This is a genomic window from Agromyces sp. ISL-38 (assembly GCF_018613935.1).
GTDB lineage: Bacteria > Actinomycetota > Actinomycetes > Actinomycetales > Microbacteriaceae > Agromyces.
Map to the genome: position 1 here is coordinate 115,344 of NZ_JAGGPF010000006.1, position 56,619 is coordinate 171,962.

General features: G+C 65.4%; 56 protein-coding genes (1 of these 56 cut by a window edge). 31 read left to right on the forward strand and 25 right to left on the reverse strand.

Annotated elements, in window-relative coordinates:
- Positions 1–83: 83 nt before the first annotated feature.
- From J7E25_RS05485 to J7E25_RS05525, 9 genes are read right to left on the reverse strand one after another with little or no spacing between them, the layout of a single operon-like run.
- On the reverse strand, positions 84–350 hold the full coding sequence (locus J7E25_RS05485; protein WP_214868710.1) for a DUF6112 family protein: 267 nt from the start codon (positions 348–350) through the stop codon (positions 84–86).
- 1 nt (position 351) lies between these two features.
- Positions 352–1,518: a M23 family metallopeptidase gene (locus J7E25_RS05490; RefSeq protein WP_214868712.1), complete on the reverse strand. Its 1,167-nt coding sequence runs from the start codon at positions 1,516–1,518 to the stop codon at positions 352–354.
- 9 nt (positions 1,519–1,527) lie between these two features.
- Complete coding sequence (locus tag J7E25_RS05495; protein WP_214868714.1) at positions 1,528–2,181, reverse strand: hypothetical protein; 654 nt, start codon at positions 2,179–2,181, stop codon at positions 1,528–1,530.
- A 55-nt stretch (positions 2,182–2,236) separates the two neighbouring features.
- The gene (locus tag J7E25_RS05500; protein WP_214868716.1) at positions 2,237–3,304 is read right to left on the reverse strand and encodes a ParB N-terminal domain-containing protein; all 1,068 of its coding nucleotides are present in this window, start codon (positions 3,302–3,304) and stop codon (positions 2,237–2,239) included.
- Positions 3,301–4,185, reverse strand: a complete 885-nt coding sequence (locus J7E25_RS05505) for a hypothetical protein (protein ID WP_374196193.1) — start codon at positions 4,183–4,185, stop codon at positions 3,301–3,303. The genes J7E25_RS05500 and J7E25_RS05505 overlap by 4 nt, the downstream gene beginning before the upstream one ends.
- A gap of 3 nt (positions 4,186–4,188) precedes the next feature.
- On the reverse strand, positions 4,189–4,599 hold the full coding sequence (locus tag J7E25_RS05510; RefSeq protein WP_214868718.1) for a hypothetical protein: 411 nt from the start codon (positions 4,597–4,599) through the stop codon (positions 4,189–4,191).
- Positions 4,592–5,242 carry a DUF2637 domain-containing protein gene (locus tag J7E25_RS05515; RefSeq protein WP_214868889.1) on the reverse strand — a complete coding sequence of 217 codons (651 nt, stop codon included), beginning with the start codon at positions 5,240–5,242 and terminating at the stop codon, positions 4,592–4,594. Before J7E25_RS05515 ends, J7E25_RS05510 begins: the two co-directional genes overlap by 8 nt.
- Before the next feature lie 32 nt (positions 5,243–5,274).
- Positions 5,275–6,168, reverse strand: a complete 894-nt coding sequence (locus tag J7E25_RS05520; RefSeq protein ID WP_214868720.1) for a bifunctional DNA primase/polymerase — start codon at positions 6,166–6,168, stop codon at positions 5,275–5,277.
- Positions 6,165–7,154: an ArdC-like ssDNA-binding domain-containing protein gene (locus tag J7E25_RS05525; RefSeq protein WP_214868722.1), complete on the reverse strand. Its 990-nt coding sequence runs from the start codon at positions 7,152–7,154 to the stop codon at positions 6,165–6,167. Before J7E25_RS05525 ends, J7E25_RS05520 begins: the two co-directional genes overlap by 4 nt.
- 415 nt (positions 7,155–7,569) lie before the next feature.
- On the opposite strand from J7E25_RS05525, the gene J7E25_RS05530 reads away from it, so the two are divergent.
- The 4 genes from J7E25_RS05530 to J7E25_RS05545 all read left to right on the forward strand — a co-directional run bounded on the left by J7E25_RS05530 (position 7,570) and on the right by J7E25_RS05545 (position 10,660).
- Complete coding sequence (locus tag J7E25_RS05530) at positions 7,570–7,992, forward strand: hypothetical protein (protein ID WP_214868724.1); 423 nt, start codon at positions 7,570–7,572, stop codon at positions 7,990–7,992.
- 54 nt (positions 7,993–8,046) lie between these two features.
- Positions 8,047–8,511: a hypothetical protein gene (locus J7E25_RS05535; RefSeq protein ID WP_214868726.1), complete on the forward strand. Its 465-nt coding sequence runs from the start codon at positions 8,047–8,049 to the stop codon at positions 8,509–8,511.
- Complete coding sequence (locus J7E25_RS05540) at positions 8,508–9,500, forward strand: DUF6545 domain-containing protein (RefSeq protein ID WP_214868729.1); 993 nt, start codon at positions 8,508–8,510, stop codon at positions 9,498–9,500. The genes J7E25_RS05535 and J7E25_RS05540 overlap by 4 nt, the downstream gene beginning before the upstream one ends.
- A gap of 128 nt (positions 9,501–9,628) precedes the next feature.
- Positions 9,629–10,660 (forward strand): alpha/beta fold hydrolase, encoded by a 1,032-nt coding sequence (locus J7E25_RS05545; protein WP_308164380.1) that lies wholly within the window; start codon positions 9,629–9,631, stop codon positions 10,658–10,660.
- 477 nt (positions 10,661–11,137) lie between these two features.
- Here the strand turns inward: J7E25_RS05545 and J7E25_RS05550 are convergent, their stop codons facing one another.
- Both J7E25_RS05550 and J7E25_RS05555 read right to left on the reverse strand, forming a co-directional pair.
- Positions 11,138–11,797: an SDR family NAD(P)-dependent oxidoreductase gene (locus J7E25_RS05550; RefSeq protein ID WP_214868731.1), complete on the reverse strand. Its 660-nt coding sequence runs from the start codon at positions 11,795–11,797 to the stop codon at positions 11,138–11,140.
- Between the two features lie 124 nt (positions 11,798–11,921).
- Positions 11,922–12,689, reverse strand: coding sequence for a TetR/AcrR family transcriptional regulator (locus tag J7E25_RS05555; RefSeq protein ID WP_214868733.1), 768 nt, complete (start codon positions 12,687–12,689; stop codon positions 11,922–11,924).
- A gap of 702 nt (positions 12,690–13,391) precedes the next feature.
- On the opposite strand from J7E25_RS05555, the gene J7E25_RS05560 reads away from it, so the two are divergent.
- The 5 genes from J7E25_RS05560 (at position 13,392) to J7E25_RS05580 (ending at position 18,039) form a co-directional block, all read left to right on the forward strand.
- Positions 13,392–14,132, forward strand: coding sequence for an SDR family NAD(P)-dependent oxidoreductase (locus tag J7E25_RS05560; protein ID WP_214868735.1), 741 nt, complete (start codon positions 13,392–13,394; stop codon positions 14,130–14,132).
- Positions 14,133–14,263: 131 nt separating this feature from the next.
- A complete protein-coding gene (locus tag J7E25_RS05565; protein ID WP_308164381.1) occupies positions 14,264–15,364 on the forward strand; it encodes an MFS transporter in 1,101 nt (366 codons plus the stop codon).
- Between the two features lie 56 nt (positions 15,365–15,420).
- Complete coding sequence (locus J7E25_RS05570) at positions 15,421–16,512, forward strand: FAD-dependent monooxygenase (RefSeq protein WP_214868739.1); 1,092 nt, start codon at positions 15,421–15,423, stop codon at positions 16,510–16,512.
- A 49-nt stretch (positions 16,513–16,561) separates the two neighbouring features.
- Positions 16,562–17,578, forward strand: a complete 1,017-nt coding sequence (locus J7E25_RS05575; protein ID WP_214868741.1) for an aldo/keto reductase — start codon at positions 16,562–16,564, stop codon at positions 17,576–17,578.
- Between the two features lie 77 nt (positions 17,579–17,655).
- Positions 17,656–18,039, forward strand: a complete 384-nt coding sequence (locus J7E25_RS05580; RefSeq protein ID WP_214868743.1) for a DUF2255 family protein — start codon at positions 17,656–17,658, stop codon at positions 18,037–18,039.
- Positions 18,040–18,112: 73 nt separating this feature from the next.
- Here J7E25_RS05580 and J7E25_RS05585 read toward each other — a convergent pair whose 3' ends face one another.
- Positions 18,113–19,096, reverse strand: coding sequence for an aldo/keto reductase (locus J7E25_RS05585; protein ID WP_214868746.1), 984 nt, complete (start codon positions 19,094–19,096; stop codon positions 18,113–18,115).
- 49 nt (positions 19,097–19,145) lie between these two features.
- Entirely contained in the window at positions 19,146–19,982 is an 837-nt protein-coding gene (locus J7E25_RS05590) for an SDR family NAD(P)-dependent oxidoreductase (RefSeq protein WP_214868748.1), read from the reverse strand.
- Between the two features lie 155 nt (positions 19,983–20,137).
- On the opposite strand from J7E25_RS05590, the gene J7E25_RS05595 reads away from it, so the two are divergent.
- The 10 genes from J7E25_RS05595 (at position 20,138) to J7E25_RS05640 (ending at position 32,543) form a co-directional block, all read left to right on the forward strand.
- A complete protein-coding gene (locus J7E25_RS05595; protein ID WP_214868750.1) occupies positions 20,138–21,073 on the forward strand; it encodes a helix-turn-helix transcriptional regulator in 936 nt (311 codons plus the stop codon).
- 103 nt (positions 21,074–21,176) lie between these two features.
- The gene (locus J7E25_RS05600) at positions 21,177–22,220 is read left to right on the forward strand and encodes an NAD(P)-dependent alcohol dehydrogenase (RefSeq protein ID WP_214868752.1); all 1,044 of its coding nucleotides are present in this window, start codon (positions 21,177–21,179) and stop codon (positions 22,218–22,220) included.
- 81 nt (positions 22,221–22,301) lie between these two features.
- A complete protein-coding gene (locus J7E25_RS05605; protein ID WP_214868754.1) occupies positions 22,302–22,628 on the forward strand; it encodes a carboxymuconolactone decarboxylase family protein in 327 nt (108 codons plus the stop codon).
- Between the two features lie 32 nt (positions 22,629–22,660).
- Positions 22,661–23,716 (forward strand): SDR family NAD(P)-dependent oxidoreductase, encoded by a 1,056-nt coding sequence (locus tag J7E25_RS05610; protein ID WP_214868756.1) that lies wholly within the window; start codon positions 22,661–22,663, stop codon positions 23,714–23,716.
- A 450-nt stretch (positions 23,717–24,166) separates the two neighbouring features.
- The gene (locus J7E25_RS18420; RefSeq protein WP_374196194.1) at positions 24,167–24,634 is read left to right on the forward strand and encodes a PA14 domain-containing protein; all 468 of its coding nucleotides are present in this window, start codon (positions 24,167–24,169) and stop codon (positions 24,632–24,634) included.
- Positions 24,635–24,778: 144 nt separating this feature from the next.
- Entirely contained in the window at positions 24,779–26,365 is a 1,587-nt protein-coding gene (locus J7E25_RS05620; protein WP_214868762.1) for a Na+/H+ antiporter, read from the forward strand.
- 471 nt (positions 26,366–26,836) lie between these two features.
- The gene (gene mobF, locus J7E25_RS05625; protein ID WP_214868763.1) at positions 26,837–30,307 is read left to right on the forward strand and encodes a MobF family relaxase; all 3,471 of its coding nucleotides are present in this window, start codon (positions 26,837–26,839) and stop codon (positions 30,305–30,307) included.
- A 236-nt stretch (positions 30,308–30,543) separates the two neighbouring features.
- Positions 30,544–30,798 carry a hypothetical protein gene (locus J7E25_RS05630; RefSeq protein ID WP_251038827.1) on the forward strand — a complete coding sequence of 85 codons (255 nt, stop codon included), beginning with the start codon at positions 30,544–30,546 and terminating at the stop codon, positions 30,796–30,798.
- Positions 30,799–30,924: 126 nt separating this feature from the next.
- Positions 30,925–31,197 (forward strand): hypothetical protein, encoded by a 273-nt coding sequence (locus tag J7E25_RS05635; RefSeq protein ID WP_214868765.1) that lies wholly within the window; start codon positions 30,925–30,927, stop codon positions 31,195–31,197.
- 251 nt (positions 31,198–31,448) lie between these two features.
- Positions 31,449–32,543 (forward strand): hypothetical protein, encoded by a 1,095-nt coding sequence (locus tag J7E25_RS05640; RefSeq protein WP_214868766.1) that lies wholly within the window; start codon positions 31,449–31,451, stop codon positions 32,541–32,543.
- Positions 32,544–32,935: 392 nt separating this feature from the next.
- Here J7E25_RS05640 and J7E25_RS18425 read toward each other — a convergent pair whose 3' ends face one another.
- The 9 genes from J7E25_RS18425 to J7E25_RS05685 form a co-directional block, all read right to left on the reverse strand.
- Positions 32,936–33,688 carry a helix-turn-helix domain-containing protein gene (locus J7E25_RS18425; protein WP_214868767.1) on the reverse strand — a complete coding sequence of 251 codons (753 nt, stop codon included), beginning with the start codon at positions 33,686–33,688 and terminating at the stop codon, positions 32,936–32,938.
- Positions 33,676–33,954 (reverse strand): hypothetical protein, encoded by a 279-nt coding sequence (locus J7E25_RS05650; RefSeq protein ID WP_214868768.1) that lies wholly within the window; start codon positions 33,952–33,954, stop codon positions 33,676–33,678. Before J7E25_RS05650 ends, J7E25_RS18425 begins: the two co-directional genes overlap by 13 nt.
- Positions 33,955–34,546: 592 nt before the next feature.
- The gene (locus tag J7E25_RS05655) at positions 34,547–35,419 is read right to left on the reverse strand and encodes an SDR family NAD(P)-dependent oxidoreductase (protein WP_214868769.1); all 873 of its coding nucleotides are present in this window, start codon (positions 35,417–35,419) and stop codon (positions 34,547–34,549) included.
- 235 nt (positions 35,420–35,654) lie between these two features.
- Positions 35,655–35,981 (reverse strand): carboxymuconolactone decarboxylase family protein, encoded by a 327-nt coding sequence (locus tag J7E25_RS05660; protein WP_214868770.1) that lies wholly within the window; start codon positions 35,979–35,981, stop codon positions 35,655–35,657.
- 49 nt (positions 35,982–36,030) lie between these two features.
- Positions 36,031–36,873 (reverse strand): SDR family oxidoreductase, encoded by an 843-nt coding sequence (locus J7E25_RS05665; protein WP_214868772.1) that lies wholly within the window; start codon positions 36,871–36,873, stop codon positions 36,031–36,033.
- Positions 36,874–37,068: 195 nt separating this feature from the next.
- Positions 37,069–37,830 carry an SDR family NAD(P)-dependent oxidoreductase gene (locus J7E25_RS05670; protein ID WP_214868774.1) on the reverse strand — a complete coding sequence of 254 codons (762 nt, stop codon included), beginning with the start codon at positions 37,828–37,830 and terminating at the stop codon, positions 37,069–37,071.
- Between the two features lie 31 nt (positions 37,831–37,861).
- Positions 37,862–39,028, reverse strand: a complete 1,167-nt coding sequence (locus J7E25_RS05675) for an MFS transporter (protein ID WP_214868776.1) — start codon at positions 39,026–39,028, stop codon at positions 37,862–37,864.
- Positions 39,029–39,152: 124 nt separating this feature from the next.
- Positions 39,153–40,025, reverse strand: a complete 873-nt coding sequence (locus tag J7E25_RS05680) for an aldo/keto reductase (protein WP_214868777.1) — start codon at positions 40,023–40,025, stop codon at positions 39,153–39,155.
- 150 nt (positions 40,026–40,175) lie between these two features.
- The gene (locus J7E25_RS05685) at positions 40,176–40,658 is read right to left on the reverse strand and encodes a nuclear transport factor 2 family protein (RefSeq protein ID WP_214868779.1); all 483 of its coding nucleotides are present in this window, start codon (positions 40,656–40,658) and stop codon (positions 40,176–40,178) included.
- Positions 40,659–40,902: 244 nt separating this feature from the next.
- On the opposite strand from J7E25_RS05685, the gene J7E25_RS05690 reads away from it, so the two are divergent.
- Both J7E25_RS05690 and J7E25_RS05695 read left to right on the forward strand, forming a co-directional pair.
- Positions 40,903–41,598, forward strand: coding sequence for a TetR/AcrR family transcriptional regulator (locus tag J7E25_RS05690; RefSeq protein WP_214868781.1), 696 nt, complete (start codon positions 40,903–40,905; stop codon positions 41,596–41,598).
- A gap of 344 nt (positions 41,599–41,942) precedes the next feature.
- A complete protein-coding gene (locus tag J7E25_RS05695; RefSeq protein WP_214868783.1) occupies positions 41,943–42,206 on the forward strand; it encodes a hypothetical protein in 264 nt (87 codons plus the stop codon).
- Between the two features lie 456 nt (positions 42,207–42,662).
- Here J7E25_RS05695 and J7E25_RS18275 read toward each other — a convergent pair whose 3' ends face one another.
- A complete protein-coding gene (locus tag J7E25_RS18275) occupies positions 42,663–43,295 on the reverse strand; it encodes a TetR/AcrR family transcriptional regulator (protein ID WP_214868785.1) in 633 nt (210 codons plus the stop codon).
- Between the two features lie 107 nt (positions 43,296–43,402).
- Here J7E25_RS18275 and J7E25_RS05705 point away from each other — a divergent pair, with 107 nt between their 5' ends.
- Complete coding sequence (locus tag J7E25_RS05705; protein ID WP_214868787.1) at positions 43,403–43,987, forward strand: TetR/AcrR family transcriptional regulator; 585 nt, start codon at positions 43,403–43,405, stop codon at positions 43,985–43,987.
- Positions 43,988–43,996: 9 nt separating this feature from the next.
- On the opposite strand, the gene J7E25_RS05710 is transcribed toward J7E25_RS05705, so the two are convergent.
- On the reverse strand, positions 43,997–45,028 hold the full coding sequence (locus J7E25_RS05710; RefSeq protein ID WP_214868789.1) for a Gfo/Idh/MocA family protein: 1,032 nt from the start codon (positions 45,026–45,028) through the stop codon (positions 43,997–43,999).
- Positions 45,029–45,146: 118 nt separating this feature from the next.
- Between J7E25_RS05710 and J7E25_RS05715 the strand changes: the two genes are divergently transcribed.
- The 9 genes from J7E25_RS05715 to J7E25_RS05755 all read left to right on the forward strand — a co-directional run bounded on the left by J7E25_RS05715 (position 45,147) and on the right by J7E25_RS05755 (position 56,391).
- The gene (locus tag J7E25_RS05715) at positions 45,147–45,614 is read left to right on the forward strand and encodes a heme-degrading domain-containing protein (protein ID WP_214868791.1); all 468 of its coding nucleotides are present in this window, start codon (positions 45,147–45,149) and stop codon (positions 45,612–45,614) included.
- An 8-nt stretch (positions 45,615–45,622) separates the two neighbouring features.
- Positions 45,623–46,507 carry a biopolymer transporter Tol gene (locus tag J7E25_RS05720; RefSeq protein ID WP_308164383.1) on the forward strand — a complete coding sequence of 295 codons (885 nt, stop codon included), beginning with the start codon at positions 45,623–45,625 and terminating at the stop codon, positions 46,505–46,507.
- Between the two features lie 79 nt (positions 46,508–46,586).
- Positions 46,587–48,116: an ABC transporter substrate-binding protein gene (locus J7E25_RS05725; protein WP_214868796.1), complete on the forward strand. Its 1,530-nt coding sequence runs from the start codon at positions 46,587–46,589 to the stop codon at positions 48,114–48,116.
- Positions 48,117–48,183: 67 nt separating this feature from the next.
- Positions 48,184–49,125, forward strand: coding sequence for an ABC transporter permease (locus J7E25_RS05730; protein ID WP_214868798.1), 942 nt, complete (start codon positions 48,184–48,186; stop codon positions 49,123–49,125).
- Entirely contained in the window at positions 49,122–50,951 is a 1,830-nt protein-coding gene (locus J7E25_RS05735) for a dipeptide/oligopeptide/nickel ABC transporter permease/ATP-binding protein (protein ID WP_214868800.1), read from the forward strand. Before J7E25_RS05730 ends, J7E25_RS05735 begins: the two co-directional genes overlap by 4 nt.
- Positions 50,948–51,808 carry an ATP-binding cassette domain-containing protein gene (locus J7E25_RS05740; RefSeq protein WP_214868810.1) on the forward strand — a complete coding sequence of 287 codons (861 nt, stop codon included), beginning with the start codon at positions 50,948–50,950 and terminating at the stop codon, positions 51,806–51,808. Before J7E25_RS05735 ends, J7E25_RS05740 begins: the two co-directional genes overlap by 4 nt.
- Positions 51,809–51,862: 54 nt before the next feature.
- Positions 51,863–54,328: a glycoside hydrolase family 3 protein gene (locus tag J7E25_RS05745; protein ID WP_214868811.1), complete on the forward strand. Its 2,466-nt coding sequence runs from the start codon at positions 51,863–51,865 to the stop codon at positions 54,326–54,328.
- Positions 54,325–55,821: a family 43 glycosylhydrolase gene (locus tag J7E25_RS05750; protein WP_308164385.1), complete on the forward strand. Its 1,497-nt coding sequence runs from the start codon at positions 54,325–54,327 to the stop codon at positions 55,819–55,821. The genes J7E25_RS05745 and J7E25_RS05750 overlap by 4 nt, the downstream gene beginning before the upstream one ends.
- A gap of 351 nt (positions 55,822–56,172) precedes the next feature.
- A complete protein-coding gene (locus J7E25_RS05755) occupies positions 56,173–56,391 on the forward strand; it encodes a hypothetical protein (RefSeq protein ID WP_214868813.1) in 219 nt (72 codons plus the stop codon).
- A gap of 43 nt (positions 56,392–56,434) precedes the next feature.
- Here J7E25_RS05755 and J7E25_RS05760 read toward each other — a convergent pair whose 3' ends face one another.
- Positions 56,435–56,619 carry the 3' end of an aldo/keto reductase gene (locus J7E25_RS05760; protein ID WP_214868814.1) on the reverse strand. 832 nt of this gene lie beyond the right edge of the window, so 185 of the gene's 1,017 nt are visible here — the last part of the coding sequence; the start codon falls outside the window, past its right edge — the gene reads right to left on this strand; the stop codon is at positions 56,435–56,437.

Sequence of the window (56,619 nt, forward strand, 5' to 3'; positions counted from 1 at the left end):
GTGGAGCGCGTCGTTGATCTGGACGTTCTCGTGAACCGGTTGAGCGTGGTGGTCGACGCGGGCAGGTGCAGCCTGCCGTCTTTCTAAAGCCGGGAACCAACGTTCAGCAGGAAGTTGACCCACGCCACACCGACCCCAGCGAGCGCCGCAGCGCCGCAGGCGACCCAGAGGCCGAGGCGGGCGCGGGAAGCAGTTTGGTAGAGGCCGTTCGCTGAGGCGAGTGCCCACGTGACGGCACTGATGATCATCATGAGGACGGCGACGATCAGGACGAAGGTCATGAGGGCGCCGACGATGCTGCGGAGTTCTGCGGCGGTTGCGACGGCTCCGAAGTCGGGGAAGATGTCCATGTTAGGGAATCCTTTCGGGGCGGCATCCGGCGATGTTGATGTCTGATCCGCCGACGCCTGCCGCGCCGTGTTCGGTCAGCCAGTCGAGCGCGTTGACGGCGGGGGCATCTTGTCCACCGGGGTGGATCTCGAGGTGAAGGTGTGGGCCGGTCGACTTGCCGGCTGAGCCGACGTCGCCGATGTGCTGACCTGCGGCAACGCTGTCGCCAACGCTGACGTGGATGCCCGCGTCGTACATGTGCGCGTAGTACGAGGCGACGGTCTGCCCGCCGACGGTGTGCTCGAGTACGATCAGTCCGCCGTATGTGCCGCGCGGGCCTGCGAAGACCACACGGCCGTCGGCGACGGCGAGGATCGGCGTGCCTGCGGGGGCGGCGAGGTCGCTTCCGGCGTGGAAGGCGCGCGCGCCGGTGACAGGGTCGGTGCGCCAGCCGAAACTGTCGGTGTTCGTGAATGAGCCGTCAGGCAGCGGGAAGACGACGCGCGCGGTCTCGGGGACTCGGGTCGCTGCACCACCGGACGCCGTCGACCCGTTGCTGGTCAGCGCGGCGAGGATCGCTTCGGCCACCGGCTGGAAGTCCTGATAGCGATCAGGGTAAGCGCTGACCTCGACGGCCTGCGCCGCCTGACCAGGGTCGAGCTGCTGCCAGTCGGGGATGTCGAGCAGTCCGCGCGGTGAGCCGGCGTTCGGCCCACCGACTCCTCCGTAGAACGCACGCGCCTGGTAGGCCGGGTCCATGAGTTCGGCGACCGTGCCCCAACCCGATGCGGGCCGCATCTGGAAGAGCCCGAGCGAGTCGTGGTCGTGTCCGTCGCCGTCGTTGGGGTAGCTGGCCGATTCGGAGTACGCGGTGGGATTCGCCAACATGCGGAGGCTCGACTCCGTGAGCGCGGCCATGAGTGCGATGACCACACCGGGGTGGCCGACACCCGCAGTCAGCGACCCGATCGTCGTGATGGTCGCGGCATGGGTGAGCTGCTGCGTGTTCAGCGTGACCGAGTTGCCGGATCGCGTCTTCGCAGTGAGGGAATCGGGGATGCGGCCGACGATCAGCGAACCAGCGGTGCACGACCGCGCTGCCGGGTTGATGAGGGCAGCCACGCTGACGAGCCCGGCCGGCGGGCCGACGAGCATGAGGAGCAGCAGGACGATGATGAGCTTCTTCATCGTTCACCCTCACTCCAGCGGGCTGTCGGGCCGCGAGAGCCGAAGTAGCCGGCAGGGCTCGTCGGCCGGGCAGTCGACGAAGACGGTGAACGACACGGGTCGGGCGCTCTGCACGGGCTCCCGGCGCCACATCCCTTCACGATGCCGAGTGCCGTTGACGGTGAACGCGACAGCAGTTGCCGGAATCTGCCCAGCCGCTGCCTGGGCTTGGGCCGCCGTCCACGCATCCGGCACCCGCACATCGTCGATTGTGAGGCTTTGTCGGGTGCCGTACGCCTCCAGCTGTTCCCAAACCGTCGAACTCGGCAGGTAGCCGCGAACATCCGCTGCGACGCCCGCCGCTTCGTCTGGGTCGGCCGCGTCGACCAGCGGCTGCTCCCAGTCGGCCGGCCCACCGGTTGCACGAGTGTCCCAATCGAAGACGGCACGGGCTACACTGCGGGCAAAGCTCACCGGGTTCGAAGTCGCAGCGACCGGGCGCGGCTTCGAGATCGCCACAGGCGGCGCTGCGGCATCCGATTCGATGGGATGCCGCGTGTCAACGTCGCGCTCGGGTGAAGGACCGCGCAGCAAGCCGAGGACTCCGACGCCGATCAGGACGAGCAACACGCCCCCGCCAGCGACGAGGGCCACGAACAGACGGCGACGCTTCGCGAAGGACATGGCCGATTCCTTTCAGCGATTAGTGAACGACGTCACCGATAAGGTGCGCTCGACGTCAGCGGGCAACCGCGCGCGACGTCGTGCGGAGCTCACGTACTGCGTCTGCGAACTCGACGGAGCCCGTGACCGTCGCCTCGAACTGCGCCCACTGCTCATCGGACAACTCGGCTGCAATTTCCTCGCGGTCGTACCGGAGCCACCACTCGTGCAGATCAGTCCACTGGAACACGAACGCCCGCACCGGTAGGGTGTCCGCGCTGCCGGTGCGGGAGCTGGCCGACCGGGATCGCTTCGACTTCGGCGCCGCCTTCGCCCGTGCCAGCGCCTCGATCGCCAACTGTTGCAACTCCTCGGCGGAAACTGTCGATTCGACCGCGTGGAGGTGGGCAGCGCTCGCCGCGGCCGAGGTGCGGGCGCTCGCAGCTTCAGCGGCGTCGGCGGCGAGACGCTCGAGGTCCTCGACGGAGTATTGCGCGCTGAGTGTTCGAAAGGCCGGCTTCACGGTCGCGCCACCATCGATCGCTGTGAGCGCGGTCGCCGCACTCGATCGCAGCGACTCTGTGGCATCTTCGTCGTCGACGATCCGCTGCAGCCGTCCGATCCGCTCGAGCGTGTCGTACGAGCGCTTGCCCGTCACGAGCATCGCCGCCTGTGTGCGGCTGTCGCCGGCGCCGCGTGCGAGCGGTGCCGCGTCCGACGCGGCACCGTCGCTGCCGGCGCCGTTCGTGCCTCGCTGAAACCGGCTGGCTTCCTGGCGACGCTGTGCCTCCTCGGCCAGCAGCGCCTTGACCTCACGGTAGAGGGCGGCCGACTCCGTCGGGGCGAGCGGCTTGTGCAGCGTGTTGTCGTCCTGCTCGGCGAGCAGCCGCGCGAGCTCATCGGAGATCCCGGAGCGCACCCACACGTTCACCGTCCGCACCCCGAGCTGCCGGAGCGCCGCCAACCGTCGGGCACCGCACACGAGATCGCCATCGGGCGTCACCGTGATCGGCTGCAGCAATCCCTGGCGCTCGATCGAGGCAGCGAGGGCGTCGATGTCGCCGAAGTCGGTGCGATGCCGGGCACCCACGCGAATCGAGTCGAGCGCCCGCTCGAGTTCGATGTGGCCCTGGCTCGTAGTCATGGTCGTGCCCACGGGGTGTTGACGACGATGTCAGTGACGAGGTCGTCGTCGTGCAGCAGTGCGCGAAGCGGTTCGCCGACGAGCAATCTCAGCAGGATGCCGCGGCCGGCGACCGTGTGCTGGTGCAACGGATCGCAGCATCCGAGGAGGGCCTTCAGCATGGCGTGCCAGGCGCGCTGCGGCATGTCGAGTTGGGCCCGGGCTGCATAGTCGCGGCGTAACGACTCGTAGGCTGAGGCCCGCGACGGGGCATCCGCGAGCCGGCCGCACACGTACTCGACACCACTGCGGGCGCGGTCGTTCGGCCAGCCGAGCAACGTGAAGAGCGAGATCGCGTCACCGACCGCGGCCTGCACGTCTTCGCGGGGCGCGGTGTCGGGCTGCGCGTCGGCGGGGTCGGTTCGAAACGCCGGGTGATACTCCGGCAGCTCATGCTCCCGGTCGCTGAAGCGCTCGGCGTCGTGGAAGACCGAAACCTTCGCGCGGCGGGCCTGATGCACCGAGCACAGCAGGCCTTGGGCGCGTTCTTCAGCGATGCAGGTGACCTGCACAGCTCGCGTGACGAGCGCCCACGGGTCATGGGCGCGGAGCGTGGCCGGGGCGCGCATCGCATCAAACGCAGCGGATGCCGCCTCCCACGGGTCGAGCCCATGTTTGCGGGCGAGAGCCGAGTACTTCTCGGCGGCGAACTGCAAAAGGGCTGCTGCCTCCGGGTCGGTTCGCCAGGCGGTCCCACCGGATGCCTGCATCCGGGCGAGCAGGGTTCGCAGTCCTTCGGATCCTCGGAAGGCCTCGGTGTGATCCTTCCGCGTCGAGCTCCAGTTCATCGCGGCACCTCCAGTCGGTTCGGTGCGTGTCGCCGCGGTTTGCAGGATGCTCATGATTCACCGCCGCCCGAGCCCCGGTCGGCTGAATTGTGTGTGCTCGGGGGACCTGCCGAACTCGGAGAGGGGAGGCAGCTTGCTCGCCCGCTCGCGGATGGCTCGGCGAGTCGCGGCCGGCGCTCGACGCATGCGTGTCAGGAGCTCGGCTTCGAAATCGAGTCCGCGACCGGCGACGCGTCCGCTGCTGGTGTTCAGGAGATCGGATGCGCGGACCCAGACGATTCCGGGGCGCTGAGCCGGGCCGTTCAGATCGAGGCCGTGTGGCTGCTGCGGGTCGGTCGTGAGCTGTGACCGCGCGAAAGCAGGGTTCACCTCCGGGTGCCGGCCGGCCGACTCGGGCGCTTCTTCGAGGTCGGCCACGGGCCGGCTAGACATCGTGTGGTGATCCTTCTCGAACTCGTCTTCATCCATCACTCATGCCTTCCCTCGCGGTGCCGGTTTGAGACGTAGGTGCGCTGACGTGGTCGCGCAGCCACCGGCCGATGGTCGAGGGATGCACACCGAGCTGTCGCGCGATCGCCGAGTTCGACCAGCCGAGTGCCCGCAGTGACGAAGCATCGTCGCGCGGCGCGACGGCGGCGGGCTTCAGGCGGACGACGGTTGTCACCGGCATCCGCGGGGCTTCCTTCGTCGTGACGGGCGTAGTGGCGGGCGCCAGGTCGACCTCGCGTTCGGCGGTGTACGGCGCGCGCGCCAGGATCGAGGTCAGGTGGGTGATCGCCAGCAGCACGAGTGGCGGAACCGAGGCGACGGATGCCGCGAGCATGAGCGGCACGTCGGTGGATTCGGCGACGACGGCGTGGATCGCATTGGCGGCGACCGAGATCGCGGCACCGGCGATGAGCAGCAGCCACGGGTACCAGGCGACGCGAGTGCGGGCGAGGGCGACGGCCGCGACGGTCGCCACGACGATGATGCCGTCGACGATGAGTGGCCATACCCATGCTTGTGCGTCGCCGAGACCCGACCGGCGAGCGAGGTCGCTCAGGGAGGTGAACGACAGCCAGAACGCGCCGGCCGCGATGAATACGGTGCCGACGATCGCGGTCACCATTGCAAGGCGGGTGCCGCGCGAACGTGCGCTCGTCAGCGGAGACACGGTGCCTCACCTGTTCGTCCTGAGGGTGACTCGGATTCGCGCCTCGAGCTGCCGTGCCTGACTGATTCGCTGACCCGGCGGTCTGCAGAGCGTATCGTCGCGGTGATCTCGCGTTCGGACAAGCCCGCCTGAGCTGCGGCCGGGCCGAGGGTGTTCGCAATGTCGGATGTCCCGTATCCCGCCTCGACGAGGCGGCATGCTGCCCAGAACAGTCCGTGGTTTCGCTCGCCCTCCTGCAGCCGGCTGACCCACGCGGCGAGCCTCGTCGGCTCAGACGTACCGGTCGGGTGGCGCCGTTCGTCGGGTTGTGGAAGTCGCGGGTCAACGACTTCGCGGAGTGCGACGGCGTCGACCGGATGCGTTCGGCCCGAGCTGAGTGAGCACAGTCGGTATTCGATTTGCCTTCCCCCGGCAGTGAGCGACGACGGCGGCACGATGATGTAGCCGCCGTCGCCGCGGAAGTCGACGTAGGCCTTCGCGGACTGCCAGCACCGTTGTGGATTCGCCGGGTCAGCCGGAAAGTACACGTGCAGGCCGCCCGATGGCGTTCGGACTCGGGCGGCTTCGCCGTCGATGAGGCCGGCCTGCTGCACGGTTTCGAGCGCGGCATAGCCAGACCGGGCGACGCCGACATCGATGTCGACGACGTCGATTCCGGAGGCGAAGCCGGTCGCCATCCCGATGTTCGCGTTCGGCCACCTCGCCCACCACGACCACACGGTGTCGGGGTCGCGGCTGGCATCGAGGAATCCGGCTCGAGTCAGGGGGCGTTTGCCTTGTGACAAACACGGGAACACCGGCAAACCTGCCTCGGCGAACGTGAGTGCCGCGTCCCGTTTCGAGGATTGTCCGGCTGCGAGGAGCACCGCGCCGATGTTCATGCCAGCCCCCTCGAACCGACGCGATCGAGCGGTCGGTTTGGCGGGGCGGTCGTCGCGGCGACCGTGGGGGAGCTATGCCCCAGATTGCGCTGGAGGCCGGGAGGGTCACTGGCGCCGAGTTGTTCGGTCGGGAGCAGGTTCAGGATGTCGACCGCTGCGCGGCGTACTCGCTCGCCCGTCGACTGCACGACCTCAGCCGGTGTCCTGCCAGTCACCGACGCGGCCCACGTCGAGACGTACGGGACGGAGTAGCCGGTCGTGTCCATGCCGTGGGCTGCGCCGATCATAAGGGCGACGGACTCCGCCTCGACCTCACCGATGCCACGGTGGTGTTGCGCCTCGGTGTCGACGTCGCCGCCCGGGGCATGCATTCGCACGTGGGCGAGTTCGTGCGCGAGAGTCTTCGTTTGGGCCGCAGCTTCCAGATCACCGCGAACCGCCACGGTGCGGTTCAGGAAATCGGTACGGCCATTCGCGCCACCGAGCTCCGTGGCATCCGAAGCACTCGAAAGCGTGAAGCCCGCCACTCGGATAAGCGCGGCGAGCCCGTCCCAAAGGCCGGAAGGCGCATCGCCCTGCAACAGCATCGCAGTCGGATGCTTCGGAATTGGGCGTCCATCGGTTTGTGAGACATCCCAGACATACGCGGGCCGGACGCCGATCATCTTCGAGCGAGCGGTCTCGCCGGGGCGAGGGCGTTCGCCAGGTGAGAGCCTGCGCCAGGTTTCAGCGACGGCCGGCTCGGAGGTGGCGTAGCGTGCGGTCCGCGGCGCGAGGATGCCGTAGCCGTGCTGCCCCACGAGCACCCGTCGACCGAGAGCCTGCCATTGCTTGAAGCCGGCGACATAACTCGGCGTCGGTGTAGGGACCAGGCCTCGCTCGAATGCCGCGCAGTGTTGCGTGTAGATGAGCAGCGTGTTGTTGAACGACCGAGCGCGGAACCTGGCGGCGAACTCGAGCGCTTGCTTCCATTCGTCACCGGTCACGAGTGCATTGACTGACGCTGCCAGCTGTTCCTGCAGCTGAACGAGTTTTGCGTCTCGATCGGGGCGGGATTGCTGATTCGTTGGCACTTCGACCACCTTCCGGGGGCGACGGCCGCGCGAGCGCGGGGCTGTCACACAAAGGTGTGCAGCAGCGCGCGGCGCGCAGTCTATGCCTGAGACGGGCAGGAGCGGGCGCCAAGGCTAGGCGCAAGCTCTGTAATGTGCAGAGTTGTCTGTGGTTCGCAGCCCTTCGTTGAGCATGCTCAATTGAACTCAAGTCATGTTCTAGCACCATCTATTGAGCATGCGCAACTGTTGCGTTGGGCATGCTCAATTGGTAGATTGAGGTTTGCTCACCCGAGCGATTCAAGATGCCCAGCTCTACCTGACCCGAAGGGGAGAGGGACTGAACCTGATGATCGAAGTCGAGAACACCGCAGCCGCCGAGGACTTGGCCAAGCGCCTCCGGCTGCTCATCGACGTCGCGGTGACCGAGACTGGCAATGAGCCGACCTATACCCACATCGCCGCGTTCCTCAGCGAGCGCGGCACAAAGCTGTCTCGCTCACGCTGGACGTACATGGTGAACGGCCACCGTTACGTGCAAGACCAGCGACTCTTCGAGGGGCTCGCCGAGTTCTTCGATGTCGAGCCGGCCTTCCTGGCTGGCGAAGGCGGGGCGGCGACGCCCGAACGCGTCAGCGCTCAGCTCGAACTGGTGCGATCGATGCGAGCTGCACGCGTCAAGGCGTACGCGGCCCGTACGTTGGGTGACATCTCGCCCGATGCCCTCACCGCAATCAGCAGATACCTCGACGAGGAGATCGCTCGCACGTGACGCGCAGCGCGGCCAAGACGCTGTGAGCCCTCGTCCGAAGGGAGTGACGACACCGTGAAGACCGAAGTCGCAGTGTCGGCTGCCATGTACGAGCTCGCACTCGGCGAGTCGTTCACGTTCGATGCATTGGTCGAGGCGATCGAGCAGCGGCGCGGGCACCGCGTTCGCATCATCGAACTCGACGCGCTCGGTGAACAGGCCGGACTCTGCGCGCTGCTGATGGAGACCGACGACCAGGATCTCGTGTTCCACGCGCCGACCGAGTCGGCGCTGCACCGTCAGCAGTTCGTGCTGCACGAGTTCGCCCACCTGATTTTGGGGCACGTCGACGGTGACGATCCGGCTGCCCCGGACTTCCTGTTGCCCGACATCCCGCGGTCGACCAGAAGACGGCTGCTCCGGCGGCAGGATCTCGATACTCCGCGTGAGATCCTGGCGGAGTCAATGGCCGACCACCTCGCCGCGGCGATCAGAGCGTCAGCGGTTCGAGACTCGCGCTTCCTGGAGATCTTCGGGTGACCGCCACCGTCGTCGCAGGTCTCATGTGGCTGCTCGTGGCGTGCCTGCTCGTGCTGCGCCGACGGCGCGTGGAGCGTGGCATCACGTACGCGTCGCTGACCATCGCTGTCTCGATGACCCTCAACATCGACCCGGTCTACCTCACGCTCGACGGGCTCGCTGGAGGAACGAACTTCGTCACACTGGTGGCTGACCTGGCGCTCATGACCGGCGTGTTTCTTCTCGGACGCGGGGTGATGAAAGCTTCAGATAGTCCGCCACGTCTGGCACGCATCGCCTTGAGTCGGATCGTTTACCTCGCCGCCGTCCTCGGCGCGACTACCGCTTTCCTGATGATCGATCGCGGCACGACGACGACGAACTTCATGCTGGACCTCGGCGCTCAACGTGCTGCCGCCGCGTACTCGATCATCCATTTCAGCTACTACGCCGTCGTGCTCGCTGCGATGGCTGTTGTCGCCGGGCGGCAGGCGCGAGTCAGCCGCGGAGTTGAGGCTGTGCCTTCGCTGCTGCTCGTCATCGGCGCGGCGCTCGGAATCGCGCTGGCCGCTACTGTCGTCGTGATGGATCTCGCGCACGTCGTTGGCAACCTCACCCTCATGTCCACTGCGGCGGTGGCCTACAGCCCGCTCTTCCTGCTCGCGTTCTTTGCGCTCTGCCTGGGATTCGCCGGCCAGCCCGCAACGCGTGCCCTGCAGGCGAGGTCTCGCAAGCAGACCACGCACGAACTCTCGCGCCGGCTCGCGCCAGCCTGGCGTGCAGCCTTGAGCGTTCGACCCGGCATGAGCCAGAACGCGGATGCTGCGTTCGATGCCGAGAATCCCGAGACACTGCTTCATCGGCAGGTCGTCGAGATCCGCGACGCGATGATCGACACGCGCGTCGCGTATGAACTCGCCGATTCCGATCGTGACGTCTTGGAGAGCGCCGAGCGGCACCTCGTTCGGGCGGAATCGACCTCCTTTGGTTCGTCGAAGTTGCGCGCATGAGGGCGCTGAAAGTGCTTGGGGTGCTCGGTGCCGTTGCTGGCGTCGGCGCGGCAGCACTCGGCGCACTCGGATACGTCATCGCTCGACAGGTAACGGCGCCGGCCGCGCCGCGCCGCTTCGATCTCGTCGTGCGCGCCGTGGATCGAATGCGGGAGCGGCCCGTCGTCATCCTCGACCGCACGTCTCAGACTGCGACACCGGGCTTGTTCAACCTGATCCTCGAGAACGGCGGTTGGGTGCAGCTCGGCGTGGCGGTGCACGACGTGGCCGGCGGGCGCGTTGGCCGCGATGTCGTCTCGGAGTCCGCGCCGGGGTTGCTCGCGTCGGGCGTGCGCGCGTCGTGGAGCGGGATCTACTTCCAGACTCCGAAGGATGCCGGTCTCGAGGCGGTCGACGTCGAGGTACCGACTGCGGTCGGGCCGGCGCCGGCTTGGCTCATTGGGCCGCAGCGGACCTCGTCGAATACCTGGGCCATCCACATCCATGGGCTCGGTAGTAGTCGCGCAGGCACGCTCCGTGGCGTGCAGGTCGCAGCGGCAGCGAGACTGACTTCGCTAGTAGTGACATACCGCAACGACGGCGAGGGACCAGTCGTCGGCGCCGGGCGTTCGACGTTGGGGTCGATGGAGACTAATGACGTTGAAGCGGCAGTCCGGTTTGCCTCCGAACGAGGGGCTCGTCGATTCATCCTCTTCGGCTGGTCGATGGGCGCGACAATTGCGCTGCAGCTCGCCGCTCGACCTGACGTGCGCGATCAGATCGTCGGGCTCGTGCTCGAATCGCCTGTGCTCGACTGGGTCGAGACGATCAAAGCGAACTGCACTCGTTCCGGACTGCCGAGATGGGTTGGCGCGCTCGCGGTGCCATGGCTTGATTCGCCGGGGCTTGCCCGGCTTGTCGGGCTTGAGTCGCGCGTGATGACACACCGCTTCGACTGGATTGCGAGGGCCGGTGAGTTGTCAGTGCCAACGCTCGTCTTGCACGGTGAATTCGATACCTCGGCGCCGGTCAATGTCGTCAAGCGACTCAGCGGTCTCGTGCCCGACGCGGTGCGTGTCGAGGCGTTCGAAGCGGACCACACGATGACTTGGAACGTCGACCGCGATCGTTGGGAGGCCTTAATCGCCGAACGCTTGAGGCGAATGTCAGCCCCGGTGTAAGCCCTTCGCGAATCCGATCAGCACGCTTCGGCCTGTGCGTTTTGAGCGGGCGGTCTTGCAGGAATCGTACGCCCGCGAGACTTCGCGGGCGGTTGGGTTTGTGCTGGGCGATCCTTGGGTGCACCGTTGATCGACCGGCTCGCGGGCATGCGGATATTGACGACCTCCGCCGCTGGTGCCACAAACGTTCAAAACCCCGGGTTTCAGCCTCGCCAGTCGCGCCCCGCTGAGCCCGGGAGAATCAACCGTCTCCAGCCCCTCTCTCCAGGAGGTTCTGACCACCTCGACCTGACGGGTCAAAACGATCGCTTCCGGTTGAGTGCGCGATCTCCCAGACACGCGGCTCCAAGTCGAGCACCGAGCACGCTCAAAATCTTCTAAACAAGCCGTAGCGCCCACCGGAAGAGGGTGGGCGGGGCGCGTAGTAGAAGGGGTGCACCCGTCTGGAGTGTGCCCCTTCTCCCTGCTGTGGGGATGTCAACTAACGATGACTTCCGTCTCCCAGTTCTCTCGCTCCTGAGCGTGTAGGGCGATGTAGTGCTCTGCCAACGCGTCGGGTGCGAATCGGTCCTCGCCACCACCGATGGTCCCGCTGACCGTGACGGTGGCGACGTGTACCGGCGCGTCCTCGAGTTGCGCCTTCAATGCCAGTACGTACGCGCGTAGCGCCGCCTTCCCGACAGAAATGGACGCGTAGTCGGCGCTGGGATAGAGGGCTGCCCCGCCGCCGGTGAACAAGAGGCTGCCGCGTCCGTCATTGAGGGCGGGGAGGATGGTTTCGGCGGCGATCTTCGCCCCGAGGATATCGACTGCGAGGGCGGCGATCCATCCCTCGTCGTCTCCGTCCACGGGAGTGTCCATGCGGATCATCGCTGCGTTGTACACGAGCACTTCCGGCGCACCTAGATCCGTGATCGCGGCGGCGATGCCGGCCCGAAGGCTGTCTGGCTCTGACGCGTCGGCCATGAAACCTCGCACCGGCACCGCCGTGGTCCTCAGGTGTGAGGCATAGAGATCGAGAGTGGATTGAGAACGACCGAGCAAGGCCACGGGGTGGCCACGGTGCGCAAATGCGCGGGCGAGGGCTGAGCCCAGCCCGGGGCCGACCCCGATGATGATTGCCGATCCAACAGGCATGATGATTTCCTTCCTTAGTACCTCGTGGCGACGCGAGAACTAACCAGCGACGACGGGGGCCTGAAACTGGGGCTTCACGTCCGTAGTCGGCGTCGCTCGAGTTGATGGTGACGTCGAGTAGGTGTCAGCGAGGTGCTGAGGGGTGTTCGTCGAGCTCGGGATGATGCGCGGCTAGCAGCCCCGACTCATCAGGGGCGTGTCCGCGTTGACGGCGTTGTTCAGTGGGCCGAGTTATCGGGGCGCTGAGGAGTATGTGAAGTTGCGCCGTTGTCAACGCTTCCACGGGGAGCGTTGCGACGCTGTTGCGCTGGCGCTTCAAGCCGTCGAGCATGACCCAGAGGTACCGGCGGTACAGGTCAGTGGAAGAGTCGCCCTCTTCGATCGCGGGCCCGTCTCGCACGACGGCGCTGATGGAGATGCAGGCGATCTGAATGAAGATCAGATCAGGGCCGGTGGCGTCGGCACGGATGACCCCGGCTTGTCGTGCGCGTTCGGCCACGCGATTGACGACGGGTGCCAGTCGGCTGCGGCTGTGGTCGTTCATTTCCGGCCTGACGCGCCGACCGGTCAGGAGCTCTGCCATCCCGCGATCTGCCACGTGCAGAGCGATGGATTTCTCTAGGTAGTGCACGAGCGCGTCCCAGGGGTCGTCTGTGGCGAGGGATTCGTTCAGGATGGCTTCGAGTTCGTTGTCCTGCTGACAGCGAATCGCATCGATGAGGTCTTCTTTGTTTGCGAAGCGCCGGTATGCGGTGCCCACGCCTACGCCGGCACGGTGGGCGACGTCGTTCAGGGTCGCGTCCAGGCCTCGCTCGGCGAAGACCTCGCGGCCCGCGTCCAAGAGTCGTGCACGGTTGAGAGCGGCATCCTTCCGCAGCTTCACTTCGGTCATGTGACGACCCTATCAAAGCGGTTGCGGCGTATCCGCTTATGTGGTACCTTCTATGCGGATGCACAGTATCCGTTTGATGCTGACATTTTGTCAGCGTCTTACATCCAACTTCGAACCAGGCTTACGGACCTATGCGTCCAGAACCACCCTGAGCAACCCGTTATGACTCGGGTATCCCAGATTTGTAGCGGTCTACGGCCCAGCGCCTTACGCATTCGGCTCCGGTGGGCTGCCAATCAGAAATGAAGGAAAACATGCTGACATCTGAGCAGCGTCATGATGCCGAGTCGGCAATCACACGCTTGATCTACACGTACTTCCACCGCCTGGATGGTGCCGACTTGGCGGGTGCCCGCCGCTTTGTTCGAGAAGACACGCTGGCAGCTGTCGCCCGAGGTCATCTGTCAGGGCGCTGACGAGCATCTCGCGGCACTGCAGGTCATCCGCATCCACGGTAACCGACTCGGTACCCGGCACGTGGTGAGCAATCTGCTCATCGATGTCGCCGAGGCAGCAACTTCCTCGGCGGTGCGATCGGCTCCGCCCTCGCCGGACCGCTGTGGACTGCCGGCGGGTGGACCGCCGTCACCGGCACCGCCCTTGCCATCATCATCGTCGCGCTCCTGGTCTGGGTTCTCACCCGCCGCGGCGCTCTCACCGACCAGAGCTGACACCGCTCGACACCAGCAAGGAGATCCCCGAATGTCTCGCATCTTCATCACCGGCTCCTCCGAAGGACTCGGCCGAAACGCCGCCCTCGACCTCCTCCACGACGGGCACGAGCTCGTCCTCCACGCCCGCAACCCCCACCGGGCCGACGCCTTAAGCGACCTGACCGCGCGCGGTGTCCGGATCGTCGTCGGCGATCTCGCCCACACCGACGACGTCCGCGCGGTCGCAGAACAGGTGAACAGCGTCGGCCGGATGGACGCCATCATTCACAACGCCGGCGTTGTCAACGGATCCCCGGTCCTGCCGGTGAACGTCGTGGCCCCCTACCTGCTCACGGCGCTGATCGAGCGCCCCGACCGGCTGGTGTACCTCAGCAGCGGCATGCACCGCGGAGGGCGGGCAGACCTGACCGGTGCCGACTGGTCCGGGACCCGAGCCACCAAGACGTACTCCGACTCGAAACTGTTCATCACCGCGTTCACGTTGTTCATCGCCCGCACCTGGCCTGACACCTTCAGCAACGCCGTCGACCCCGGCTGGGTACCCACCCGAATGGGCGGGTCCGGAGCGTCGGATGACCTCCGCGAGGGCCACCTCACCCAGGCCTGGCTGGCCGGCAGCCACGACCCCGAAGCCGAAGTCACCGGCGGGTACTGGCACCACATGCGCCAGCAGGCACCCCACCCTGCCGCACAGGACCAGGGTTTTCAAGACGATCTGATCGCACAACTCGCCCACCACACCGGCGTCGAACTGCCGACCACCCGCTGACAGTTCAGCGGCCACTAAAGCCACCGGACCCAACAAGGGATGAACCTTTGACAACCACAACTCCGTCGATCGACACAGCGACAGGCCAGAAGCCGGCCTCGTGGGCAGGAGTTGTCTCACTGGGGCTAGGGGTGTTCGCGATCGTCATGTCCGAGTACCTCCCCGCGAGTCTGCTGCCCCGTATCGCAGACGACCTCGGCGTCTCCGTCGGAGCCGCGGGACAGAGCGTCACCGTGACCGCCATCGCGGCCGCGTTGTCGGCTCTGTTCATCTCGGTGGTACTTCCGCGCGCCGATCGTCGGCGCGTCATGATCGGTCTCACACTTCTCGCCGTGATCTCCAACGTGATCGTCGCATTCGCGCCCAATCTGCCAGTACTCCTGGCATCCCGCATCCTGCTGGGGGTCGCGCTCGGTGGATTCTGGGCCATGGCCACGGCCATGGCCGCACAGATGGTGCTCGCGGGCCACCTCGGGCGTGCACTGACCATTATCAACATCGGTGTGTCTGTCGCCACCGTCGCAGCGGTCCCTCTCGGCGTGTGGTTGGGCGAAGTGTGGGGATGGCGAGGAGTATTCCTGTTCGGCGCCGTCGTGGCGGTGATAGCGCTCATCGTGCAGGCGACGACACTTCCCCGTGTCACACCCACTGCTGCCAACGGGCTTCGAGCGCTCGGTTCGGCACTCCGATCCCGCGTCGTGATCTTCCTCCTGCTCGCGGTGCTTCTGGTCTTCAGCGGTCACTTCAGCGGGTTCACCTACATCCGCTCGGTAGCCGAGAGTCTGTCCGCCATCGACGCCGGGGGATTCTCCATCCTTCTGCTGGTGTTCGGAATCGCCAACTTCGTGGGAACGGCGATCGGTGGCCCCCTGGCCGACCGCGCAATGCGTCTGGCCGTGTTCCTCTTTCCTGCCCTGGCGGGAATGGGAATGTTCGTCATGCTCGCCACTGGTGGTTCGATCGTCGGTCTGTTCATTGCGGCCGCGCTGTGGGGCTTCGGCTTCGGTGGGGTACCGACTGCAGTGCTGACGTGGGGCGCGAAGATCGAACCCACCCGACTCGAGCAGATCGGCGGACTCATCATCACGGTCTGCAACATCGCGGTCGCTGTCGGGGCCATCGTCGGAGGCATCCTCGTCGACGAAGCGTCAGCCGCTGCACCGCTGATCATCGGCGGAATCGCGGCACTGATCGGCGCCGCGATCCTCGTGAGTCTGCGCCAGCGGCACTAGAAGCGCAGCATAAGCGACGCACCAGGTGGTCGGAACACCACAGAAAGGGCAGCATAATGTCGGAAACGACGGTGGTAAACCGAGATCGCCTGCAGGCAGTGATCGTGGGTGGCTCCCTCGCGGGCCTCGTCAGTGCCCTCGCGCTGGCCCGTGAGGGTGTCGAGGTCACGGTGCTCGAGCGTTCGAACCCAGCCCCGCGTCTGGGGGGCGGGCTCGGGGTTGATGGATCGCTGCTGGCCCGGGTCACGGGGGTCGCCCGATTCGCCGGCAATTCGCCGTTCTCCGCCATGGCCGCGCCCTGGACGGCTGTGCGGGAAGCGCTGCGCGAAGCGGCGGACGCGGACCCCCGGATCGAACTGCATCATGACCTCCACGTCAGCGACGTGGGGCAGGATGCGCACCGGGCATGGGCGATGTCGCAGGACGGTAGGCGCTTCGACGGCGACCTGCTGCTCGGCGCCGATGGGCATCGCAGCCTGCTCCGTCGGCACGTGGCTCCCGAGCGGCCCGATGCGGATTACGCCGGCTACGTCATCTGGCTCGGGATGGTGGACGAAGCCGCGCTCTCACACCCTGGCCGGCGCCCGACCTCCTGGGACATGCTCGACGCCGACGGCGACATCCTCTTCGGCATCCCGGTCGCCGGGCCAGACGGCTCGACCGAGCCGGGCCGCGGGCGTATCGGCTGGGCGTGGTATGACGCCAGGCGTAACGACCTCCTGCAGCAGACCGGTGCTGTAGCCGACGGGGTGGTGCAGCACTCGGTCCGTGGCCGCGACCTGTCCGATCAGACCTTGATGGAGCTGGCCGAGGAAGCACATCGGTGGCCTCGACCCTGGCGCGACGCGATTCTGCACAGCATCGCGGAACGCGACGTGATCGGAACACCGATCGCCGAGTACGTCCCGCTCAGGCTCTTCGCCGGCCGGATGGCCCTGGTCGGGAACGCCGCGCACGTGCCGACGCCGATGACGGGGCAGGGGTTCGACGCCTCCGTGCTCGACGCGGAGGCCCTTGCTCGGGAGCTGCGGGATGCGGGCTCGGGTGACGTCCCGGCGAGGCTGGCGGAGTACGAGCGGATCCGCCTCGATGACGTGCAACGACTCGTCCGCGGAGGACATCGCTTCAGCCGGTCGTTCGCCGGCTGAGATCACCGACGACCGTCGGCGACGCAGAACAAGCACAAGGGAGAAGACCATGGAACGACGACTGCTGGGACGCACGGGCGTGTCCGTCAGCCCACTCGCACTGGGCGCGATGATGTTCGGCGGCTGGGGCAACAAAGACAAGGATGCCTCGGTCGGTATCATCCACCGAGCGCTGGACGCGGACATCAACTTCATCGACACCGCCGACCTGTACGCCGCAGGGGAAACCGAGGAAATCGTCGGAGAGGCGCTGCAGGGTCGGCGCGACGACGTGGTGCTCGCCACCAAGTTCTCCATGCCGATGGGCGACGACCCGAACAATCGTGGCGGATCGCGCCGATGGATCGTGCGCGCGGTCGAGGACTCCCTTAGACGGCTGAGAACCGACTACATCGACCTGTACCAGATGCACCGGGCCGACCCGAACGTCGACATCGACGCGACGCTCGACGCGCTCAGCGACCTCGTCCACCAGGGCAAGGTGCGGTATATCGGGTCGTCGACCTACTCCGCGAGTCAGATCGTGGAGGCGCAGGAAGCTGCCCGCCAGGGCGGCTTTCAGCGGTTCGTCACCGAACAGCCGCCCTACTCGATCCTCACGCGAGAAGCCGAGCAGGACGTGCTGCCGACCACGCTGCGGCACGGCATTGGGACGCTGACCTACAGCCCGCTCGCCGCGGGCTGGCTCTCCGGGTCATGGACGAAGGACTCGTCGCCGACTTCCCCGGCGCGCAAGCGCATGGCCGGCCGGTTCGACATGAGCTTGCCCGCCAACCAGCGCAAGCTCGAGGTTGTCGAGCAACTCGCGGCCGTCGCTGACGAAGCGGGAATCAGCATGATCGAGCTCTCGATCGGCTTCGTGCTCCGGCACCCCGGCGTGACCTCCGCGATCGTCGGGCCGCGGACCATGGAGCAGCTGGAGTCGCAGCTTCCGGCCGCCGACGTCGTGCTCAGCGATGAGGTGCTCGACCGGATCGACGAGATCGCGACGCCTGGAGTCACGATCAACCCGGCGGACACCAGCTACGGAGAGCGTGAGCTCGCTCCGCAGGCACGGCGGCGCTGAGAACCTTCGGCTGCCAGCGCACCCGCAGCAGGGTTATCACATCCACTGAAGTACCACGAGAAGGAGAGGACGACTCGATGCCCGCATGGACTGTCGATGACCTGGCGAGGATCGGCGGTACTGACGAGCTGATCTTCGCGCCCCGCTGGGCGGATGGGTCCCTTCGACCTGGCGTGCCCGTCTGGGTGGTCCGGGTCGGGGACGATCTGTTCCTGCGCTCCTACCGTGGCCGCTCGGACGGCTGGTTCCGGCACGCACTTGAACGCCACGAGTCACACATCAGTGCCGGGGGAGTGGACCGCGACGTCACACTCGAGGAACCTGACGACGCGGTGCAGCCGCAGATCGACCAGGCCTATCGTGACAAGTACGCGCGCTATGGCGGCTCCTATGTGCGCCCCATCCTCGCGCCTACAGCCGTCGCGGCGACGTTTCGCCTGCTACCCGCCGATGGCGACTGACGGGATCGACGGCAGGTAGGCTGCCGAGGTTTCACACTCGGCGGCCTACCCGCGGTCGGCAATGATGCCGCTATCACATGAAGTGGCTGGGCTCCCGGAACGTGTAATGCTCCTCGAGGGCGTGCACCTCGTCGTCGGTCAGCTCGATGTCGAGGGCTGCGGCGGCGTCGCTGAGGTGGTGTTCTTTCGTCGCGCCGATGATCGGGCCGGTGACGACCGGGTTGTGCATCACCCATGCCAACCCGATCTGCGCCATCGATACCCCGCGCGCCTTGGCGATCGTTTCGACGGCGTCGACGACGTCCTTGTCGGCGTCGTTGTAGAGGGCGTTCCCGTATTCGTCGAGGTCGTCCGCCACCGTTCCCCGAGCTGAACCGGTGGAACCCCACGGTCGTGCAACCATGCCCAGGGCGAGAGGCGACCAGGGGATGGAACCGATGCCGGTGGACTTCAGTAGCGGGAACATCTCTCGTTCTTCTTCACGCTGGAGGAGGCTGTACTGGTCCTGCATCGACACGAACCTTGTCCACCCGTTCGCCTCGGCGACGTGCTGGAGGGTCGCGAACTGCCACGCCCACATCGACGACGCGCCGATGTAGCGGGCCTTGCCGGCTTTGACGACGTCGTGCAGCGCTTCCATCGTTTCTTCAACCGGCACGGTGGGGTCGAAGCGGTGGATCTGGTACAGGTCCACGTAGTCGGTGCCGAGTCGTGTCAGTGATGCGTCGATCTGCTGCATGATTGCCTTGCGCGACAGGCCCCGGTCGCCGGGGTTGTCGCCCATGGGGTAGAAGACCTTGGTGGCGAGAACGATCTGCGCCCTGGAGGCGTACTCCCGCATCGCGCGCCCGACGATCTCCTCCGAGTTGCCGGCGCTGTAGACGTTCGCGGTGTCCCAGAATGTGATCCCGAGTTCCGTGGCCTGGCGGAAGAATGGGGTGGCATCTTTTTCTTCGAGGGTCCAGTCGAATTGGGTGCCGGGGGTCCCGAAGCTCATGCAACCCAATGCGATACGGCTGACCTGGAGGCCGGAGTTCCCGAGTTGAGTATATTTCATGCGGATCTCTTCTCATCTCAGGGACGCTGGTCGCGTCCCGATGGTGGTTCTAGTTCTCGGTGAGGGCCGTGGATGAGGCGACCGTCTTCTGCCGCTCGACCTCGTCGCGGACGCGGTCGAGCTTTGCGGTGACGATGTCGATCGCCTCGGCGCCGACGAATAGCCGCTCCGGGAACGCTCCGGAATCGACGGCCCCGACGATGATCTGGGCGGCCTTGGCGGGGTCTCCGGGCTGCTGGTGGTTCACTGCTTCGGACAGGCCGCGCATCTGCGCGACCACAGTGCCGTCGTACGCGGCCAGCGGCGCTGAGGCGGTCAGGCTTGTGCCGTCGAGGAAGTCGGTGCGGAAGTCCCCGGGCTCCACGACCCCGGCGGTGATGCCGAGCTCAGCGACCTCCGCACGCAACGCCTCGGTGAAGCCTTCGACGGCGAATTTTGAGGAGGTGTATGCGCCGAAGCCTGGCACACCCTGGAACCCGCCGTACGAGGACAGGTTCACGATCGTCCCCGCCCCCTTACCGCGCAGGACGGGCAGGACGGCGCGGGTGACGGCGACCAACCCGAACACATTGACTGCGTAAAGGGCCTGGATCTCCTGATCGGTCAGCTCCTCCAGCGCGCCCTGGTGGCCACGGCCGGCGTTGTTCACGAGCACGTCGATCCCGCCGAACCGGTCGATGGCGGCGGCCACAGCAGCGGCGATCTGCTGTCGGTCAGTGACGTCGAGCTCCACCGGCAGCAGCGCATCGCCGGCGTCGGGGAACGCCCGACGGACCTTCTCCAGGTCGCGGCCCGTGGCCGCAACCTGATGACCGGCGTCCAACGCCGCACGGGTAATCGCGGCGCCGAGACCCCGGGACGCTCCGGTAATGAACCACACACTCATTCGCTTCCTTCCTTCTTTAATTGATCGGGACAGTGACTCCAGTCAAACCGCAGCTACAGCCGGAAACGTGCGCGGGGCAGGGCCAACGTTGCCTAGGTCTGACAGGCCCCCCTAACCCCGTCCCAAAGCCGCCTGCGCGTGGAAACATGGTGGGAATGAAGCGATCTACCTCCGGCGTTTCGCCGCGTGCCGAGCTGAGCGCGTTCCTGCGCGCACAGCGCGAACGGCTGCGCCCTGAGGACGTGGAGCTGGTTCCAGACGCGGTACCGCGCCGGGTGCCGGGGCTTCGGCGCGAGGAGGTCGCTCGGCTGGCCGGGGTGAGCACCGACTACTACACCCGGCTCGAGCAGGGTAGAAAGTTCACGCCGTCAGATGGGGTCGTGAACGCGATCGCTCGCGCCCTTCGAATGGACGACGCAGCCCGGGAGCACCTGTTCGACCTCATCCGACTCCCCGCCGGCACGAGCGGGGTGCCGCAGGTGCAGCGGGTGCGGTGGACCAATCAGCAGCTCATCGACTCCTGGACAGGCCACGCCGCCCTCATCACAGGCCGCGGACACGACGTTCTGGCAACCAACGCGCTCGCGCGTGCCCTGCTCACCGACTTCAACGCCCTGCCGGTGCGGCAGCGCAATTACATCCGCTGGCTGATACTCGACCCGGCCGCCCCGCCGCTGTTTGCGGACTGGGAAACAGTGGCCTCCGAGATGGTTGCCGCGCTGCGGCTGGACGCCGGCAAGCATCCCGACGACCGCGGAATCGTCGACCTCGTGGGCGAGCTTGCCGTCAAGAGCGAGCAATTCCGCACCTGGTGGGCGGACCAACGGGTGCTGGGTTCCTCCTACGGCGTCAAACGCTTCCGCCACCCGGTAGTCGGGGACCTGGAGCTGAACTGGCAGGGGCTCGCTCTGCCCGGCGACGAGGACCAGACAATCTTCATCTACTTCCCCGAACCCAACACCCGGAGCGCCGACGCGCTCGCCCTGCTGGCCAGCTGGAGTGCCGACCCCGCCGCGGCATCCGCCGATGCGCAGGCTTCTTCGAGCGGGGTTGCCGCGGCCGAGCTGCCGTCCCCGGAGACGCACGACTAGCTGACTGCCGACCCGTCAAAACGTCACATCCGTGTCAAGAAGCCCCGAGCTCGATAGTGCCGGTCCTGGTCGGCCATAGACATTCGCACCACGAAGGAGAACCATGCTCACCGTCAACGCGTACGCCGCGCCCTCGGCCACCGAACCGCTCATTCCCACGACCATTCAGCGCCGTGATCTAGGACCTCACGATGTGCTGATCGATATCGCCTACGCCGGAATCTGTCACTCCGACATCCACACCGTCCGCGGCCACTGGGGACCCATCACCTACCCGCAGGTCGTCGGCCACGAAATCGTCGGCTTCGTCCGCGAGATCGGCCCCGAGGTCACCAAGCACACGGTCGGCGATCGTGTCGGCGTCGGCTGCCAGGTGAACTCGTGCGGGCACTGCGAGCAATGCCTGAAAGGCGAAGAGGTCTACTGCCTCAACACCGCCGTGCAGACCTACGCTGCTGAGGACTACGACGGCACCATTACCCAGGGCGGCTACTCCCAGGCCATCGTGGTCAACGAGAACTTCGTGCTGCGCGTGCCCGAGTCGCTCCCTCTCGAGAAGGTCGCCCCGCTGCTGTGCGCCGGCATCACCCTCTACTCGCCGTTGAAGCACTGGAACGCCGGCCCCGGCACGAAGGTCGCCGTCGTCGGGATGGGTGGCCTCGGCCACGTCGGTGTGAAGCTTGCCCACGCGCTCGGCGCCGAGGTCACCGTGCTGTCGCAGAGCATGTCGAAAGAAGAAGACGGCAAGCGGTTCGGCGCCGACCACTATTACGCCACCAGCAACCGCGAGACGTTCGAGAAGCTGGCCGGGGAGTTCGACCTGATCCTGAACACCGTCTCGGCGAAGCTCGATATCGCTCAGTATGTGAACTTGCTCGCCGTTGATGGAACGCTCGTGCTTCTGGGTGCGCCTTCGGAGAACATCAGCCTCCCCGCGATGCCGCTCATCGGCGGCCGCCGCTCGATCTCTGGATCGGCCAACGGAGGCATCCCGATCACGCAGGAAATGCTCGACTTCTGCGCCGAGCACGACGTGCTCCCCGAGACCGAACTCATCACCGCCGACGACATCAACGAGGCCTACGAGCGCGTGCTGTCCTCCGACGTGCGCTACCGCTTCGTCATCGACGCCAAGAGCTTCGCGTGAACCACTTCGTCGCGAGCGAAGAAACTCCGCACTCGGAAACCGCAGAACTATCCATCCAGCCACAAATGAAAGAGGAGCCTCATGACTGACCAGCCCAAGCAGGTAGGCGGCGGACGCAACCTGTTCGAAGACTTTGCACCCAAGCTCGCCGCTCTCACGGACGATGTGCTCTTCGAAGACGTCTGGAACCGCCCCGAGCTCGCGGCCCGCGACCGTAGCCTCATCACCGTCGCGCTGCTCGCCGCCGGCGGTCACTACCCGCAGCTCGAGTTCCACCTCGGTCGCGCGGTCGAGAACGGCGTGACCCAGGAAGAGCTCATCGAAGCTCTGACCCACGTCGCCTTCTACGCCGGTTGGCCCTACGGAATGGCTGCGATGGGGATCGCGAAGAAGGTATTCACCGAATAGAACCGCCGGCTGAAGAGCTGAACGAGCTCGAGATGGCGGGGCGATGGTCCAAGGCTAGGAGGAAGCAGAACATGCGCACAACCGAACTCACTCGACGCTCCCTCCTCATCTCTGGTTTGGTCGCCGGTGTCGGCGTGCTTGCATCCTGCAGATCGACTGCACCCGCCCCGCAGAGTTCTTCTTCTGTCACCCCGCGCTCCGAGCCGGTGGTTCCCTCGCCCTCCGAGCCGGCCGACCAAGCTGCCCGGCCGCAGGGTGACCTCTACGGCGTTGGTGTGTACAACACGCAGGAGGTCGCCGACGAGCTGGTCTACATCGACGGGAACGTCCGACCGTTCGATGGCGTGCCGAAGCGCGTGCTGATCACCGGTTCAACCGCCGGCGCCGGCCAGCTCGCCGCGGCCTACCTGGTGAAACGCGGCCACACGGTGGTCGCCCACGCGCGCGACGCCCAACGCGCCGCCGACGTGCGACGCGACCTACCGAGGCTGCACGAGGTGGTCATCGGCGATCTCCGGCATCTCGACGAAACGCGGGCACTCGCTCAGCAGATCAATGCGCTCGGAAAGTTCGACGTGATCATCCACAACGCCGCCGAGTACCGTATATCCGGCCCCGAGATCCTGAGCGCCAACTCGCTGTCGCCGTACCTCCTCACCGCACTGGTCACCCCGCCACAGCAGCTGTCCTATCTTTCTTCCGACCAACATTTCGGTGGCGGTCTCAAGCTCGACGAGATCCGTTCTGGCGGCGGCATCGGCTACCCGGACAGCAAGTTGCACATGGCGATGATCGCGATGGCCGTCGCCCGGCTCCGACCCGAGTCTCAGGCCAACGCGGTCAATCCCGGCTGGATCCCCACCTGGCTGGCTTTCCAAGACGGTCCGTATTCGGAGGACGACCTGCGTGCCGGCTACATGACCCAAGTGTGGCTGGCAGAAGGAGTCGAGCCCGGTAGTGACATCACCGGCGAGTACCTCTTCCACCAGGGGATGGACACCCGCGTCAGCGATCTCGTGCACGACGAGGACGCTCAGGACCACCTGCTCGCGGCCTACGCCGAGCAGACCGGAGTGACATTGAGCTGACATGCGGCAGCCGGAGCAAGGCGTCCTCTCCGCTGACCTACGCAACCGTTTCGTCATTCGAGGGCGGGCAGCTGGCGAGAGCATCCCGAAGAGTTACCTGGACGATTCGAACCTGGTCAGGGAACGACGACGGTGAAGGCCGCTGGACAGGATGCGACCATCGGGCACATCCGGACGGTCACCTGGGACTCCGCCTGGCGTGCAACATCCGACTCTTCACCGTCCGGCCTGACCGCGACGACCGCGTGGAACGCGAAAGACCAAGCGCTCTCCCGCACTGACGCGCTCGGCCGTACATCGACCACGATTTGTGACCAGTCGGACCGATCAACCGACACGTACGGCCCCGCACCGGCCGACTGTTCGGCCCCGATCGACGACCCCTCCCGACGTGCCGAATCACTCCCGCGCACTCGAGCACCCCGTATGACGAAGGCTTGGTCGGCTCGAATGCGACCTGGTACCACAACGCGCAGCTGTCCGGCCTGCCGAAGGCGATCACGCTCGGAATCCCGGCTGTGTTGGCCTGGCAACGAGGGTCAGATCAACAAAGACTGGGGCGGAAACGTGCCGACCACGGGCATTCCGGTAACGAACTGGTCCGTCCGGTTCGCGGGCACGATCACCTTCCCCACCGCGGGAATGTACGAGTTCCAGACCTACTCCGACGACGGATCCCAGGTCTTCGTTGATGACAACCACACTGTCCTGTGCGTGCGCGTACGTGCGCAGCGTGACGCTTGGATCATGCCCGGCGATCCTCGCCCCGAGGAAGCGCTGTCAGCGCGATTACGAAGCGACACCGCCACGAGCACAACCCTGCGCGTCGATCCGTCGACTCTGAGTTGTGATCGCCGGAGGACCCCGCACAAGCCGTACCGATTCTGTATCGCAAGGTCTGGCTTTTGCGGCGCCTGAGGGGTTGCATAGGTCCATGCTGCAAGCGGACCTCCTCGCCCACGTGAGCAGTCAGCGAGAACCGTCGCCGCTTCAACGCGGTTCGGAGGCGGCCGCTCCGCGCCTCCTCCCCGTAAATCGCCACGCCGCACGAAGGGGCCGTTGATGGAGTCATTGGAAACTGTGGTCCTGATCGGTGTCCTACTGATAGGGGGATCCCTTGTCGCCCCCCGGTTGCGGGTTCCAACTCCGCTGGTCTTCCTGGTTCTGGGATTGCTCGTTGGGTTCATCCCGGCGGTGCGGGAGATTCACTTGCCGTCTGAGGCGGTGCTGGTGCTGTTCTTGCCGGCTCTGCTGTTCTGGGAGAGCCTGACGACATCGCTGCGGGAGATCCGCCGCGATCTGCGTGGCATCCTGCTGCTGAGCACCCTCCTTGTCGTGGCGACAGCCTTCGGGGTCGCCGGGCTCGGAGTGGTGTTCGGGATGTCATGGGGTGCAGCGCTCATTCTCGGTGCCGCCCTTGCGCCGACGGATGCGACCGCGGTGGCTGCGATGGCGCGCTCGCTGCCGCATCGGAACATGACGGTGCTGCGTGCCGAGAGCCTTATCAACGACGGGACGGCGCTAGTTTTGTTTTCCATCGCGGTGGGTGTGGCGGTCGGAAACGTTGACTACACCGGGTGGAGCACCACCTGGCTGGTCGTTGTGGCCTATGTCGGCGGGGGCTTGATCGGATTCACCGCCGCGTGGGCGGCCTCGTTCCTGCTCCGCCGCCTTCAGGCGCCGCTTGTTCTCAGCACCACCCTGCTGGTCATACCGTTTCTGGCGTTTCTGGTCGCGGAACTCATCCACGCGTCAGGAGTGATCGCGGTCGTGGTCGCGGGTTTGTTCATGACGCAAACCGGACCGCGGGCGAGCACGGCGGAGTCTCGTCAGCAGACGATCGGGTTCTGGACAGTGGCCACGTTCATTCTCAACGGTGCGTTGTTTGTATTGATCGGCATCGAGGCGCAGTCCGCCGTGCGCGCAGTCGATTCCGGGCAGGTCTGGCCACTCGTGATGCTGGCTGTCGCGGCATGGATTGGGCTGATGCTGATTCGGTTCGCGTTCCAGATGATGTCGGTGTGGCTCATTCGGCTCCTCGACCGTCGTCCGTCTCAGCGGGCAAGGCGGATGCCGCACCGCGCGCGCGTCGTAAGCGCTGTTGCGGGGTTCCGCGGTGCGGTGTCCCTCGCGGTCGCCCTGGCCGTTCCTCTGACCTTCGCAACGGGAGAGGTTTTCCCAGGCCGGGACCAGATCATCTTCGTTGCCGCAGGCGTGGTGCTGCTCACCCTAGTCGTGCAGGGAGTGCTGCTGCCGCCTGTTCTGCGATGGGCGCAGTTCGCACCAGATCACTCCATTGATGATGAGCTTGTAGCGGCGCACCGAGCGTCGACGGCGGCGGCTGTCGACGCCGTCGATGAGCTCGGCGACGCTTTGGGCATAACGGGACCGGTGCGGGCACGCGTGCTAGCCGAGTATCGCGACAGGCTCGCCGTTGTCAACGCCGACGCCGGCGATGCGGGCGACAGGTCGCTGATCGAGCAAGACCGCGAAGAAGTCGCTCTTCGGCTGGCGGTGCTCGAGCGCAAGCGCGACGTGATGATCGCCTTGCGCGATCGGCATGCCATTAGCGACACCACTCTGATCACAATGCAGGCGCGATTGGATCGGGAAGAATTGCGGCTGACCCAGCCCGACGTTCTGGAATGAAGGCAGGTACCGGCCGTACCAACGACCGTGACGGCGACCTTACCGCAAATTGGAGCCGGGCAACTGGCGGGAAGGAGCGAAGGATGTCTGGGCACGTCAGAGGCTCCGCGGGCAACACTCTGGGTAGAGCTTCTCGATGGTCAGCGCCGTGGTCTCGTCGCGTTGCAGCTCCGATCCGATCAGGGTGATCTGACACCGTGGCTATCGCGGCCCCATGGCGCAGGCACTGATGAGGCACGCGAGTTGGTGAGGGACCTCTCGGCGCCGCGGGTGCGCCCAGGGACCTCTATGCAGCGCGCGAAACTGCTCACTGGGTGGACAGTCATTGGCACTTGCATCGTCGGCGAGCCGACATTCAAAGTGGCGGTCTGCGTGACGCGACCGACGTAGATACTAGGCCAATGACTTATCTGCCACGCCTCTTGCAGATCGAGGGCGCGCACCTTGATCGCGTGATCGGAGGCGGCGCGGATGACGGTGTCGATGCGGGTGATGAGCGCGGGTGATGGCTACCGATACCTGCTGCGCACGGTCGTCGCTGGCGATGGATCGCGCCCGATGTCGACGCCTTTGACTCGTTACTACGAGACGAAGGGTACCCCGCCAGGGCAGTGGATGGGCGGGGGAGTCCGTGGACTCGGCGTCGGCCAGATCGCCGAGGGTAGCGACGTCACCGAGGAGCAGCTGCAATTGTTGCTCGGCATGGGCAGGGACCCAGTCACTGGGGAAGAGCTGGGTCGCGCCTACCCGGACTACGGCGTCGGGGCACAACGAAGGCGCGCGGTCGCCGGGTTCGACTTTACGTTCTCGGTGCCGAAGTCGGCGAGCGTCCTGTGGGGCGTTGCAGATGCGCGCACGCAGGAGGCGGTCGTGCGAGCGCATCACGAGGCGGTTTCTCAGGTCGTTGCCTTCATGGAGCGTGAGGTCGCAGCGACACGCACCGGCACCACCGCGATCGACGGCGCGGTCGCGCAGCTAGACGTGACTGGGCTGATCGCCACGGCGTTCGACCACTTCGACAGCCGTGCCGGCGACCCGCACCTGCACACGCACCTCGTGGTGAGCAACAAGGTGCAGACGGTGCTCGACGGCAAGTGGCGCTCGCTTGACGGTCGCCCGTTGCACAGCGCCGTCGTTGCGCTGTCTGAGTTGCACGAAGCACTCTTCACCGATGCGTTTTCGCGCGAGCTCGGCGTCGAGTGGGAGCAGCGCGCCCGCGGGCGGGATCGTAATCCGGCTTGGGCGATCGCATCGGTGCCAGAAGAGTTGGTGTCCGAGTTCTCGACGCGCTCGCGCATCATCGACGTTGAGACCGATCGCCTCATCGAGGAGTTCGTGGAAACACACGGGCACCGGCCGAGCGCAACGACGATCATGAAGCTGCGTGCACGAGCTACCCTGTCGACGCGCCCTGAGAAGCACTTGCAATCGCTTGCCGAACTCACGCAGGGCTGGCGCGAGCGGGCCAGCCGTGTACTCCGCCACGATGCAACGGCGTGGGCACGCGAGGCATCCATGAACCGTGCACCGCTGCTGTTGCAAGCGGAAGATGTGCCGCTCGAGATCGTTGCAACACTCGGCGCAAGCGTGCTGCACGCGGTGAGCGAGAAGCGTGCAACATGGCGGCATTGGAACCTGGCCGCCGAAGCCGCACGCCAGACGATGCAATACCGGTTCGCCGCGGCATCCGATCGCGAAGCGGTCATCGGTCTCGTCGTCGACGCCGCCGAGCGTGCGTCGTTACGCATCACGCCGCCAGAGCTGGCAACCAGCCCTGCCTCATTGCAGCGGGCCGACGGCACCTCGGTGTTCCGGTTGAAGCACTCGACGGTGTTCACTTCCGAAGCGCTGATCGATGCAGAGACACGACTGCGAGAACGAGCAGCGGATGCCTCGGGCCCGACGATCCCGACGGCGGCGCTACGGGAGATCGCAAGAACGCGCAAGCCAGGTGGGGCTGCGCTCGGAGAGGACCAGCTCACTGCGCTGTCGGCCATCGTCAAATCTGGTCGGATCGTCGACGTGCTCGTCGGCCCTGCTGGCGCCGGCAAGAGCACGGTGATGGGCGCATTGCGGCGGGCATGGGAGCTGGAGCACGGTCGCGGGTCGGTCATCGGACTCGCGCCGTCGGCCGCTGCCGCGCACGTGCTGGCAGAAGACCTCGGCATCGCCACCGAGAACCTTGCGAAATGGTGGCAGAACCACCTCGTGCACGGTGACGCGTTCCACGAGGGGCAGCTCGTCATCGTCGACGAGGCATCCCTAGCTGGCACGCTCTCGCTCGATCGAGTGAGCGCGCTCGCCGCGGATGCTGGTGCGAAGGTGCTGCTCGTCGGCGACTACGCCCAGTTGCCGTCGGTCGACGCGGGCGGCGCGTTCGCCATGCTCGTGCAAGACCGCACCGATGCGCCCGAGCTCATGGATGTGCGTCGATTCGTGAATGACTGGGAGAAGACGGCGTCGCTGAGCTTGCGACGTGGCGACGCGGCATCCATCGATCGATACATTGCTCACGGCCGCGTGCGCGAGGGTGACACCGAAGAGATGGCGGATGCCGCGTACGTCGGGTGGCGCGCCGACGCGCGTGCCGGCAGGGTGAGCGTGCTGATCAGTGACTCCAACGAGGCCGTCGCGGCACTCAACGAGCGGGCGCGCAACGACTCGATCCTCGATGGGCGCGTTGATGCGCTCGTCGAGGTCGCGCTGCATGACGGTTCGCGTGCGGCGGTCGGCGACACGGTCATCACCCGCCGCAACGAGCGCTCCTTGCACGCCGGCCGCCGCTCATGGGTGCGCAACGGCGACCGCTGGACCGTGCTCGCCGTTCACCACAGCGGTGCCGTTGAAGTACGACGTGCCAGCCGACGATGGGGGAGCGCGGTCGTGCTTCCGAGGGGGTATGTCGAGCAGCACGTCGAGCTCGGCTACGCCGTCACCGCTCACCGAGCCCAGGGACTCACCACCGACACCGCCCACGTCGTCGTCTCCCGCGGCATGACGCGCGAGAGCCTCTACGTCGCCATGACACGTGGTCGAGAGTCGAACATCGCATACGTCGCGCTCGACCGGCCGGACGTCGCACACTCCGGCCTTCGGCCACGCGACGACGGCAACGCCAGCGTGCAGTCGGTGCTCGCCGGGGTGCTCCAGCACGTCGGCGCTGAACTCTCCGCACACGAGACGATCACCGCCGAGCAGGAGGCCTGGGGTTCGATCGCGCAGCTCGCCGCCGAATACGAAACGATCGCTTCCGCTGCTCAGCACGAGCGCTGGGTTGAGCTGGTGGGAGCGAGCGGGCTTGGCCCTGAGCAGGTGAATGCGGTGGTTGCGTCCGAGGCATTCGGACCGCTCGCCGCCGAGCTGCGTCGTGCCGAGGCGCAGCGCATGGATGTCTCTCAATTGCTGCCGAGGGTGGTTGAGCAACGCCGATTCGCGGATGCCGCCGATATCGCCGCCGTTCTGCGAGCACGGGTCACGCGCGCCGCGGCGCAGGCTGCGAGGACCAGTCGTGCTCACCGACCCGCGCGACTCGTTGCCGGCCTCCTGCCGATGGCGACTGGGCCGATGGATGCCGCGTCGCGCCGCGGTCTGCGAGAACGCGCCGACCTGATTGAGCAGCGCGCGCGAGCGCTCGTTGATGAGGCGCTCGCAGCCGGTGATGCGTGGCTGCGGGCACTCGGCGCGGAGCCACGAGGCGCCGCGAGCGAGACCTGGCGCCGGTACGCATGCACCGTTGCGGCGTATCGAGACCGCTATGGCGTGGTCGGTGGCACGCCGCTCGGCGTCGCGCCGCCGGCATCCGATACACAACGAGCGGATGCCGCGCGCGCCGGGGTTGCTCTTGAAGCGGCACGGCACCTCGCGCATTCCGCCGAAGATCAGGGATTCGATGCTCGCCCGCGTCGCAGTGGAGGTCTTCCGTCTGTCGGCGTTCAGGTCTAAAATCTGGTCTAGGCAACCTCTTCTACGCCGTCGCTACTTGCGATGGGACACGAAGTCCGGACACGGACACTGATTCACCGCTACTGCTTGCCGGATCGATCGGAGAGCAGCCGCATGTTCGCATTCGTCTGGACCATGAGCTTTCGCGCCGGGATGTTCATTCGGCGGTTCATGCCGACCCGCATCTTGTTGACGCGCTGCACACTCGTCGCGGACTGAGGTGGGGCGTGCCCGCGATGCTGCTCGCCGTGCCGTATATGGTCGCTGCTGTCGCCTGCATCGGTCTGTCAGAGCATGGCGGATGGTTCAACGTGCTCGCACTGCTGTTCATCTGGAACGCGTTCAAGTTTCTCGTCGCCGGCCCCGCGACGCTGGTGCGGCTCGTTCGGGTGCGGGCTCGCGAGAGCCGGGCTCGCCGGATCCTGGCGATGCTCGAGCTGGAGGCTGAGCAGGGGCAGACGGGGCAACCCGAATTGGCGCTCCGCCGCTGATCTCCCCACCAGCGCTGGTGGGGCGGTCGCATCCTTCTTACCGAAGGCTCGGCAGGGCAGCAGCGGTGCACCTGGTGTTCACGGCAGGCTGGTTATGCGCTCGCACGCCCGACAGGAGGCCCCGCCATGACGATCTCGCAGGAGCAGTTCGATGACCTACTCGGACGAACCGCACTCGCCGCGCTGTTCTACCTCCCGGAAGTCACCGTGGAAGACGGTGAGTACCGCCTCGAGGAGGACGTCTCATACTGCATGGAGCCGGTCGCGGGCATTGCGAAGGCCGACGCCGAGAAGCTGAGGGACGCCGTTGCCCGTGCAATTGCAGACCCGACAGGGTCTCGATCGGACCTGCTGGCGCTCGTCCTCGAACTGGCACCGCCGCCACCGTCGAGTGAATAGCGATGACGAAGGGCCCGGTCGGCGAAGAAGGGGCACCCCAAGCGGGGCGGCCTGATCGCTCGTCAGGCGCAGACGACACGGCCCGCGCGAAGAAGCGCGAGCGGGACCGCCGCTACCGCCTCGAACACCCCGAGCAGCTTGCCGAGGCGCGTCGCACGTGGGTCGAGGCGAACCGCGAACGCATCCGGGAGTCGAATAAGCGGTGGCGCACCGAACACCTCGAGCGTGCTCGCGAGCTCAATCGCGACTCGATGCGACGCGCCACAGCTCGCAAGCGCCGTGAGGCCGACACCCGTGCAAAGGCGCGCGTGCGGGTGCGAGTGTGGCGCGAAGAGCATCCCGATCGGGTGCGCGAGTATCAACAGCAGTGGGTCGAAGGCAACCGCGACAAGGTCCGCGAGTACTACAACCGCTACTACCACTCGCATCAAGCCGAGGTCAGTGCGCGGGCGGCGGCGCGGCGCGACGCCGATCCCGAGCGGGCGAAGGCTGCTCAGCGGGCCTGGGCCAAAAAGCACAAAGATCGGCGGGCGGAGCTTCAGCGGGCCCGGCGCGCCGATCCCGAGGTGTACGCGGCCGAGCTCGAGGCGAACGCCGCTGCTCGCCGGCTCAAGCGGGCGCTCGCCCGGGCGGGCATGCCGCCGAAGCTGTTGCATCCCTCGACCGCCGCGGAGCGCCGAGCCAATGAGCGCGCCGCGGGCGAGTTCTTCGAGGATGAAAGGCTCCCGGAGCGCCTGAGGCAGTCGGCAGCATTCGCTCAGTCGCTCACGAAACACATGTTCAAGCACCATGCACGCATGCGCGAGTTCGCCGTGTCCTACATCGCGACCCGAGACCGCATGGGTCTCCCGCCCGTCCAGGTCGACGACGTCGTTTGGGCGCGCGCGGTGGAGATCGTGCTGGATAGCAGTCGTCGAGTGGACCTGATCACCAGTCGTGACGTTGCAGCCGCGGTCCGCAGCGCCAAGGCGGCGATTCGGCGCGAGGAACGGCAACGACAGTACGACCAGCTCGTGAAGGCGCTCGGCGCACACATGCGACGTCACCGTGCCAGGCTCGCTGTTGAGGCTGGGGTGGAGGTCCGCGCTCGAGCCAGAAGGGGGAAGCCTCGGGTCACCCTCGATGTAATAGCCGTGCAGGTCGGACTTGAAGAGGTCGCTGAGAACATGCGAACGGACGGGCTGACGAAAGACGATGTGCGACGCGCGATGGCTAGCGTGTACCGGCAGTCCCAAGCTCCGGCGGAAACTGCCGATGAAGCTGAGGATCAAGGCCTCTCAGCTTCGTGGAAGCCAGTGGCAAGTGACATTTCGCGGCACCGGCCAGCTATCGGAAGTCGATGGTAATAGTGCGCTAACTGAAGCGACCCTCCGGATCTTCGATCCCAAGGCTACGGGGCAGTGCGACCCAGTCGGTACGGTTGTGTCTGCCGACCGTCGGGAACTTCACCGTGCGCGAGGTACGTCGACCTCGACGACGAAGGAGCAATACGCGGAGCCGGACCGGGAAATCTCGTATCAAGAACGGCCTGATGGTCGCATACACGGCACCATTCGCTTCCGCCGGAGCGACGGCAGCCATGGCAATCGGTCGCGCCCGGTGATCTTTCGAGGTGACGTTCTTGGACCCGCGGTACGACTACACACTCGACAGGCGGGGAGCTTGATGCCGGACAATGCATACGCGCACGGCGGCTGCACTGTTGATGAGCGCGCAACATGATTGCAGCCCGACGCTGTCAGAGAGGGGATACCGGTTGACCCGAACGATCTAGCCGGTTATCTCGTAGCGTTTTTGTCATCTTTACTGCGGCTTTCATCAGGAGCTGACCGTCACTTTGTGTCGGAGCGTGGAAGCCTTGGCGTGCGTGCACACCGAGCGCAGCGACGATGCTGCCTTGTTCGTCCCTCACTGGTGTGACTGCACATTGGCCGTCGGAATCATGTCTGCCTGACTGGACGACCAGCCCTCCCTTTCGGATATGCCGCAAACGCGCGTCAAGCTGGTCGCGGTGATTCTGCCCACTGCGAGCATCGACGCGGCCTATGAATGCGTCTACCTTTTGCTCTGGCAGACCGGCAAGGAGCACAAATCCTACCGCGGTGCACTCATCGAAGCTCGCCCGGGTCACGACCGGCTCGGCTGTTGGTTCCAGACTCACGACGGCGTCCTGACGCCAGATAGCGAGTGCCGGCCGGAGGCCGTATGCAGCGTGGAGATTTCGCATGATCGGGATCGCTGCGTTGACCAGCCGGTCCGACGAGCGCACGATCGACGCATAGGTCAGCCAGCTCCAACTCAAGCGAAATCGCCCGCTTGGTTCCAGCCGGTCCAACAAACCAACGTGACTGAGACTCGATAGCAATCGGTGCGTGTGAGATCTAGACAGCCCGAGCGCTCGGCTCACGTCCGCCGCCCCCCACTCGGGCCGGCTCAGGGTAAAGAGACCCAGAACATCACCGGCGTTGCAGACCCCACTTACCAACTGCACGAAGACTCCTTCGTTCCCGTTGAATGGTGAGTCCGTTGTTGAGGATGACGTCGGCAAACCAATGAAAGGGACCCGCCGCTGATTCCGTGGAACTGCTCCGCAATGGTTGCCGTCCTCGTCACCCCGGGCAGCGCCCGGAGCTTGGTCTTTTCCGCCTCGCTGTCGTTTTCCTGCGCAAACCGCAACCTGGTCGCGAAGCGCACGACCGACCGGGCGTCCTCCGCGCCGCCCAGCACGCCCGCCACGCACTTCTTGTAATCGGCCACGTCTTCACTCCCTCACAGCACGAACGCGATGTCGCTCCTAGAAGCGCCAATACGGATAACGGCGGGGAGCCGCTTGACCGCTAGTGCGTCCCGATGTGGATGCGGCATATCCATATCCGAACGCTAGCAAGTAATCGGATACGGCGCAACCGTTTTGGTAGGGTGGGGCGCATTACTGAGCCAAGGCTTAGAAAGGACGCGGCGCGAAACCGGGCGCGGCTATCGGAGGCGGGGCGCGACGGATTTGCGCGACGTGGGCGCGAAGCGACCCTCAACGATGTCGCGCACCGCGCTGGAGTCGGCGTTGGCATTGCATACCGGCGATCGCCAACAAGGAGGAACTCATGAGGCGATCCGCCGCCAGCAGGACGATGAACTCGAGGAAATCCTGAAGGAATCTCTGGATGTGCCCGACGCGTGGGATGGGCTTGTACTCTACCTTGAGCAATCTCTTGCTCTGCACGCGGGTCATGCAACCTGCGGGCAGCCCCTAACTGATGCCGATGGTCTGCCCGCCGTCGACGACGAGGGCATGATGACGAAGCGGTTGCGCACGTCGCCGGAGAGCCCGCGCTCCTCCGGCCGCCGCATGTCAGCTCAGCGTCACTCCGGTCTGCTCGACGTAGGCCGCGAGCAGCTGGTCCTGAGCGTCCTCGTCGTGCACGAGATCATTGACGCGGGTCTCGATCTCCTGGTGGAAAAGGTACTCGCCGGTGATGTCACTACCGGGCTCGACGCCTTCGGTCAGCCACACCTGAGTCATGTAACCGGCGCGCAGGTCGTCCCGGCTATACGGCCCGTCCTGGAGGGCCATCCACGTGGGGATCCAGCCGGGATTGACCGCGTTGGCCTGAGACTCGGGTCGGAGCCGGGCGACGGCGATCGCGATTATCGCCATGTGCAGCTTGCTGTCCGGGTAGCTGATGCCGCCGCCAGAACGGATCTCGTCGAGCCTGAGACCGCCGCCGAGCTGTTGGTTAGAAGAAAGATATGACAGCTGCTGTGGCGGGGTGACCAGCGCGGTGAGGAGGTACGGCGACAGCGAGTTGGCATTCAGTTGCTCGGGGCCGGACGCACCGTACTCGGCGGCGTTGTGGATAATCACGTCGAACACTCCGAGCGCATTGATCCGCTCAGCGAGCGCCCGCGTCTCGTCGAGATGCCGGAGATCGCCGATTACCACGTCCTCCAGCCCCGGCAAGTCGCGGCGCACGTCGGCGGCGCGTTGGGCATTGCGGGCGTGGGCGACGACCGTGTGGCCGCGCTTCACGAGGTAGGCGGCAGCCAGCTGGCCGGCACCGGCGGTTGAACCGGTGATCAGTACGCGCTTTGGCTCGCCATCGAGCGGTCGGACGTTCTCGTCGATGTAGACCAGCTCGTCGGCGACCTCCTGCGTGTTGTACACATCGACGCCGTAGAGGTCGCCCTGCGGCTGGGCACTATTGTCCGTCGGCTCGGAGGGCATGGGCACAGAAGGAGAACTCTGCGGCAAGGGCCCAGCCCCGCTGCAGGATGCGAGCACGCCGACGCCAACCATGACACCGGAAAGGAGGAGGGATCGTCGGGTGAGTTCGGTTGTGCGCACGCTGTGCTTCCTCATATTCCTGGGGGCTCCGCCCCGCGATATTGGACACTGTGTCGGTTTTCGATTGATGTCGCTTCCCTGAGCGCAGCGGACGCGGCTGTTTCGTAGGCGTTCGCTATTCGGTGAACACCTTCTTCGCTATCCCCATCGCGCCCATTCCCTTGGGCCAGCCGGCGTAGAAGGTGACGTGGGTCAGGGCCTCGATGAGCTCTTCCTGGGTCACGCCGTTCTCAACAGCGCGGCCGAGGTGGAACTCGAGCTGGGGGTGGTCGCCGCCCGCGGCGAGTACCGCGACGGTGATGAGGCTGCGGTCGCGGGCGGAGAGCTCGGGGCGATTCCAGACGTCGTCGAAGAGCACGTCGTCGGTGAGGGCGGCGAGCTTCGGAGCGAAGTCGTTGAACAGGCGGCGTCCGCCGCCTATCTGCTTGGGCTGGTCAGTCATGAGGATCTTCTTTCATTGGTGGGATGAACGGACTGGCTCCAAAAAGGGGTCAGTCCGCGTCGGTGGATGACGCGAGCTGCTGCTGTGCCTCGAGCGCGGTGAGGCGATCCTGCAGAACCTGATGCGTTGTGCCGTAGGCGTCGGAGCCGAGCAGCAGTCGCAGCGGCGCGGGCTCGACCTCGACGCTGTCGATCATCGCGGCGACCATCTTGCCCGCGTCACCGAGCGCCTCGACACCGAGCAGTCCGCGGAACGCGTGAGCCGGGTTGCCTTCATAGGCGGCGAGCTCATCGGCGATCTGCGCGCTGCTTCCGAGGAAGTCGGTGCGCGCTGCACCGGGCTCGACGATCGTCACACCGATGCCGAATGGGGCGACCTCTTGCGAAACTGACTCCGCAAAGCCTTCGATGCCCCACTTCGTGGCGTGATACATCGACGAGCCGGGGAAGGTGACCTGCCCGCCGTAGCTGGAGATCTGGATGATCCGTCCCCCGCCCTGTGCGCGGAGGTGTGGCAGCGCAGTGCGGATCAGCTGGATGGAGCCGGAGAGGTTGGTGTCGATGATGTGCTGGATCTGCGTGTCGGAGAGCTCTTCGGCGGCGCCGAAGAGTCCGTAGCCGGCGTTGCTGACGACGACGTCGATGCGGTCGACGTCTCCGAAGGCGCGGTCGACGGTCGAGCGCACGGCGGCGGCGTCGGTGACGTCGAGCAGCTCAACGCGGAAGGCGTCGCCGTACTGCTCCTGCAAGTCGGCGACGGTTTCGGGCTTACGCACGGTGCCGACGACATGGTCACCGCGCGTGAGCAGCTGCTCGGCGAGCACCCGACCGAAGCCGCTGGATACACCGGTGATGAGCCAGGTGCGCTTGGCGGCGATGGAATCGGTGGTCATGGTTCTCCTTTACGAGGGTCGGCCGGTTAGGAAGGTTTTGGGATCGTCAAGAGATGAGGAGGCTGCCGCCGACGTTGCTGGTGCACGACGCTGTCGCGTCGACGTCCCGCGGACGGAACACGACCGTGTGGCCACGCGTGGCGAGACCTGGCGAGGGCCCGGCTGACTTTCTGCCCGTTCCCAGGATCCCATTTCTCAAGATCCGCCTCTGAGCCGGTCAGCGGTCGTCGGGAGTGCGACGCCGGTGTGGTCGGCGAGCTGTGCGATCAGTTCGTCCTGAAAGCCTTGGTTCAGGGTGGCGGGGTGGGGTGCCTGCTGGTGCATGTGGTGCCAGTACCCGCCGGTGACTTCGGCACCGGGGTCGTCGCTTCCTGCCAGCCATGCCTGGGTGAGGTGGCCTTCGCGGAGGTCATCTGACGCCGCGGGTCCGCCCATGCGGGTGGGCACCCAGCCGGGGTCGACGGCGTTGCTGAAGGTGTCAGGCCACGTGCGGGCGATGAACATCGTGAACGCGGTGATGAACAGTTTCGAGTCGGAGTACGTTTTGGTGGCTCGGGTCCCAGACCAGTCGATGCCGGTCAGGTCAGCCCGCCCGCCGCGATGCATGCCACTGCTGAGGTACACCAGCCGGTCCGGGCGCTCGATCAGCGCCGTGAGCAGGTAGGGTGCCACGACGTTCACCGGGAGGAGCGGGGGTCCGTCGACGACGCCGGCGTTGTGAATGACGGCGTCCATCCGGCCGATGCTGTTCACCTGCTCTGCGATCGCACGGACGTCGTCGGTGTGGGCGAGATCTCCGACGACGACTTGGACACCGCGCGCGGTCAGATCGCTGAGGGCGTCGGCCCGATGGGGGTTGCGGGCGTGGAGGACGAGCTCATGCCCGTCCTCGATGAGGTCGAGGGCGGCGTTTCGGCCGAGGCCTTCAGAAGAGCCGGTGATGAAAATGCGAGACATTCGGGGATCTCCTTGCTGTTGTCGAGCGGTGTCAGTTCTGGTCGATGAGAGCGCCACGGCGGGTGAAAACCCAGACCAGGAGCGCGACGATGATGATGGCAAGGGCGGTGCCGGTGACGGCGGTCCACCCGCCCGCAGCCCACAGCGGCCCGGCGAGGGCGGACCCGACCGCGCCGCCGAGGAAGTTGCTGACCACAAACGCGGTGTTCAAGCGGCTCCGGTTCTGGCCGGGCAGGGACAGCAGCCGGGTCTGGCCGAGCACGAGGGTGCCCTGAGCGGCGAGATCCAGCAGGATGACGACCAGGACCAGGGCGATGACGGAGGACTGTGCCAGCCAGGCGCCGACGAGGGAGGCGCCCAGGAGGCTGAGCGAGATCCCGGAGGCGGGCACCGACCAGCCGCGGTCGTGGAGTATGCCGGCGCGCCGTGCGGCGACGGCACCCACGAGGCCCGCGAGGCCGAACAGACCGATCTGTCCGACGGTGAGCGAGAACGGCGGGGCCGAGAGCAGGAAGGTCAGCGAGGTCCAGAACAGGGAGAACACGGAGAACACGGCGGCGCTCATGAGGATTGTGGGCGCGGCGGCGCGGTGCTGGGCGACGGTGGTGAACACGGACCCGAGCAGGCGGAAGTAGTTCGTGGCCGGGCGCTTGTCCAGCCGGGGGATCAGGAACGACAGCACGATGGCGAGGGCGACGGTGAGGATGGCGGCGAACACGTAGATGGCGCGCCAGCCGATGAACTCTGCAACGGCTCCACTGATCGTACGGGACAGAAGCACGCCGATGAGGGCTCCGGAGGCGATGGTGCCCAGGACTCGGCCGCGCTGATCTGGTGCCGCGAGCTCACTGGCGAGCGGGGTCAGGAGCTGCGCGGAGACCGTGGTCAGGCCCACCCCGCCGAGCGCGGCGAGCAGTAACGAGAAGGTCGGCGCGACGGCCGCGCCGAGAAGTGCGAGCGCTGACAGTCCGAGGATCAGGGGGATCATCCGCTTGCGGTTGAGGACATCGCCAAGGGGGACGATCAGGAAGATGCCGAGCGCGTAGCCGATCTGGGTCACCGTCACCAACGAGGCGGCGACAGCGGAGGACACCTCGAGCGAGCGGGCAATCTCCTCGATGAGCGGCTGCGCCCAATAGAGATTTCCGACGGCAAGACCGCCGGCAATCGCGAAGACGATGGTCCGCGTGCGCGTCATGCCACTAGTGGCGAGAATTGTCATGATTTCCGTTCCTGATGATTGCGTGACACTCACGGCGATCGATGAAACAGACCGGGCCGGCCGCCGAACAGATGCGACCCGCCCAGGGTGTTGGTAGGTCTCAGGCCTCGTCGATGACGATGCCGGAGGACTCGAGGTCGAGGTTGTCGATGTCGAGGGTGTCGCCGGTGTCCAAGGCGTCGATCCGTGCCAGTTCATCGTTCGTCAGCTCGAAGTCGAACACGTTGAAGTTCTCGGCGATACGTTCGGCGTTGATGGACTTGGGGATAGCGGAGCGGCCCTGCTGGATGTGCCAGCGGAGGATGACCTGTGCGTTCGTCTTGCCGTAGACCTCGCCGATGGCGCGGATCGTGGTGTCGTTCAGCGGGTTGGAGCTCGCCCCGTTGTAGCTACGGATACCGCCGATCGGGGACCATGCCTGGGTGAGGATGCCGTGTGCGGCGTTTTTCGCCTGCAGCTCGGCATGGGTGTTGTACGGGTGCAGTTCGATCTGGTTGACCGCCGGGACGATGTCCGTTTCGGCGAGCAGAGCGTCGAGGCGTGCTGGCACGAGGTTGCTGACGCCGATGGCGCGAACTGTCCCATCGGCCAGGAGCTTCTCCAGCGCTTTGTAGGCCTGGATGGTGCGCTCGAACTTCGCGGTCAACGGCTGGTGCAGGAGCAGCAGGTCCAGCTGCTCGACGCCGAGCTTCTTCGCACTCTTCTCGAACGCGTGCAGCGTCTCGTCGTACCCGTAGTCGGTGATCCACACCTTGGTCTCGATGAACACGTCTTCCCGCGGCACTCCCGAGCGGCGCAGGCCCTCGCCAACCTCTCGCTCATTCAGGTAGGCGGCGGCGGTGTCGATGTGGCGGTACCCGAGCTCGAGCGCCGTCTGCACCGCGGTGACTGTCTCCTCCGGCGCGGTCTGGAACACACCCAGACCGATCGCCGGCATGGTGACGCCGTTGTTGAACGTGACTGTGGAAGTCATCTTTCTCTTTTCATCGATCGGTTCAGTGTTTGAAGGCTGGCCCCGCGCGCTGACGAGACGTCCAGGCGCATCAGACGCTGCAGAACAACTGTCAGGCAGCGGTGTGCCGTTCTCCAGCGGTGAGGCACCGCGGAATGGGTAGCGCCGTGCTTAGGAGGCTTCCGCCGGGGCATCCGTTGCGGGCTTGTGGTGGGCGCTCATGTCGCCGACGCCGTCAGCATCAACGATTCGCTCGTCAAAGCGCCAGGACCCGTCTTCGAATACGAACGTGTCGAGGTAACGTCCCTGGAAAATCAGCTGCAGCGGGAATTCCGCGGTCACTTGGATCGAGTCGACATACGAGACGCTCTGGGCGGTCGCGCCGTCCTCTGCGACGTCGATGAGCAGGTTGCTCACCACGTGCCGGGTGCCAAGGCGGTCACCGTAGACACGAATGACCTGCAGGGCAGCAAGATGCTCATCAGCGCCCTGGCAGATGACGTCGGGCGAGAGCTGCCAGCGCGCCTTCTCGAACAGGGCAGCGGCGCCGGCCAAGTCGGCGCCATCCAGGCGATGGCAGTAGGTGTAGATCAAGCGTGTGATCGCCGATTCGGCGTCGCGACGCTGCTCAGATGTCAGCATGTCTTCCTTCACTTCTCATCGGCAGTACGACCGACCCGTTCACGCTGGGCGTCCGAGCGTTGACTGCTGCAAATCTGGAATACCCGAGTCAGGACGCGGGCATGGGAGGCACCGGTCTGGGTGCCGAACTTCGGAGTTTGGGATGCACGCCGTCTGGCGGCAGCAAAGTTGCTCTCATCAAATGGATACTGCGCATCCGTATAGAAATTTATCACACAATCGGATACCTCGCAACCGCTTTGGTAGGATCGTGCACATGACCGACGTCAAGCTGCGCAAAGATGCCGCCCGTAACCGCGCACGACTCTTGGAGGCAGGGCGCGAGGTCTTCGCGCAGCGGGGCCTGGACGCGACCCTGAACGATGTCGCCCACCATGCCGGCGTGGGCGTGGGCACCGCGTACCGACGATTCGCGAACAAGGAAGACCTCATCGACGCGATTCGATATGAGCAGGACAATGAACTCGAGGCAATCCTGAATGAATCTCTCGCCATGGGCGACCCCTGGGACGCGCTCGTGCTCTATCTGGAGAAATCGATCGCCCTCCATGTAAAAGACCGTGGGATGGCTGAACTCCTCACCGGTCGGCGCGTCAGGCCGGAAGTGCAAGATCAGAGCCGCAACCGACTGGCGCCTCTCGTGAATCGCGTCGCCGAACGTGCACGAGACGCCGGAGTCATACGCGCAGACGCTACCGGTACCGACCTGATCTTCCTCCAGATAGCCTGCATCTCCATCAGCACCGTCGTGCAGGACGGACCTGAAATAGAAGAACGCAGCGATTCCGGCGACCTATACCGCCGCTATCTCTGGGTCATGCTCGATGGCCTGACCCCCCAACGCGCCGACACCACACCTCTCCCCGTACAAGCACTTACGACGGAGCAGCTCCACGCACTCCTCAGCGCCCCCATCAACGCGGACAACTCACATGCGAGGCGAAGCACCTGATCCCACCCCCGGTGCGGCTCCTGACGCATCAATCGGAAACCATAACCACGAATAGGTACGGTCTCGACTACGGGACGACACCAGGTCTCCCGCCGGATCTCGAAACCTCGGCGGTGACGCAACAGGCCTAGAGCTTCGCGAGCGAGAGTGGCGTGGGACCTTCGATTCAGTACTGTGTCCGTGCCTCGCGGTACCCTCATCCAAGGATGAGAGGCGGCGCAGTGGCACAGGACTCATACACCAAGAGGCTCGAAGCTGCAGCGGCGCGCCGCGCCGCACACGAAGCTTCAAGGCAAGAGGCGGATGCGCGCAGATGGCGGGAGCGGCTTCTATCGGCAGTAGAATTGACCGAGTACGAGCGCCTGCAAGCGGCTGCAAACCAGCCGCCCCGAAACCTCGGAATTAGAGCCGCCTGGCCCGTCTACTTCCTATTCATCCCTTATGTCGCGGCGATCGCCGGTCTGCTCTGGCTCGTGCTGAATAGGGAAATAGCAGCGTCGATGTCGACCGCGGGACGGATCACCCTCCTCGTTCTGCTCCTCGGCGTCATGTTCGGCGGCATGGTCTTGATAGGCGTGCTGGCGGGGCGACGGTTCGGCCCGCGGTGAAGGCCTACGAACATGCCTGTGCTGCATCGGTGCGCGAGTACCTCCACAGCATCGGCTACTCCGAGCGCCACCGTAAGGCCGAGCGCCAGGACGAGAAAGATTCAAACGACTACAACTTTGACCCAAGTCGCGTCCACCCGGAACGGTGGCACAGGTAGCAACCCGTACCGGCTGCCTCAGCGCCGTCGCCTCAGACGCCTGGGCCCAATCGTGCATCCTCCCCACCACCGTGTGGCGCTGCCCTCTGCTCGCCACGGCCAGAGCGCGTTTCGCTGGATCGGTGAGTAGGCGCCGCGGATGCCGACGCAGTCACGGCAGATGCACTCCTCGTGATCGACGACGACCGGGAACAGGATGAGCAGCTCCAGCCTCGTGCGCGGCCCACGACTCGGCCAGCTCGCGAGCTCGTTCGAGCAGGCGGTCAACGTCGACGTGTGCAAGCTGGGGCGGCCGAAACTAAATGTCGTAATTGACGATGCCGCGAAAGAACTGCCTGAGTTCCTCCGTCATGTTGACGGAGGTTCGGTCGAGAAGCCACTGAATCTGCAGGCCGTCCATCATTGCGATCGTGCTTCTCGCTGCGCTGGCGGGCGACACGTCATTTCGAAGATCGCCGTCGTTCTGCAACGTGGTGAACACGTCCTCGAAGATCCCTCGAGCGGCCTGGTAGCGATTGATGAAGTAGGCGTGAGCGGGGTGAGTGGGTGAGGTGCCTTCCGCTGACAAGATGCAGTACAACGCAACCACGTTGGGGGTTGACGCATTGTAGGCCGCAAGTTCGAGGAGGCCAGAGACTGCTGCACGACCACCGAGGCGCCGCAGATCGATTGGGAAGCGTTCTGACGCCTGGTCATCACGACGGTCGAGGACCGCGGCGAGCAGGGCACTCTTATTGGGGAAGTGGTGCAGCAGCCCCGCTTCGCTCATCCCAATCTTTGCCGCGATGTCCCGGATAGACCCGGAACGGTAGCCGGACTGGGCGAACACCTCGAGAGCGGCGTCTAGGATCTCGATGCGCTTTTGTTCCGTCTTTGCATAGCTGCCACGCGGTTTACCAACGCCGCGTGATGCTTCTCGTGTCGCTGTCACCGCGCACCCCCTTGTCCACTCGTAGCCAACCTTACCCTGAATGGAGTAAAAGTCGAGCGCCCACTAGTTTTCCGGTAGCAAGCGGTGCCGAGCTTTAGTATTGGGTTATGGCGCGACTCGGGCTCTCGACCAAGGGGCATGCACGCCGAGAGCAAATTATCCAGACGGCGATCCAGGGGTTGGCGGCCGACGGCTATCGAAACACCTCGCTACGGGGCATAGCGCGCGCACTGGAGGTTGAGCCTGCCCATATCCTGTACTACTTCGACAGCCGCGAGGAATTGCTCCAAAAGGTCATCGAGCGCTGGGACGAGTCCGCACTTGCCCACTTCGGGCAAGCGCTGGTACCAGAGAACGCGCTCGACGCCTTCGTCCTGACAATTCGTCACAACCTGCGGATACCGGGGATCGTGCACCTCTACCTCACGGTCGCCGCAGAGGCAGTGCATCCGGATCATAGTGCGCACGCTTACTTCGTCGAACGGTTCAGGGGTGTACGTACGATGCTCGGCGATGCCATCCGTCACGAGCAGAGGCAGGGGGTGATTCCCAAGCACCTTGATGCAGACCTCGAGGCGCGCAAGCTCATCGCCCTCGCCGACGGGCTCCAGTTGCAGGCGCTCATCGATCCCACGATAGACGCGCCGGGCGACCTGCAGGCCGCCGTCGTTGCGCTGCGGGCGGCGGCTTAGGCCAGGGTCCTAGGTGACGCCGATCTGGTGCCGGGCCTCGTCGATGGTTTCGAGAATCGACACGGTCTCGTCGAGGGTGTGCAGTGGGGACTCGCGGCGTCCTTCTCCCACGTATTTCGCGAGCGCGGTTGCCTGCCAGGCAAGTCCATCCATGAGCTGCACGCCAGTCGGGTCGTTCCAGATCTGGACCGGGCCGAACAGGTTGTTGTCAGACAGCCGGAGGGACGTCGGAATGTGGAAAGGTCCTTCCACCTCGACGCGCGCCTGCGTGCCGGCGACCACGGCCGTCGTTGGAGTGCGAGCGAGCATTGATGTCGTGATCGTCGACTGTGCGCGCTCGCCGTGGGCGAGCACGAGGGTCGCGAACTCATCCACTCCGGTTACGGCCACGCCGCCGACGGCTGTGATCGAGGTCGGCTTGCCGAGCACCATGGAGTCGAATTGGATCGGGTAGACCCCGAGGTCGAGCAGTGCGCCGCCGCCGAGGGACTTGTTGTACATGCGCCCCTCAAGGTCGACGGGCATCGCCTGTCCGTGGTCCGCTGCGACGGACATGATCTCACCGAGCATGCCGTCGGCGACGAGCGTGCGCACGACCGAAGCCTGCGGCTGGTAGCGGCTCCACATGGCCTCCATGAGCAGCACGCCGGCCGACGTCGCGGCCTCGACCAGGATCCGAGCGTCTGCAGCGTTTGTAGTGAGCGGTTTCTCGATCAGCACGTGCTTGCCTGCCGTGATCGCCAACAGTCCGAGTTCGAGGTGCTCACTATGCGGCGCGGCGACGTAGACGACATCGATGTCTGCGTTCTCGACGAGCTCGAGGTAGCTGCCATATGCGCGGTCGATGCCGTGCGTCGCGGCGAACTCCTCGGCTCGCGACAGGGTGCGGGATGCCACGGCGACGATGTCCTGATTCGTGTGGCGGTTGACTGCGCCAGCGAAGAACCCGGCGATCCAGCCCGGTGCAAGGATTCCCCAGCGCAGCCGGGGCTCGTCTTGGGGGGAGAAGATCTCGGGTTCTGGGAAGGCGGACGGGATCATTGCGGCTCCTTCTGCGGACGGCTAACTCCACAGGACAGTACCAGGGAAACTGACCAGTGATAAGTTATCGCTGATCTGCGCCGTCCTCAGAAGAGGCGCAGCCTATCGAGAGGACACCATGAGCCGCGAACGCATTGCTGAGCTTGAAGCCGAACACGAAGAACTCGTGTTTGCCTCCTTTGACCAAGGCGACGCCTGGCGGCTGGGTCGCGCCATCACCGAGGCCGCCATCAGCGCAGGTCGCGGCGTCGCTGTCGACATCCGTCGCCCCGGCTTTGTGCTCTTCCGGTCGGCGCTCGGGGGCACGACCCCTGATCAGGAGACCTGGATCGCCGCGAAAGCGCGAACGGTATTCCGCATGGAGTGCAGTAGCGCCCTCATCGCCGAACGCTTCTCCGACGCAGGGATCGATGCGGCCTCAATTGGGTGGCTGCCCTTCCCCGAATACGCCCTCACGGGAGGTTCCGTTCCGATTCGCGTCAAGGACGTCGGAGTCGTGGGCGCGGTGACGGCCTCGGGCCTGTCGTCCGACGACGACCACGCGATCGTGGTAGCCGGCCTGCGCGAGATGCTGGCGGCACTCTGATGCGATACGTGCGCGAACTCGCCCCAGGGCAGTCCTGTCAAATCAGCGTCGTCGATTCGGTTACGGGCGACAGCGAGCTCATCTACGAGACCACGCAGATGTTGTTCGAGGCTCCCAACTGGACGCCCGACGGCTGGCTGGTGCTCAATGGCGACGGCCGGCTGTGGCGGTTGCGCCCGGAGCCCGGCGCGGTGCCGGAGCTGATCCCGCTCGTAGGAGTCCCCGATCTCAACAACGACCACGTAGTCTCGCCGGTCGCCGAGGAGATCTTCCTTTCGGGCAACGACTGGCAGATCTACGTCGCGCCCCTCGCGGGAGGATCCGCGAGGCGCCTCACGGCAGACGACGACGGCCGGATGCACTTCCTGCACGGAGTGAGCCCTGATGGCACGACGCTCGCGTACATCGGAGTGCAGCCGGAGGCGGACGGAGCCTGGGGGCCCGGCACGGTTTGGACGATGCGCCTGGATGGAACGGAGTCGACCCAGATCACCTCGAACGCGTGGTCGTCCGACGGCAGCGAGTACTCGCCGGACGCTCGATGGATCTACCTGAACACCGAAGCGTTCTCGTCGATTCCTGGCCATGCGCAGATCGCGAGGGTGCCCGTGGCGGGCGGAGAACTCGAGCAGCTCACGTTCGACGACCGTGTCAACTGGTTCCCCCACCACGCGCCCGATGGCCGCACGATCGTCTACCTGAGTTACCCGTCCGGCACGGTCGGGCATCCCGCAGACCTGCCCGTCGAGTTGCGGCTGGTGCGCGGCGGCGACTGGTCTGCAATCACCACGCTCGTAAGCCTATTCGGTGGCCAAGGCACGATAAACGTCAACAGCTGGGCACCGGACAGTCGCCGCCTGGCGTTTGCGGCGTATCCAATCTGTAACAAATGAAAACCACAGACCCACTCGGGTTTGTGCTAGCGTTCATCTCCAGACAGCCCGACGAGGGGTTGCGTAGCTCGGAAGGACAATGATGTTCCACTGGAAAAAGGCTGTTGTCATAGCGACAGCCGCCGTACTCGCCCTCGCCGGCTGCACCCCGGCGGACTCGGGGCCCGAAGGCTCTAGCGGTGGCACCCTCACCCTCGGCCTGCTGCTCCCGGCCTCCACCTTTTCCGCTCAGGGTGCGAGCTGGGCAAACGAGTCGCCGTACATGCAGGCCGTCTACGACGGGCTCCTGAGGGCTGAGCCCGACGGCACGATCGTGCCGCACCTTGCCACTGAGTGGTCTTACAGCGACGATCTCACTGTGCTCGACCTGACACTGCGTGATGACGTGACCTTCAGCGACGGCACACCGTTCAACGCCGACGCAGCGGCGCAGAACCTCATTCGCTTCCGCGATGGAACCTCGCCGAACGCATCCTTCCTCGTGAATCTCGCCGACGCCAAGGCAATCGACGACACGCATCTTGAGCTCACGCTTTCATCGCCCGACCCTGCGCTGCTGACCTACCTGACCCAGAATGCTGGCCTTCAGGAAAGTCCCGAAGCCTTCGACAACCCCGATGTCGAAACGGTTCCGGTTGGATCGGGTCCCTACACGTTGAACGTTGATGAGACCGTCGTCGGCAACAGCTACGTGTTCGACAAGAATCCCGACTACTGGAAGTCTGAAGACCAGCACTACGACAAGCTCGTGATGAACGTCTATACGGACAGCACCTCTCTGCTAAGTGCAATTCAAGGCGGGCAGGTAAACGTCTCTACGACCAGCGACAACACCACGGCCGATCAGATTGAGGCCGCGGGCTACACCCTCAGCCCGATCGAGAACAACTGGTGGGGCTTGATCATCGGTGACCGCGACGGCACACTCAACCCGGCGATCGGCGATCCCCGTGTCCGCCAGGCCATCAACTACGCCTTCGACCGCGACGCGATGCTTCAAGCCGCTGCCGACGGCCGCGGAACCGTTACGCAGCAGGTGTTCCCCACGAGCTCGCCGAGTTTTGACTCGGCTCTCGACGACACCTACAGCTACGACGCTGTCAAGGCCAAGAAACTTCTCGCCGAGGCTGGTTACCCGGACGGGTTCGACCTGATTATGCCCAGCGCTGCTGCGCTGGGAGCTTCGAACTTCACCCTCATCCAGCAGCAGCTCGGCGACGTCGGAATCCGAGTTACGTACGAAGAGGTGCAGGTCAACGACTACATCAACACGATCGTGACCGGTAAGTACGCGGTCACCTTCATGGCGCTGCAGTTGGACCCGACCGACTGGCAGCTCTCGCAGTTCGAGCTCGACAAGACCGCTACCTTCAACGGCTTCCACAACGACGACCCCACGGTGCAGGGCCACATCGCCACAATCCAGACAGGTACTGCCGAGGAAGCCGAAAAGGCTGGGAAGGCGCTCAATGCATACATCGTTGAGCAGGGTTGGTTCGCACCGTGGTTCCGCCCCGAGCTCAACACCGCGAGCGATGCCACCACGGACGTCATCGTCCAGGTGGGCAACTCTTACCCCTACCTCTGGAACATCAAGCCCAAGGCCTGATCCACCTCTGGTGCCGGGTCAGGGTCCAATCCGACCCGGCACCTTTCCTTGGGAAGAAGGACCGACGATGATTCGCTTCACCATCCGCCGCCTCGTCAGCGGCGTCATCCTCCTCTTTGTGATCTCCAGTGTCGCTTTCCTGCTCCTCAATTTAGGAGCGGGCAACGTCGGGCGACGCATCCTCGGCCCACAGGGAACAGCCGACACGGTCGCCCTGAAGAACGAACAGCTTGGCCTCAATGAGCCCGTACTCACGCGCTACTTCGAGTGGTTGCGCGGCGCAGTCACCGGCGACTTCGGCGCCTCCTGGTTCACGAACCAACCCGTCGATCAGGCCATCAGCTCTCGCCTCGCGGTCACCCTCGCAATTGTGATCGGGGCAACCCTGGTCAGCGGATTCCTCGCCACGGTGCTCGGCGTCTGGGCGGCCCGTCGCCGCGGCTGGGCCGACAAACTCGTGCAAGTGATCGCCGTACTCGGCTTCGCGATCCCCGGATTCCTCATCGCCATCTTCCTCGTCAACGTCTTCGCCCTGAACCTTCACTGGTTCAAGCCCACGGGGTACGTACAAATGGGCACGTCCTTCACCGGGTGGCTCAGTTCGGTCACCCTCCCGATCGCGGCACTGTCGATCGGGGCGATCGCGGCGATCGTGCAGCAGGTTCGCGGTTCGGTCATTGACGCCCTGCGACAAGACTGGGTCCGCACACTTCGCAGTCGTGGGCTCTCCGAGAATCGCATCGTCTTCAAGCACGTGCTGCGCAACGCAGGCGGTCCGGCCCTCTCCGTGCTGGCGGTACAGTTCATCGGCCTCCTCGGCGGCGCCGTGATCGTCGAGCAGATCTTCGCGATACCCGGTCTCGGCCAGATCTCGGTCTCGGCCACGGCACAGGGTGACCTCCCGCTCGTGATGGGTCTGGTGCTCGTGATGGGCGCGATCGTCGTGATCGTCAATCTGCTCATCGACCTCATCCAGGGCTTCCTCAACCCGAAGGCGCGTGTTTCATGACCGAATCAGCTCTCAACCTCTCGCCCGATCCGGCGTCGGAGCAGCGCGCTGTCGGCTCGCACCTGGCGCGCCGAATGCTGCGTAACGCGACGGGCCTTGCGTCAATGATCGTGCTGGGACTTATCGTGCTCGCCGCGATCCTGGCACCGCTGCTGACACAGACAGACCCCGCTCTCGCCGACGTTCGAAGCATCCTCCAGCCGAGCAGCGCTGCGCACCCGCTCGGCACAGACAGTGCCGGGCGCGACGTCCTCGCTCGCCTGTTGCACGGGACGCGGTATAGCATCGCCGGCGCCCTGCTCGGCACCACCGTCGCAGCCATGATCGGTGTTATCGGCGGACTTCTCGCCGGCTATTACCAGAAGGGCTTCGAGTCGGTCTCGTCCTGGCTGGTCAGCGCGATCATGGCTCTTCCCGGAATCGTCGTGCTGCTCGCCGCCCGCGCAGTTCTCGGCCCCTCGCTCTGGATGGCGATGGCCGTGTTCGGGGTGCTGCTGGCGCCCGCTTTCTACCGCCTTACCTACACGGCGGTGGTCAACGTGCGCCACGAGTTATTCGTCGATGCCGCGCGCGTCTCCGGGGTCGGCGACCTCAGCATCATCGGTCGACACATCCTTTCCGTCGTTCGCGCGCCGATCATCATCCAATTCGCTTTCGTCATGGGCATCGCCATCGCGATCCAGGCCGGCCTCGACTTCCTTGGTCTTGGTGACCAATCGGTGCCCACCTGGGGAAACATGCTCAACGACGCGTTCGCTCGCATGTACAAGAGCCCGGTGCTGATTGTGTGGCCGAGCCTCGCGGTTGCACTCACCTCGACTGCTCTCGCTCTGTTCGCCAACGCCCTGCGCGACGAGCTCGAGCGCAGCGGCAAGACAAAGAAGCGCCGTCGACTTGCAGGCGCCGCAGCAGCTGCTCCCGTGCTCGCGGGTGAGGAGGCCGTCGTCCACGCCGAGCTCGGTGAGGACACCAGAGCCGATCTCCTGACGGTCGACTCGCTGGTGGTCGGCTACGACCAGCCCGACGGCATTCTCAAGCAGGTCGTCAACGGTGTCTCGCTTCGCGTGAAGCGCGGCGAGGTACACGGCCTGATCGGCGAATCCGGATCGGGTAAGACGCAAACGGCATGGTCCATCCTGCGCCTGCTCCCCGACGGCGGCCGCATCGTCGCCGGGACGGTCAACTTCGACGGCAAGGATCTCGCTCACCTCAGCGACAAGGAGATGCAGAAGGTGCGTGGTCGTCGCATCTCCTACATTCCGCAGGAGCCGATGTCGAACCTCGACCCATCCTTCACGGTCGGCAGTCAGCTGGCAGAGCCGATGCGCCTCGCGCTCGGAATATCGGCAGCCGAGGCGAAAAAGCGGGCGCTCGAGCTTCTGGCCCGGGTCGGCATCCCGAACCCGGAGCGCACCTACGCGGCCTACCCACACGAGGTGTCGGGCGGCATGGCACAACGGGTGCTGATCGCGGGTGCTGTGTCCTGCGAGCCCGACCTGGTGATCGCCGACGAACCGACCACGGCACTCGACGTCACGGTGCAAGCCGAGATCCTCGACCTTCTGCGCGGACTGCAGAAGGAACTGGGGGTGAGCATCTTGATTGTGACCCACAACTTCGGCGTCGTCGCTGACCTGTGCGATCGGGTTTCGGTTATGCGCAGCGGCCTCATAGTCGAAACAGGACCAGCGCGCTCGATCTTCGCGGATCCGCGTCATCCGTACACCCAAGACCTGTTCGCGGCGATTCTTGAAGACGGCGCCGCCAGAGGGCAACTCGACCACTCAGCCGATCGCCACACCGCAACGCAAGGGGTCACGCCATGACCGAGTCGCTTCTCGTAATCGACAACCTGGAGGTCGAGTATCCCGTGAAAGGCTTCCGCAGGAAGCCGTTCCGCGCTCTCAAGGGAGTCTCCCTCGACATCAAGCCAGGCGAATGCGTCGGGTTGGTGGGGGAGTCCGGATCGGGGAAGACCACTCTCGGTCGCGCCGTGCTTGGTCTCGCACCCGTCACGGGTGGCAGCATCACGTTCAAGGGCGCCGAGATCGGCCACCTCAAGCGTCGCGCTCGTCGCGCACTGTCCGAAGAGATTCAGGTCGTGTTCCAGGATCCTTACTCCTCGCTCAACCCGTCGCTCACGATCGAACAGTCGCTCACCGAACCACTTCGCGTGACCAAGGTCAGCTCGCCCGACGCCTCCCGACGCGTGCGGATGCTCCTCGATCAGGTCGGACTTCCATCCAATGCGGCAGACCGTCTTCCGAGAGAGTTCAGCGGCGGTCAGCGCCAGCGCATCGCTATCGCTCGCGCGCTTGCCCTCTCGCCCCAACTCATCGTCTGCGACGAGCCAGTGTCTGCACTCGACCTTTCGACGCAGGCGCGCGTGCTCGACCTGTTCAAGGACATTCAGGAGGCAACGGGCGTTGCGTACCTTTTCGTCTCGCACGACCTCGCCGTGGTGCGCCACCTCAGCCACCGAGTCGCGGTGATGTACCACGGCGAGATCGTGGAGTACGGCGAAGGAGACAAGGTGACCTCGGATCCCGAGCACCCATACACTCAGCGACTGCTTCTCGCGGCGCCCGTGCCCGACCCCATCCGTCAGGAGCAGCGCCGCGCCGACCGTAGCCGACTCATTGAAGCTCAGAAGGAAATCGACCTGCAAGCAAGCGTGCACTGAGCGCTTCTGCAGTCTTTCCCATTACCCGGCCTAAGTGCCAAGGAGACACCCCGCATGACTGACATGACTGCCAACACCGTGCACGACACGGAGATCGACTCCGCGCTCGCCGCACTCACGCTCGAAGAAAAGGTGCTCATTCTCACAGGGCAGGACTTCTGGAGCACGCCCGCGATCGAGCGCATCGGCCTGCGGAGCATGGTGCTGTCAGACGGACCTTCAGGCGTACGCGGCCCGGTGTGGGACGAACGCTCCCCATCGCTGAACCTGCCCTCGGCATCCGCTTTGTCGGCAGCATTCGATCCCGCGCTCGCTCACCGCTACGGAGCAGTTGCGGCCGTCGAGGCTCGACGCAAAGGCGTCGACGTCGTGCTCGGGCCCACCGTCAACCTGCACCGCTCACCCCGAGGCGGGCGCCACTTCGAGGCATTCAGCGAGGACCCGGTGCTGACCGGTGAGCTCGCTGCGGCCTACGTCAACGGGCTCCAAGACAACGGAGTCGCTGCAACGCCCAAGCACTTTGTAGCCAACGACTCGGAGACGGACCGCTTTACGGTCGACGTGAAAGTCGGCGACCGGGCGCTGCGCGAGCTCTACCTACTCGCGTTCGAGAAGGCCATCGTCGAGGCAAAGGCGTGGCTCGTGATGAGCGCCTACAACTCGATCAACGGGATCACGGCGACCGAGAACGACCTGCTCGAAGCACCGCTGAACAGCGATTGGGGATTCGACGGAGTCGTGGTCAGCGACTGGACAGCCGTGCGCAGCCTCGCATCGGCCACGGCGTCGCAAGACCTCGTCATGCCCGGCCCCGACGGACCCTGGGGCGCGGCACTCGTCGCCGCGGTGACCGACGGGAGTATCGACGAGGCCGCGATCGACCGAAAGGTTCGCCGCCTGCTGCACCTCGCCATTCGTGTCGGTGCCCTCGGTGACCACGGGCCGGCTCTGCTCGTGCACGTCGAGGACGGCCTCGCCTTCGCCCGCACCGCTTCGGCAGAAGGAACAGTACTTCTCGAGAACAAACGCGAGCTGCCCTGGAACAGCAACGAACTCGCAAGCATCGCAGTCATCGGCAACAACGCCGACGTTGTACGCACACAAGGTGGAGGCAGCGCGACCGTGCTCCCCGAGCGCACCGTGTCACCGCTGGAGGGCCTGCGCAATGCCCTGCCGCACACGCCCGTCACCTACTCGCTTGGAGCCGTGAACCAGGTGGGCCTCGCGGGGATCCCGCGCGAGCAGATGACAAACCCCGTCACCGGTGAGCAGGGCCTTCGGGTGTCGTTCCGTAACGGCGCCGGCGAGGAGATCTTCCACGAGGATCGCCTGTCCACCGAGCTCGTCTGGTTCGGCGAAAGTGCGCCGATCCGGCAGGCGCGCGAAGTCGAACTCGCCTTCTCGTACGTCCCGTCGCGCACCGAACGACTCGACCTCGGCTTTGCTGCGACCGGTCATGGCAGGTTCTGGCTGAACGGGGAACTGGTCATCGACGAGGTGATGGTTCCCGAAAGCGATGACCTCGGCGCCGCCTTCCTCTCGCCCTCGACCAGCTCTGTCGCAGTGGATCTCGTCGAAGGCACGCCCGTCGACATCCGCTTCGTATACGCCTGTCCCGAGCTCGACGGTGCGCTTGCGGGTGCCCTTCCGCTGAGCGTCGGGACGCGCCCGACGTCAACTGATGAGGATGCCCTCATCGCCGAAGCCGCCGAAGCGGCACGGACCTCAACCGTCGCACTCGTCGTCGTCGGCACTAATGCGCGGGTTGAGTCAGAGGGGCTCGACCGTGAGTCATTGGCCTTACCCGGCCGACAGGACGACCTGGTGCGCGCGGTTGTCGCGGCCAACCCGCGGACCGTCGTGCTAGTGAACGCGGGCTCGCCTGTGCTCATGCCGTGGCGCAACGATGTTGCTGCTGTGCTCGTTGGTTGGTTCGGTGGCCAAGAATTCGGAGACGCCATCGCCGACGTGCTGCTCGGTCTCGCAGAGCCCGGTGGGCGCCTTCCCACCACCTGGCCTGCCCTCGAGAGTGACGTACCGGTGCTGGACACAATCCCCGTAGATGGCACGCTCGCCTACGACGAGGGCATCCACATCGGCTACCGTGCGTGGCTGCGCACCGGTGCTACTCCCGCCTACTGGTTTGGACACGGACTCGGCTACACCGACATCGCGATCACCGAGGTCTCGGCCCCGACGTCGGCGCTCGCGGGTGAGTCGGTCGAGGTGTCCGCGACGGTCACCAATACTGGCGCTCGTGAAGGCAAGCACGTTGTGCAGGTGTTCGCCGAGCGTCCTGATTCGTCGGTCGATCGGGCGGCACGATGGCTCGTCGGCTTCGCACCCGTGCGGGTACCGGCTGGGGCATCGGCAACGGTCAGCGTCACCGTTCCTACTCGCATGCTCGCTCACTGGGGAGAGGGATGGGAGTACGAGCCGGGCGTTTTCACGCTCCGAGTTGGTACCACCGCGGTCGACCTTCCGTTCTCCGCCCAACTGAGTGTCCAGACTGCGTCGTGAGTTACCCCAACCCCTTGGTGCCCGGCTTCAACCCTGACCCGAGCGTCGTGCGTGTCGGTGACGACTTCTACCTCGCGACCAGCACGTTCGAGTACCTGCCGGGCATCCCGATCTACCACTCCCGTGACTTCATCACCTGGACTCAGGTCGGCAACGTCGCAACCAGAGTGGGACAGCTGGATGTCGAGACGGTTCCGACTGCGGGCGGTGCCTGGGCGCCTACCATCCGTCATCGCGACGGCCTCTTCCACCTCGTGATCACGGATGCATTCGGTCGCGGAACCCTGCACTTCACCGCGGAGCGCGCCGAGGGTCCGTGGAGCGACGGGGTGGTCTTCGACGGCGTCGATGGCATCGACCCCGACCTCGTGTGGGACGAGGACGGCACCGCGTACCTGACGTTCTCGGGCCTCGGCGTCAATCCAGAGCTCCCCACATTCATGAGCCACCGTGGACTGCTCCAGGCGAAGGTCGACCTCGAAACCGGCCGCGCGCTCGAACAGGCGCGCAGCATCTGGTCGGGCGGCGGCGGCCAGTTCCCCGAGGCCCCGCACCTCTACCAAATCGGCGACTGGTGGTACATGGTGATCGCCGAGGGCGGCACCGAGCGCGGCCACAGTGTGAACGTCGCGCGGTCGAAGAGCCCTGAAGGGCCGTTCGAACCGGCGCCCGGTGCTCCTCTTCTGACCGCTCGCGGCACCGATCGTCCCATCCAAAACACTGGACACGGCGACCTCGTCGTCGGCCCGGACGGAGATTGGCTGCTCGTGCTGCTCGGTGTACGACCGCGCAGCATGACCCGGGCATTCTCCGCACTCGGCCGCGAGACCTTCGTCACCCGCGTTAGCTGGGAAAACGAGTGGCCCGTGTTCGAGCCGGTTCAGTTGACCCCCCGCCCCGGACCGTTTGAGTACCTCGACGAGTTCGACGGCCCGCTCGCCGACCAGTGGATGGCCGTTCGCCGCCTGCCGGAGAGCATCGCCAGCACCGAGGTGCGGCCGGGATGGCTGACTGTTCGCGCTGACGGGTCGACGCTGAGTGACCCGATCCCGTCATTCATTGGACGTCGCCAACAGCACCAGACCGCTCGCTGCACCGTCGACATCGATGTCGCGGCAGGAGTCGGCGGTATTGCAGTGCGCTACGACGAGCGCTTCCACTACTCGGTGGTGGCGGGAGCCGGAGCGGTGACGGCGCGGGCGTGCATCCCCGGCTTCGAACGGGTCGCAGTGCTCGAATACTCTGGCACCGAACTGCAGCTCGAATTGACCAGTCGTCGACCGGAGGCCGGTAGTAAGTTCGGTTCGAGTGCCTCTGACATCGTGGAGCTCGCGGCAATTATCGAAGGAAACCGCACGGTGCTGCTCGAGGTCGATGGCAGGTACCTCTCATCCGAGGTCGCTGAGTCGTTCACGGGCCGCGTTGTCGGGGTCGTCGCGCTCGCAGGGGAAGTGTGCGTCGACCGGTTCGCCTATGCGGGCTCCGACGACTGATGTAGGTGACGGGGCGCTGGCTCGATTGCATCCACGTCGGGGACCGAGGTGGCCGGTCCGCCGATGGGGCGCGGAGACGCGCGCGCAGCTGATCCGTCGTGAGCGTCGGCAGAAGGAGCTACGCGGATCCGTTGCTTCGCGGCTTAACGCCGTCCAGCATGCTCACCGTGAAGATGACGGAATGAAGTATCCCAGCCCTCCCGTTCTCGGGGATCCTGATCTATCACTCCACCGACTTCACTAGCTGAGAGCAGATCGGGAATGTGGCCACCCGGGTGAGTCAGCTCGACGTTGAGAAATTGCCCACGGAGGGTCGGCGCCCAGGCGCCGACCCTCCGTCATCGACACGGCGTGTTTCACCTTGTGGTTGCTGATGCCTTCGGCCCCGAAACCGTTGGCACGTTCGAGTTCAGTACCTCAAACATCACCGAGCTTGCGGCGATGATCGACGGGAGGCGCACACCGCTGCTTGAGGTCGACGGGCGCTACTTATCATCCGAGGATGCGGAGTTGTTACCCGGGGGCTTCGTCGTGCTCGAGGGCGAGGTGTGCGTTGAATGGTTCGACTAGGAGGGCTCTGCCGGGTGACCGCTCGCGTCCATGTGCTCTCCGCTCAGCGGCGTCGCGCGGCAGGGGTGAGAGTGTTGTCCCCGTAGCTGTCGTCGGCCGGGTTGACGGTGGTACCGGGGGCGATCAAGGAATCAATGCGGTCAAGAACCTCATCGGACAGCCGCACCTGGGCGGCTGGTAGCTGCGATTCCAGCTGCTCGATGGTGCGAGGGCCGATGATGGCCGACG

What these genes read in the sequence shown, in the direction of transcription:
- J7E25_RS05600 (WP_214868752.1), top strand. Translation starts at nt 21,177, where the DNA reads ATGCTCACCGTCAACGCGTACGCCGCGCCCTCGGCCACCGAACCGCTC.
- J7E25_RS05505 (WP_374196193.1), bottom strand. Translation starts at nt 4,185, where the DNA reads ATGAGCATCCTGCAAACCGCGGCGACACGCACCGAACCGACTGGAGGT.
- J7E25_RS05485 (WP_214868710.1), bottom strand. Translation starts at nt 350, where the DNA reads ATGGACATCTTCCCCGACTTCGGAGCCGTCGCAACCGCCGCAGAACTC.
- J7E25_RS05570 (WP_214868739.1), top strand. Translation starts at nt 15,421, where the DNA reads ATGTCGGAAACGACGGTGGTAAACCGAGATCGCCTGCAGGCAGTGATC.
- J7E25_RS05550 (WP_214868731.1), bottom strand. Translation starts at nt 11,797, where the DNA reads ATGCCTGTTGGATCGGCAATCATCATCGGGGTCGGCCCCGGGCTGGGC.
- J7E25_RS05610 (WP_214868756.1), top strand. Translation starts at nt 22,661, where the DNA reads ATGGCGGGGCGATGGTCCAAGGCTAGGAGGAAGCAGAACATGCGCACA.
- J7E25_RS05715 (WP_214868791.1), top strand. Translation starts at nt 45,147, where the DNA reads ATGAGCCGCGAACGCATTGCTGAGCTTGAAGCCGAACACGAAGAACTC.
- J7E25_RS05575 (WP_214868741.1), top strand. Translation starts at nt 16,562, where the DNA reads ATGGAACGACGACTGCTGGGACGCACGGGCGTGTCCGTCAGCCCACTC.
- J7E25_RS05630 (WP_251038827.1), top strand. Translation starts at nt 30,544, where the DNA reads ATGCTGCTCGCCGTGCCGTATATGGTCGCTGCTGTCGCCTGCATCGGT.
- J7E25_RS05660 (WP_214868770.1), bottom strand. Translation starts at nt 35,981, where the DNA reads ATGACTGACCAGCCCAAGCAGATAGGCGGCGGACGCCGCCTGTTCAAC.
- J7E25_RS05515 (WP_214868889.1), bottom strand. Translation starts at nt 5,242, where the DNA reads ATGGTGACCGCGATCGTCGGCACCGTATTCATCGCGGCCGGCGCGTTC.
- mobF (WP_214868763.1), top strand. Translation starts at nt 26,837, where the DNA reads ATGACGGTGTCGATGCGGGTGATGAGCGCGGGTGATGGCTACCGATAC.
- J7E25_RS05495 (WP_214868714.1), bottom strand. Translation starts at nt 2,181, where the DNA reads ATGTCCTTCGCGAAGCGTCGCCGTCTGTTCGTGGCCCTCGTCGCTGGC.
- J7E25_RS05730 (WP_214868798.1), top strand. Translation starts at nt 48,184, where the DNA reads ATGATTCGCTTCACCATCCGCCGCCTCGTCAGCGGCGTCATCCTCCTC.
- J7E25_RS18420 (WP_374196194.1), top strand. Translation starts at nt 24,167, where the DNA reads ATGCGACCTGGTACCACAACGCGCAGCTGTCCGGCCTGCCGAAGGCGA.
- J7E25_RS05655 (WP_214868769.1), bottom strand. Translation starts at nt 35,419, where the DNA reads ATGCCCTCCGAGCCGACGGACAATAGTGCCCAGCCGCAGGGCGACCTC.
- J7E25_RS05725 (WP_214868796.1), top strand. Translation starts at nt 46,587, where the DNA reads ATGATGTTCCACTGGAAAAAGGCTGTTGTCATAGCGACAGCCGCCGTA.
- J7E25_RS05490 (WP_214868712.1), bottom strand. Translation starts at nt 1,518, where the DNA reads ATGAAGAAGCTCATCATCGTCCTGCTGCTCCTCATGCTCGTCGGCCCG.
- J7E25_RS05710 (WP_214868789.1), bottom strand. Translation starts at nt 45,028, where the DNA reads ATGATCCCGTCCGCCTTCCCAGAACCCGAGATCTTCTCCCCCCAAGAC.
- J7E25_RS05690 (WP_214868781.1), top strand. Translation starts at nt 40,903, where the DNA reads ATGACCGACGTCAAGCTGCGCAAAGATGCCGCCCGTAACCGCGCACGA.
- J7E25_RS05520 (WP_214868720.1), bottom strand. Translation starts at nt 6,168, where the DNA reads ATGAACATCGGCGCGGTGCTCCTCGCAGCCGGACAATCCTCGAAACGG.
- J7E25_RS05640 (WP_214868766.1), top strand. Translation starts at nt 31,449, where the DNA reads ATGCGACGCGCCACAGCTCGCAAGCGCCGTGAGGCCGACACCCGTGCA.
- J7E25_RS05595 (WP_214868750.1), top strand. Translation starts at nt 20,138, where the DNA reads ATGAAGCGATCTACCTCCGGCGTTTCGCCGCGTGCCGAGCTGAGCGCG.
- J7E25_RS05560 (WP_214868735.1), top strand. Translation starts at nt 13,392, where the DNA reads ATGTCTCGCATCTTCATCACCGGCTCCTCCGAAGGACTCGGCCGAAAC.
- J7E25_RS05635 (WP_214868765.1), top strand. Translation starts at nt 30,925, where the DNA reads ATGACGATCTCGCAGGAGCAGTTCGATGACCTACTCGGACGAACCGCA.
- J7E25_RS05680 (WP_214868777.1), bottom strand. Translation starts at nt 40,025, where the DNA reads ATGACTTCCACAGTCACGTTCAACAACGGCGTCACCATGCCGGCGATC.
- J7E25_RS05670 (WP_214868774.1), bottom strand. Translation starts at nt 37,830, where the DNA reads ATGTCTCGCATTTTCATCACCGGCTCTTCTGAAGGCCTCGGCCGAAAC.
- J7E25_RS05605 (WP_214868754.1), top strand. Translation starts at nt 22,302, where the DNA reads ATGACTGACCAGCCCAAGCAGGTAGGCGGCGGACGCAACCTGTTCGAA.
- J7E25_RS05745 (WP_214868811.1), top strand. Translation starts at nt 51,863, where the DNA reads ATGACTGACATGACTGCCAACACCGTGCACGACACGGAGATCGACTCC.
- J7E25_RS05530 (WP_214868724.1), top strand. Translation starts at nt 7,570, where the DNA reads ATGATCGAAGTCGAGAACACCGCAGCCGCCGAGGACTTGGCCAAGCGC.
- J7E25_RS05585 (WP_214868746.1), bottom strand. Translation starts at nt 19,096, where the DNA reads ATGAAATATACTCAACTCGGGAACTCCGGCCTCCAGGTCAGCCGTATC.
- J7E25_RS05675 (WP_214868776.1), bottom strand. Translation starts at nt 39,028, where the DNA reads ATGACGCGCACGCGGACCATCGTCTTCGCGATTGCCGGCGGTCTTGCC.
- J7E25_RS05620 (WP_214868762.1), top strand. Translation starts at nt 24,779, where the DNA reads ATGGAGTCATTGGAAACTGTGGTCCTGATCGGTGTCCTACTGATAGGG.
- J7E25_RS05665 (WP_214868772.1), bottom strand. Translation starts at nt 36,873, where the DNA reads ATGACCACCGATTCCATCGCCGCCAAGCGCACCTGGCTCATCACCGGT.
- J7E25_RS05555 (WP_214868733.1), bottom strand. Translation starts at nt 12,689, where the DNA reads ATGACCGAAGTGAAGCTGCGGAAGGATGCCGCTCTCAACCGTGCACGA.
- J7E25_RS05740 (WP_214868810.1), top strand. Translation starts at nt 50,948, where the DNA reads ATGACCGAGTCGCTTCTCGTAATCGACAACCTGGAGGTCGAGTATCCC.
- J7E25_RS05580 (WP_214868743.1), top strand. Translation starts at nt 17,656, where the DNA reads ATGCCCGCATGGACTGTCGATGACCTGGCGAGGATCGGCGGTACTGAC.
- J7E25_RS05510 (WP_214868718.1), bottom strand. Translation starts at nt 4,599, where the DNA reads ATGGATGAAGACGAGTTCGAGAAGGATCACCACACGATGTCTAGCCGG.
- J7E25_RS05500 (WP_214868716.1), bottom strand. Translation starts at nt 3,304, where the DNA reads ATGACTACGAGCCAGGGCCACATCGAACTCGAGCGGGCGCTCGACTCG.
- J7E25_RS05590 (WP_214868748.1), bottom strand. Translation starts at nt 19,982, where the DNA reads ATGAGTGTGTGGTTCATTACCGGAGCGTCCCGGGGTCTCGGCGCCGCG.
- J7E25_RS05705 (WP_214868787.1), top strand. Translation starts at nt 43,403, where the DNA reads ATGGCGCGACTCGGGCTCTCGACCAAGGGGCATGCACGCCGAGAGCAA.
- J7E25_RS05735 (WP_214868800.1), top strand. Translation starts at nt 49,122, where the DNA reads ATGACCGAATCAGCTCTCAACCTCTCGCCCGATCCGGCGTCGGAGCAG.